The organism is Paenibacillus sp. FSL L8-0502 (assembly GCF_038593055.1).
GTDB lineage: Bacteria > Bacillota > Bacilli > Paenibacillales > Paenibacillaceae > Paenibacillus > Paenibacillus polymyxa_D.
In genome coordinates, this window is record NZ_CP151958.1 from 595,514 (window position 1) to 653,184 (window position 57,671).

Here is a 57,671-nt window from a genome sequence, read left to right on the forward strand (position 1 = left end):
TACCAGCATGAAACGACATATACAACAGACGCGCACATCTCAGCGATGGACCAAAGCGCTCATTCCAGGGCTGATCCTGCCAGGGCTATTACTGGCAGCCTGCCAGCAGGGAGGATCAGGTGGACAGGAAAGCGAGCCGTTAAAGTCATCTACAGCGGTACAGGAGAATGTGCAGCCTTCCACCCAGCCGGATGCGGGCAATGGCAGCACTAGTGCTGGACAAGCCTCTGCGGGTACAGAAAGTGGACAAGCCGACCCTGTGATGGCGTTGCGGAGCCAGAGTGCGCTGCAAGCCACGGTTAAGGAAGAGGATGGAACCGCGATTGTCACCAATGCGACTTCGGATACAGTCGTTGTGAACAAAAAGCGCAGCTTGCCTGTGGGCTATGTCCCAGACGACCTGGTGGAGCCGCAGGTGCAATTTTCCTTCGAGGGACCGCACGAAAAGCGGCATTTGCGTAAAGAAGCGGCAGAGGCACTGGAGAAGCTGTTCGACGGTGCGAAAAAGGACGGCATTGAGCTGCGTGCGGTATCGGGATACCGTTCCTATAAGCGTCAGGTGTCTATTTTCGACAACAATGTAAAGACAAAGGGACAGGAATATGCCTCTAAAGTCAGCGCTGTACCGGGTACGAGTGAGCATCAGACGGGATTGTCCATTGATGTATCCAGCCCAAGCGTAGGTAATGCGCTGGAGCAATCCTTCGGAGCTTCCAAGGAAGGCGAATGGTTGGAACAACATGCACCGGAATACGGATTTATTATTCGTTATATGAAGGGTAAGGAAGATGTGACCGGCTACGTGTACGAGCCTTGGCATATCCGTTATGTGGGAATAGACATTGCGGAGGATGTAGCCAAGCAGGGGATGACGCTGGAGGAATATTTCGACGAGAACAATATCAAGCTGTAGCAGCTAAAATCAAGCCGTAATCCTAGGGATTGCGGCTTTTTGTCGTGTTTTTCTTCCAAATTGAACCTTTTCAAGGTAGAATCTCGTATAGTGATCAACGACAGAAGCGCCTTGATTTGTTGCAAACCTCATGACAGAAGCGTACAGGAAGGGAAGGGAATCATCATTTATTATTCATTAACGTATCGCGAATGGTCGGAAGACACTCAAAAGGAACTGCGCAGCCTGACACGGGAATCCGTATCGGGAGATGAGCTGTTTCTACGCAAGCTTGTAGACGCTACGCGTCTCCATGACAAACTATGGTCGCATATCTCGAATGAAAGTGAGGAACATACGGATCATTCCGTCTATGTGACTGAATTTACAGGGGAACGTGCAAAGCCTTACGGTGCGTCTATCACAGACCTCGTGCTTGCCAGTGAGGGAGGTTACACTTCCACATACAGTGCAATGTACTGGATATGGCATGAACCTGCATTCCATAGTATGGATCAGCGGGAAAGTTCGGTATTTACTTTGGAGTTGGCCCAACGGCTATTAGATCACTATACAGTACTGGGTGGCAAAACATATGAATTTATATATTCGGTACTGGACCCTCAGCTGAAAAAGGTACATCTGTTTGTGAAGGAGGTCGATCTGTGATGGAGCATTCTTGGGAAAAAATGAAATCCAAGCCCGGCTCTCGTACACGGATGGCGGCCTTCGCCCTGATGTTGGCTGTCCCGGCCGCTCTGACGGGTTGCGGTGACGACGAGTATTATGACTGCGATGAGCTTCCTATATCGGAACAAACGGCGTGTCGGGATTCAGGCAGCAGTGGGTATTACTATGGCGGATCGACTTATTATAGTGGAGGCTCCTCATACCATAGCAGTCGTTCTTCTTCCAGCTCATACCGCAAAAGCTCATCCTCATCTTCCAGCTCACACAGCGGTTTTGGCAGCAGCGGCTCACGCAGCGGCTTTTTCTCTGGGGGTTAAGATGAGCATGCGCACGATTCGGCAATTGCCTTATGAACATGATGAGCTTTTTAAGGGTGAAATCAGCCGTATCATCCCGTATCACCGCATGTATGGCAAGTCCTATTGCGTGCCGGCCTTAACGGTATATCGGGAAAGCGAGCTGGCAGAGCTTCAGGTTGCTTCTGAGGCGGTACATCGTATTTATCGCAAGGTTCAGCAATTCGTTCAGCGCTATATGCCGGATGAATACCTGGTGGAACGGTTGGGGATTCATCCGGGCTTGCTGCGTGCTGCACGTATGGAGGCCGAGCCGGATGGGATAACCCGCCAGGACTGGATTGTGGGGGAAGCGGGTATCAAGTGCATTGAGAATAACACCGATACCCCAACCGGAATTCCCGAGGTGGCTTATCTCGAAGGAAAGCTGCTAGAGGTGCTGAGTAAGGGAGGAATGTCGGAGGATGACAATGCACTACATGGACCCTCAACTGGAATGGACGAGGCGATTCAGTCTGCCTTGACGGAGCTCATTCATTTTTATAGCCGCAAGGGATTAGGGACAAAGGTGTATTTCACTTGCTATGACTGGCACATCGAGGATCAGACGAACACCAAATATATTATGCGTTTATGTGAACAAGCCGGATTCGAAGTCGTTTATGCTCCTTTGGAAGAACTGGAGATTATCCCGAATGAAGGATTGTATCACCGGGGAGAGCAGATCCGTATTCTCTATCGCCTGTATCCGCTGGAGTATCTAATTGATGACCGGGAGGAGAATACGGGGCTTGAGGTGGGGCAGGCGCTAATGGATATGGTGGCAGACGGGAAAATAGGATTAATCAACCCACCGCAGCATATCATTACCCAGAGCAAAGGGTTCACCGCAACCGTTTGGTCACTGTATGAGCGCAATGAGCAGACACCAGAGTTCTGTGGTTTTCGTTTGTTTGACGATCGCGAGCTGGAGGTGATACGAACCTACCTGCTGCCTACGTATTTTGAACCCTCGGTGTTTATGCAAAATAAAGAGCCCTATGTGGCCAAAGGTATATGGGGTCGGGAGGGTAAAGGGACGCACTTGATTGAACATACCGAAGACGAGGAGAGACTAGAAGGTGTCTTGGGAAAGGTTCAAAATGCGAAGACCGACCATCCTGATCTGCTTCACCAAGCTGATGCCCCACGAACGCCTGAGCAGGAGGAAGCCGCACATGTTGCCGCTTATTATGAAGGACAGCCTAAGATTTATCAGCGGCTGTGGCCGATGCAGACCGCAGAGGTACAGACCGAGGAAGGGCTATTTCACGGCTATGTGTTAACAGGCATATTTGTAATTGGGGGGCGTTTTGCGGGTGTCCTGCCGCGAATCGGTGAAAAGGTAACAGGTGATATGGCCTACTATTGCGCCGCCGCCGTTGCCACCGTACATCCTAATCCGCCGGTTGTATAAGCTAAATTGAAAAATATACAATATTCGAACATATCTGTTTCATTTTCACAAGTGAGGATTTTGCAAAATCCTGAAGTATCATAAGGAGGAAAAAAATTGGACTCTCATATCAGTTTGGGCAACGCACTGGGCAATGTAGGTATCGGCCTGCTTATCCTGTTTGCCATCTTAATCGTAGGTTATTTTGTGTTCAGCTTACTGACACGTTATAACGATAATCAAGAAATCGCACACGGCAATGAGGCGGCAGGCATCTATATGGGGGCAAAGCTGCTAGGTCTGTGTATCATCGTGGGGATGGTGTCGTACAGCAGTCATTCATGGCTCGATATGCTGGCCTGGTCGGCTGTGGGCATTGTAGTGCTGTGTCTCGTCTATGTGATTTTTGATCTGGTGACGCCGCGTACCAAGGTGTGCGAGGAAATTGCCAAGGGCAATGTGGCTCTGGCACAGCTGCTGCGTTCAATCATCGTCGGGGTTTCTTTTGTGGTAGGTACATTTTTGATGTAGTCGATATAGAGAAGGAATACCAAGGATCTGCAACACCGGACAACGGAGCTGCAGATCCTTTTTTTATGAGACATTGTATTCACTACCGGCATCGGACTGTTGAATTAAGGGTTGCAACGATCACTTCCTGTGGGGACTATTCTACAAAGCAACGGGTGATACTGCATAGCAAAAGGAATTTGCTACAGAGTTCAAACCAAATTGAAGAGAAGGGAGTTCTGAACATATGAGTACCACCACCTTCCCAACCAAACAAATTCGGATGGGTATCATTGGCCTGGGTCTTATCGCTGAATATCACATGAGATCACTCCACACCATCTCGGGGGTATCTATTGTGGCCGTTAGTGATGTGAATCCCCATCGCCTTCAAGCCATCGGAGAACAATTGCAACTGCCTGCTTCCAAGCGGTACGCCCATTATGAAGCATTAATCCGTGACCCAGAAGTAGATGCGATTCTGTCGCTGACACCCAATGATGTGCATTTTGACATTATTCGTATTGCGCTGGAAAAACACAAAGCTGTACTGGCAGAAAAACCATTGACTCTCACATGGGAGGAAGCGGATCGGTTGAAAAAGCTATATACAGCGAATCCGGTGCCTTTGCTGGTTCACTATAAGCATCGCTACGGCGCGGCCTTCCAATATACCAAGCAACTGCTGGATGAGCAAAAGCTGGGTAAAATCTATAACATTCAATTTCGTTATCTAATGGATGCATTTGCGCCGTATCGTCAGCATCCGTATACTTGGCGTCACAATTTAGCCAAGGCTGGTTCTGGAGTAGTGGGGGATACAGCCTCACATATCATTGATCTGGCCCGTTTTTTGGTGGGTGAATTTAAAAGTGTCGCAGCGCTGCTACATACCATTACACCCGAGCGGCTCGATCCGATCACGGGCCTGCCTGTAAAAGTGGATGTGGAAGATCTCGCTGCCTTTCATGGCATCGTAGGCGACAATACCGTGGGAACCTTTATCACACATAAAAATGCCATCGGCATACGGCACGATATCGAAGTCGATATCTATGGAGAACTGGGTACGCTGCACGCCAGCCTCAGTAATCCGGAAAGTATCCGCATTGTGCTGCGTGACCTAGAACACCCGGATGCCGAATACGAGACTTGGACTGTCCCTGCAATCTATAATCATACGGCCTATGAAGATTTTGTTGAGCTGGCAAGGGGAGAGTCTGTGGATCGTGCCCCCTTATTCGAGGACGGCTACAAAAACCAGTGGGTACTTGAGAAAATATTGCAATCATGGAAAGAGAATGGACGTTTAGTAGAAGTGTAGAGACCCGCAAGAGGGTTCCTTGGAAAGAGCAGCCATCTTGCGGTTTAGCAATTCAATTACCTGTAAAGACATCTTTTTCATCATTTTCGCATCGCAACGCTTATAGGGCCTTCGCCTTCACACTCCTTTACCATCAATTTTGTTCCGCATGCATAGTAATGTTTCATGTGAGCTCCACCCTTGTATCCCATTTTTAAAATTGTAAATGTTACTTTTTATCCCTTTTCTTGCTGCGTTCTTACCCGTCTAGCCCCGATCAGCCGCCAGCCTGTTAACAATGCCGCCACAAGACAGATGGACGCAGACGTCATAAAGACTACATGCATGCCTGCCAGAAAAATTTCTGGATGACCCGGGACCAAGCCGGTGACCCGATAACCAGCCTCTTTACTCATAATATAAAAGAGGATTGATGTGGCCAAGGTGATCCCCACAACCATACCGACGTTGCGAACCAGCGAATTGACGCTACCGGCTGAGCCGAGCTGTGTGCGGGGTACCGTGGACATAATCAGCGAGTTGTTCGGCGATTGGAATAAACCACTGCCAATGCCCAGCATGGCAATCCACAGACCCACGAGCGGGATGGAGCTGCCTGCATGCAGTTGGGCCAATCCAATCTGGGCAATGACCATAACGACCAGCCCGGCGAATGTGAGCAGTTCAGACCCGATTTTATCGGAAAGCGCACCGCTGAGTGGGGCCACAATAACCATAGAGATGGGGAACAACATCAGCAGGAACCCGGCATGAAAAGGCGACAAGTTCAGCATATTCTGCGCATAAAAAGGTGAAATGATGTTAAAGCAAAAGTTAGCGACGAACACCAGAAAAGCACACAAAATACTGAGCGAAAATAACGGATTTTTGAATAGCGCGAGCTGTAGCAGTGGCTGTGGACGACGAAGTTCCAATCGAATAAACATGGCAAAAGCAACTACAGCCATCACCAGCGAAGCAACGATACGTTTGTCGCCATACCCGACCTGTTGTCCCAGCAACAATCCGACGAACAAAGTGAGAATAAAAATAGCAAATACCAAGCTACCGGGAACGTCAATTTTATCTTTCACCTTGATCAAATCCTTCGGCAGAAGCTTCCAGCCAAGAAAGACAGCGACCAATCCTATCGGTACATTGACCCAGAAAATGTACTGCCAGCCGAGCGAGGAGACAATAATACCGCCCAAGCTTGGCCCGGCGATACTACCTAGAGAAACGAAGGTTCCAATGAGGCCAAGTGCTTTGCCCCGTTCATTGGAGGGGAAGACATCTGTCACAATCCCCTGGCTGTTTGCCATGGTCATGGACGCCCCAATCGCCTGAATAATGCGGGAAATCAGCAGCATAGAGAGCGAAGAGCTAAGACCGCACAATAGGGAGCCAAGAATGAATACGATTGTGCCGATTTTAAATATTTTGATTTTACCGACGATATCTCCAAGCTTGCCAAAAAATAAAATAGCGGTACATATCGCCATTAAATAGGCGGTTGTCACCCATTCAATCTGTGCTACGGGTAAATGTAATGTGCGAGACAACACAGGAAGAGCGATATTGACGATGCTTCCATCCAATGTGGACATAAATGTAAACAGATTCAAAACAATTAAAATCAGCCAACGTTTCTTCTGGACTTCGATATTCTCTTGATAGGTTGTAGCCGTTGTAGCAGTTGAACTCATCATTACACCTCGTTATCGTTGACAATTTTCATTTAGTTGCACGCGCAACTAAATGAACGGTTCTAGTGTACAGCAAATTAGTTGCGTGTGCAACAATATTATTGTAAACTTTGCTTTGGTCCCAACTGGGGATGTGTCATTTTTAAGCCAATGAGGTGTATTTGATGAGAAAAAAACAACCGATTGGAAAGCTAATTTCCCACCTGTACCGTCGTAATCAAAAAATATTGTCCAAAAAACTGACTCCTTACGGAATCGGCAGTGGAGGACAACACAGCTTTTTAAAGCTCATTTTGCAGCGGCCGGGCATTACACAAGAGCAGTTGACGAATGAACTTAAATTTGACAAGGCAACCACGGCGCGCTCTGTGAAACAATTGGAGGAATCAGGCTATATTGAACGGAAAACAGACCCAAATGACCGCCGTTCCCATCTTTTGTCTCCTACAGCCAAGGCGCTAGAATTTTCCCCTGTCCTACAAGGAATATTGGACGAGTCCAATGTCAGCCTTGTCCACAATCTATCCGAAGAGGAAGAGGACCTTCTGATCGACCTGCTGCAAAAAATTAGTATAGACCCTGACGAATAAACAAATCAGGAACTAGCCAGAGGATCGTGGCAGGTAAAAGAAAAAGCAGCCCTCACAGAGGATACTCTGTGAGGGCTGCTTGATGCCACGTCATTCAGTCCAAGCCAATTCCTTTGAACGCATTCATGACTAATTGTCGTACATAGGAGTCGTCTAATGGATAACCGGTTACCAACAATCGATAAAAAACGGGCCCATAAATGAGATCGATACATAATTCAATATCGAGATCTTCCTTCAATTCTCCGCGCTCCATTCCGCGCTCAATAAGAAGCCTGGCCTCAAGTCGCCGAGGGTGGAAATATCGGGTCCGGTATGCCTCTGACAATCCTGAATCAAGTTGCCCTTCGCCTATTAACTCCGTAATGATTTTACCCTCTCGACTTATTAAGAACCGCACTAAATTTGTGGCATGAATGAGAATATCATCTAATACAGAGCCCGTGTCGGGCACGGGCAATCTTGCTATGGTGGCTGACAGGAAACCATCCATCACTACGGCAGCTTTGTTAGGCCACCATTTATAAATGGTGGCTTTGCTAACTTTCGCTCGTTCAGCAATTTTTTCTACCGTAACCGCCCCAAAGCCTTGCTCCAACAGTAAATCATAGGAAGCGTTAAGGATAGATTTATGCGTCTCGACATTACGTGGACGTCCTCTTTTGCTCTGCACTGGAATGCTCACCTTCTTAATAGATATAAGTAACCACAAAAAATAAACTATACGTTCAGTATATCAAATACCATATAAAAATAAAAAGTTGATTTTGCCTATTTACAAAACGAAACGTTCAGTATATTATTTAACTATCGAATTAATGAACTATACGTTTAGTATTTAAATTAATGAGGAGGATTATCATGCAAAGAGAACAACAAGCCTTAGAAAGTAACCGTATCTCAAATTGGATGATGTTTTTGTTAGCAGCCGCATGCGGCCTTATTGTTGCCAACCTGTACTATGCTCAAACCCTTGTAGGACCTATTCATATTGCTATGGGTCTTTCTTCTACAGCCGCGGGCTTCATTGTCACCTTGACTCAAATCGGCTATGTGGTGGGATTGCTATTTATCGTACCGCTCAGCGACATTATCGAAAATCGACGGCTCATGGTCGTATCGCTAATCATTACAGTCTGTGCATTGGTTGTTGCCGCTTTTGCTACCAATGCCCCGTTGTTCCTGACCGCATCCTTGTTCATTGGAATTGGATCTGTGGTAGCCCAAATACTGGTGCCGTACGCCACCTATTTAGCATCCGAAGAGCAACGCGGCCGCGTTGTTGGGAATGTCATGAGCGGACTCTTGCTAGGCATTATGTTCGCACGGCCAGTAGCAAGCTTTATCACCAGCATCTGGGGGTGGCAAGCCGTATTTATTTTGTCAGCCATTGTCTTGACGCTGTTGACGATTCTGCTCTCGCGAGCTCTTCCAGAACGCAAGCCTGTGCCTACGGTATCTTACAGTAAATTGATTTTCTCGTTAGGTACTCTTCTAAAACAAACGCCTGCATTGCGTCGCCGTGCCCTCTATCAAGCCTGCCTATTTGGTGCATTCAGCCTATTTTGGACTGTTGTTCCTCTACGTTTGGCGGATGATTTCGGAATGTCCCAACAAGGGATTGCATTGTTTGCTTTAGTAGGCGTAGGTGGTGCGGTAGCTGCTCCGATTGCCGGGAGATTGGCGGATAAAGGCTGGAGTAAAGTATTAACCGGGTTAGCTATGATCATTGCAGCCTTGTCTTTTTTACTCATCTATCTTTTTCAAAGTCATTCGACGGTTGCACTCGTACTTCTCTTTATTTCAGCGATTACACTGGATATGGCTGTATCGGGAAATCTTGTACTTGGACAGCGTGTGATTTACTCCTTGGGAAGTGAAGCGAGAGGGCGTTTGAATGGATTATTCATGTCTATTTTTTTCATAGGCGGAGCGATTGGATCATCATTAGGTGGTTGGTCGTATGCGTTAGGAGGTTGGAATTTCAGTGCTCTGATTGGAGTCGTCCTGCCTGTGCTGGCTTTGCTGTACTTTTTCACTGAGAAAGAAACGAGTGGAGATGTGCGAAAGAAACAAACCACCTGATAGAGGTCAGCTTTAAGTTATGCCGTACGCAAAAACATAATGATTAAAATGGCTGTTCCCAAGAGAAAGCAAAGGGGCGAATAGAGCACACTGTCCCATTTTGCAAAAACGGTTCCTTTCTTTCTCTTGCAGAACCCTACCCATTTGAAATCTCCTATAGAACGTAAAATAAATACGCACGACAACAAGCCTGCACCGTAGGAATGAAAGGACCTGAAAAACAGGAATTGTGTAACTCCACCTAGTTCTAGGACGAACCAAGCGGCTAAAGCTAGTAAAATGGCAACGGTCGATGTCCCTATTTTGGAGGGTTTAAAGAGTAAATCCGTTCCCGTGCTTGGGATCGCTGCCTTAGCGCCTTTTTGTCCGCCGAATACCCAATATAAATGCATGCCGCTCAGTACCCATAGAATTCCGCCAACTGCCCATGTAAGTAATTCCAACATCCCACATCCTCCTTAATTGGGTTCATTCGAAATCCACTCTGTCCAAATCATGTGAATATGCTGTTGAATGGCTTCGTCACTTAATGTCTCTTGCTTGTGACGCTCATACCAGCCTAAGTAGTAATGGTACAACATCCATGATCTCTGAAAGGCTTTCTCTGCCTGCATTCCCTTCTGTATTAAAAGTTCTTTCATAAACTCCATTCTCATCTGTTCAACTTCATCGAGCAAGGAACGGTAACTATCATCCTTCAATGACAGTTTTCGCAGATAAAACAGAAAATCTCCTCGTTTCGTCTTCCCGAACATCTGGGTTAACAACTCTTTGATCCGCTCATCTGCAGCAGCATGGATGATGGACGCTGCAATCACCTGTTGTGTCGTCTGTTCCTTCCATGTCTCCACAATCTGTCTAATGTAGCTGCTGCGATTGTTAAAATACCAATAAAAACTGCTCTTACTGCACCCCAAAGAAACGGCCATTTTTTCAACTACGAGTTGATCAATTCCACCCTGTTCAAAACGTTCGATTCCTTTCCGAATCCATTGTTCTTCTGTGACAATAATTCTAGGCATCTCTCCTTCTCCCTTTCTGTACGGTGTCGTCTAGATAAGTGTATATTATAGTGTTTTCAGAGCTGTGTAAATATGGATACATAAACGCCCACTTGAAATACCTGCGAATTTGATCTATAATGCTGTAGCATATAGTGATATTCAAGGCATTGACCAAAGACATGATTTCCTTGAAGGGCCGTTCAGAGAGAAAAGACGAGGCTGAGAGCTTTTCCGGCAACCGCATGTGAAGTTACCCCTTTGTAGCCGTGACGTTGAACATGTAGCTGTGCAATCTGACAGTAACATCAGTAAGCGCCCACCGCTTTATCCCCGTTAACGGATACCAATGGAGGGTCACGTATGTCGTGTATAAGCATGTTCCGATGAACATAAATGTACGCATAGGAGCGGGCCGAACTAGGGTGGAACCACGAGCTGAACGCACTCGTCCCTTGAGGGAGAGAGGCGTTTTTTTGCGTTCAATTTTTGATATAGCACACAATTTGAATGGAGGCTTTAATCGTGAGTATTCAAGTGAAATTGCCGGATGGAGCCGTACGCGAGTACGAGCAGGGCGTAACGATCGCCGATGTGGCGGGTTCGATCAGCTCCGGGCTGAAAAAGAACGCCGTAGCAGGTAAAGTGAATGGGAAGGCTGTAGACCTGAACACCGTTTTGGACCAGAACGTTGACCTTGAAATCATTACGCTGGACGGTGCAGACGGTCTGGAAATTTATCGCCACAGTACAGCGCATTTGCTGGCACAGGCGCTCAAACGCATTTACGGTGAGAAAAATGTGAAGCTGGGTATCGGTCCGGTCATCGACAGCGGCTTCTACTATGACATTGATATCGAAAACCCCTTGTCCGTTGACGACTTGGCCAAGATTGAGAAGGAAATGACGAAGATCGCACAGGAAAATCTGCCGATTACACGTCGTGTGGTCAGCCGTGAGGAAGCCACTCGTATTTTTGGAGAGTTGGAAGACCCACTGAAGCTGGAACTGATTCGTGATTTGCCGGAAGAAGCGGAAATTACGATCTATGACCAAGGCGAATTTTTTGACCTGTGTCGTGGCCCGCATTTGCCATCTACTGGCCGCATCAAAGCTTTTAAACTGTTGAGTGTAGCGGGTGCATACTGGAGAGGCGATTCCAACAACAAGATGCTGCAACGTATCTACGGAACAGCATTCCCGAAAAAAGCACAACTGGATGAGCACCTGCATTTGCTGGAGGAAGCAAAAAAACGTGACCATCGCAAGTTGGGTAAAGAGTTGGAACTGTTCATGTTCTCCGAAGAAGCACCGGGTATGCCGTTCTACCTGCCTAAAGGTATGGTTGTCCGCACTGCATTGGAAGATTACTCCCGTGACATTCAACGTCTGCATGGCTATGAGGAAGTACGTACACCGCTGATGATGAACAACCGGCTGTGGGAACAATCGGGACACTATGAGCATTACAAGGAAAACATGTACTTCTCCGAAGTGGATGAAACTACATTTGCTCTGAAACCGATGAACTGCCCAGGGCATATGCTTGTGTTTAAAAATGAGCTTCATTCTTATCGCGATCTGCCAATTCGTATAGCCGAATTTGGACAAGTGCATCGCCATGAGCTGTCCGGTGCGTTGAACGGTATGATGCGTGTTCGTACATTCTGTCAGGATGATGCGCATATTTTTGTCACACCAGGTCAGATTGAACAAGAGATTTCAGACGTAATTAAGCTGATTAACGAAATGTATAGTGTGTTTGGCTTTGACTTCACAGTGGAATTGTCCACACGTCCAGATGACTTTATGGGCGAGCCAGCACTGTGGGATCAAGCGGAACAAGCTCTGCAAAACGTGCTGGATCACCTGGGCATCAACTACCGTATTAATGCGGGAGATGGAGCATTTTACGGTCCAAAAATTGACTTCCACATTCTCGATGCGCTCAAACGCAGCTGGCAGTGCGGAACGATCCAATTGGACTTCCAAATGCCTGAAAAATTCGACCTCACTTATGTGGGCGAGGACAACCAAAAGCACCGCCCAGTCGTTATTCACCGTGCCATCTACGGTTCAATTGACCGCTTCATGGGCATCCTGACTGAGCATTTTACAGGTGCATTCCCATTATGGTTGGCTCCTGTTCATGCGAAGCTGTTGCCAGTATCCGAGAACTATATCGAGACTGCTAATGAGATACAGGATGCGTTGCTGAAAGCGGGTCTGCGCGTCGAAGTGGATACTCGCAATGAGAAGCTTGGTTATAAAATCCGCGAGGCGCAACTAGAGAAGGTTCCATATATGTTCGTTATCGGGGAAAATGAAAAAACAACCGGTACTGTAGCGGTTCGTAAACGCGGCGAAGGCGATCTGGGATCACTCAGCATTGCGGACATCGTTGAGAAAATCAGCACAGAAATCCGTGAGAAACAGTAATATTTGATCGAAAAAATGTGTAAAAGAGCCATCAAAACCATGATGAACGTGGTTTTGATGGCTCTTTTTTTGTACATTACAGAATTCAGCGTAAGACTGAACCAACGTTTTTGCAGCCTCGACGGAATTCTTAAGTTATCTTACACACAAAAACTTAGCAGGTTTGTGGCCGTGAAGTGGCGTGATCTGCGGGGAGGGAGAGTGTCTTCATGGACGACTCTTCGGATGGTTTCTCCGGGGTTTCTTCCGCATCCTGTTCCTCGCTAAGCGATAAAATTTCGCCGCGCAACTTCAGCATTTTCTGATCCAGCTCGTAGGTTGCACGTGCGGCTTCGGTCAATCCATTAACGACATGTTCAGGCACTTTCTTATCGAACTTATAATACAAAATATGCTCCATACTGGCCCAGAAATCCATAGCCAATGTACGCAATTGAATTTCAACCTTGATCCAACGTGTGCCCTCAAACAGGATCAGTGGAATTTCCACAATGACATGCAGGCTCTGATAGCCGTTGGGCTTAGGATGGGCTATATAGTCCTTGACCTCCAGAATACGAATGTCTTCCCGAGTGTGTAGATGATCCATCAGACGATAAATATCTTTCACAAAGGCGCATACCACACGCATCCCCGCGATATCATGAATTTCACGCAATATATTGTCCAAGGTCACTTCATGCCCTTTGCGCCGAACCTTTTCCACGATGCTGTGGGGCTCTTTGATTCGGGTTTTAATATGTTCAATCGGGCTAAAACCGTCTAACAGCTTCCATTCCGTCTGGATCAGCTTAATTTTATTCTTTAATTCTTCCAGAGCCAGCTGATAAAGGACGGGAATCTTTCTCCACTCCTCTAGTTGCTTGGCGTCAACACTGTTTTGATCCAGCTGTAGCTGAAATTCCTGCAAGGGTAATGGGACAGCATTCAGGTGCTTCCAATCCGGTTCATTCACAGAGCATTCTCCTAAATGAGGCTTATGATGTCCTCGATCTTTTTCGTAAAAATGCATTATCGTATACATTGTACACTATGTCAAAACCTACAGGCAAAGGAGAGACGGACAAAGAAAAAAAGAAATACGACAAGAATTATAGTGGTAAAACCGAGTAATCCGATGTATAATTACAAAAATGCTGATTTGGAGCATTTAATTCTTTGAAAAAAATCACAAATGTAGAGTATCCATCATTAGATTAAAAATATAAATTACAGAAAAGAGGAAAAGAAAAATGGCAAAAGTAGAAAGTTTTCAATTAGATCACACGATTGTAAAGGCTCCTTATGTAAGACCAGCGGGAGTAGAGCATGACGAAAAAGGAAGCACAGTACAAAAGTATGACTTGAGATTTTTGCAACCCAATGAAGATGCACTTCCGACAGCAGCTGTACATACGCTGGAGCACTTATTAGCCACGTATCTGAGAGATGAAATCAAAGGAATTATTGATATCTCTCCTATGGGATGCAGAACGGGGTTCTACTTGATTTTATGGAATGAACATGAGCCTGAGGAAATTGCACTCGCTTTGGAAAAAACCTTGAAAAGAATTCTGGAAACGACAGAGGTCCCGGCTGTTACTGCTTTGGAATGTGGGAACTACAAGGACCACTCCCTTTTCTCTGCGCAGGAATATGTGAAAATTGTATTGGAAGCAGGCATTAGCCGCGATCCTTTCGAAAGAGTATTGTAAAATCTATGATTTCGATTGACCTATCTCATCAGACAGCGGTAGTGACAGGCGGTAAGTCAGGCATAGGCAAGGGAATTGTAGAGCTTTTCATTCAAAGCGGAGCTAAAGTGATTTCTGCTGATATCTCTTATGAAGAGCCGTATAGAGTGGTCAATCCACAGTTGGTTGAAACTCAATTGGACATATCCAAACCGGATGATATCGAAAGATGGTGCGATTTACTAATCAGCGAAGCGGGAGTTCCTGATATATTGGTGAACTGCGCGGGTACTTCTACGATGGATTATGTCATTGATAGTGAGTTGGCTGATTGGGAGAAAGTATTTTCGATCAATTCAACCGGATTATATGTAACGTCCAAACGTTTTGCCAAAGAAATGGTGGCTGCTCGTAAAGCAGGACGAATTATTCAAATGGCTTCGCAGGCTGGAAAAAATGGATATCGGGCGATGGGCGGATATTGTGCTTCCAAACATGCGGTTCTCGGCTTGACCAAGGTGATGGCCATTGAGCTTGCCCGGCAAAATATTTTGGTAAATGCGGTCTGCCCTGGCATTGTAGAAACGCCGATGAAGCATCGTGAACGGATTGAAGGAGGCGTCATTCGCGGAATGACCGCTCAAGAAATATACGAAGAAGATTGTTCACAGGTCCCTTTGGGGAGAACGGCCGAGGTGGAGGATGTTGCCAATGTAGTGCTGTTTCTGGCAAGTCCGCTCTCTGCATACATGACAGGACAAGCGATTAATGTTACAGGTGGAATGACGATGCACTAGCATACTAGCATGATCTGGGGGAAAACAACATGAGAAAATCGTTCGTTTTACTATTAGGGATTAGTTTATTATTAATTGCCGCAGGATGTGGTACTAAAAGTTCGGACAGCAATGGCTCCGGCGCCGCTTCCGGTTCGGAAACGCAAAAAGTAGTCATCGGATCCATGGGCTCTGACGCCCAGATATGGAAGCATATTGCCCAGTCCCAGGCCGCCAAGGATGCCAAGCTGGACATTGAAGTGAAAGAAATTAACGGTGGAATCGAAACGAACAATGCAACCAAAGAAGGCGAAGTAGACGTGAATGCATTCCAATCATGGGCGTACCTGGTTAGCTATAACAAAGAGAGCAAAGCCGATTTGAAGGCGATAGCCACAACCTATCTGGAGCCGATGGGGATTTATTCGCAAAAATTCAAAAGCATCGATGAAGTGACTGACGGGGCTCTGGTAGCTTTGGCAGATAACCCGGCCAATACGGCAAGAGGTTTGAAGTTATTGGAAGCCTCCGGTTTGATCAAGCTTAAGGCTGACTTTAATGATGCCTTGGGTACAGTCAATGATATTACTAGCAATCCTAAAAACCTGAAATTTGAACTCATTGATGACAAAACAGGCCCACGAGTGATTCAAGATGTAGGCTTGGTGCTGATTGGGAATACGATTGCTTTAGAAGGGGGCCTGAATGTACTGAAAGATTCCTTGTTCCATGAGGAAATCAGTCAGGCAACCAAAAATAATATTAACGTTCTGGTGACTTCATCTGATAAGGCGAATGACAAAGGGCTGCAAAAGTTAGCGGATCTCTATCATAACGAGGATACCCAAAAATACATTAAAGATGAATTTGGTGGCACCAAAGTAGAGGTTAAAGAGCCGGTTTCTTATTTGGAAGGACAAACTACAAAATAAACTTATGAGGTCAGCCAGTTTTTCGGGTTGACCTCTTTTGTTAGTAGTCGGCTTGAGTTTGAGCATGGGTTTCGATTCGATAGTGTTTGGGGGAGAATCCCTTTACCTTTTTAAAAATTTTCGAGAAGAGTAAAGGGTCATTATAGCCGACTGAACGGGAAATATCACCGATCGAAAGTTCAGCGTTTCCCATCATTTCACATGCTTTGTTGATCCTATAGCGAATCAAATAATCCTGAATGCTTGTGTTCACTTGTTGTTTGAATAACGAACATAAATAGCTTCGATTGAGTCCTATAAAATTTGCAATGTGCTCAATGGTAATTTTCTGAGCATAATTCATTTCGATAAAATCCTTCACTTTTTCAACATAAATTTCTGCCCGGCTTTCCTTTTGTTCAGGAGGTGTTACCGGACCGAACTCTATAAGCTCAGATAACATTAGACATAGCAGACCGGTCAGTCTGGTTTCCCGAGCCTTATGGCATCCACTTGATTCGTTCATGAGTTGCAAATATTGATAAATCAAATGGTCTCCTTCAAAGTTGAGGATTGGACGCGTCATCGTTAGGCCTGCTTGCTTGAGGAGTGTTTCTGCCAGTGCCCCGTTAAAACCAAACCAGCAATAAGACCAAGGATTCACCACATCGGCTTGATAATAAGTGATGACCTGGGGGCAGATTAGAAACCACTGTCCTTTCCGCAAGCGATAACTGAACCCACCGACCTCGAAAGTACCTTCTCCGTCCAAAATATAATGGAGCAGATAGTGATCTCTTATAGCAGGTCCAAAAAAGTGACCGGGTATGCATTCCTCCATGCCAAACTGAGTTAGATACAATTCAGAGTGCTGTTTACTACGTGGCAAATATTCTATCACGCTAAATCTCCTTATGTAAATTATCAAGCATTATAACATAAATAGTGAGTACCATGCCATGTACTTCATATCTAAAATTAATATATCATTTCTGTAGAACCTACTGCTATATTGTTGGATCTTATCAAGCTTTACACCATATGAGCTTAGTTGATGCCTGCTACATAAAGATTCTTCTAAGTGCCTTTTTGGTGTGGATCTCCGATGATTATTATCTAAGAGAGGGGTTATTTTCCCAATGGGTATCATTGTTCAAGAGCAAACGGGGCTGTTTCATCTACAGTCATCGGGCATGAGTTATATTATTCAGGTTGTGGATGGATTTCCTGTGCACGTATACTGGGGAGATAGGCTGAAGCATCGCGAATCTACTGCCGATCTATTGCCTCACACTTCTGCGACGGCTGGATTGGATCGGCTACCGCAAGAGTATCCGCAGTATGGGAGTGGAGACTTCCGTACCCCGGCGTATCAGGTAGAACTTGAGGATGGAACTCGTATTACGGAGTTGAAGTACGATGGTTACCGTATCATGAAGGGAAAGCCATCATTAAGCGGGCTTCCGGCCGTATATACCGAGAATGAAGACGAAGCGGATACGCTGGAACTGGAATTAAAAGATGCCTTTTCAGGTCTTAAAGTGGTTCTTCTTTACACCGTTTTCGCGGATCGAAACGTAATCGCTCGTTCGGCTCGCTTGAGTAATGCGGGGGCAAAGAATCTTAGGCTCCTTCGTGCACTAAGCGCCAGTGTCGATTTTTCGGGTAAAAGCGATTTGGAATTTATGTATCTTTCGGGAGCATGGGCTCGAGAAGGGAATATTACCCGCAAACCGATTCTTCAAGGTGAAACCCGAATTGATAGTAAAAGGGGCATGAGCAGCCATCAACTCAACCCTTTTACTACATTGGTCACTCGGGAGACAACGGAAAGCTATGGCGAGGCATTCGGCTTTAGCCTTGTGTACAGCGGGGGGTTTGAGGCGGGAGCGGAAATGGATTCATTTGGCTCTACACGGTTTAACATCGGCGTGAACTCCTTTGACTTTTCGTGGTTACTGAGCCCAGGGGAGAGTTTCCAAACGCCAGAAGCCGTTATGGTTTACTCCGGTCAAGGCCTGGGAGATATGTCGCGGACGTATCATCGCTTGTATCGGACTCGACTTTGCCGAGGGAAATATCGGGACGAAGAAAGACCTATTCTGGTCAACAACTGGGAAGCTACCTATTTTGACTTCAATGCAGATAAGTTGGTATCGATCGCGAAAGAGGGGGCTGACCTAGGCATCGAACTATTTGTCTTAGATGACGGTTGGTTCGGAAAACGAGATTCCGACAATTCGTCTCTTGGCGATTGGTACGAGGATCGTCGGAAGCTGCCAGACGGACTTGCGGATGTCGCGAAACGTATCAATCAGCTGGGTGTTGAGTTCGGGCTCTGGTTTGAGCCAGAGATGATCTCTCCAGACAGTGAGTTGTACCGGGAGCATCCGGACTGGTGCCTTCACGTTCCGGGACGGAGGCGCAGCGAAGCCAGATGGCAACTAGTGCTGGACTATACTCGCAAGGAAGTGCGCGATTTCATCTACGATTCGCTTGCTGCCATTTTCTCCAGCGTGCCGGTTTCTTACGTGAAATGGGATATGAACCGCTGCCTGACGGAAATCGGTTCCGCTGCTCTGCCGCCAGAACGCCAATCCGAGACTGCTCATCGCTATGTTCTTGGATTGTATGAGCTATTGGAGCGCGTCACCACTGAATTTCCGCATATTCTTTTCGAGAGCTGTTCAAGTGGCGGAGGACGCTTTGATCCAGGCATGCTTTACTACATGCCTCAAGTCTGGACTAGTGATAATACCGATGCGGTGGAACGCCTGAAGATTCAATATGGAACTAGCCTTGTCTATCCTGTAAGCGCAACCGGGGCGCATGTCTCGGCAGTTCCGAACCATCAAGTTGGACGCATAACGCCCCTTGATTTTCGAGGTGATGTAGCCATGTCCGGGAATTTTGGATATGAGCTTGATCTCACGAAATTCACCGATGAGGAAAAAGAGACGGTCAAACGCCAAATCGCAGTCTACAAGCAGATTCGTGGTTTAGTACAGAAGGGTGACTTGTATCGCCTAAAGAGTCCGTTTGAAAATAACGAGTCGGCTTGGATGTTTGTTTCTGAAGACCAAGAGGATGCCATCGTCTACTATTTCCAAGTGATGGCTGTCCCGAACGCGCCTTGGCGAGCCCTCCGCCTTGACGGACTTAATCTAGAACTCGAATATGAAGTTCAGTCAGGAAATAGCGGGCAAAAGTCTATCCATGGGGGGGATAGGCTTATGAAGTTGGGGCTCCCTCTTGTCTACAGACAGAAAGACTATGAAAGTGGATGGTTCAGGCTCCGGGCAATAAGGTCCGGCAAGGCCTAAAGGATCAGTACAACTGTAAACTGCCAAAAGAGAAAAAACAATCGATTAGGTTATGCCCCTTTTTATATGAAAAGGGGCATTTTGCGCGTAGCAGCCGCACTGATCGGAGAGGGGGGAAGCCTTGTTTTTTATACGAATGATGAATGACATGAAACTGAGGAAGAAAATGACGCTTACATTCATTTCGGTAGCCGTTCTTCCCTTGCTGTTATGCGGTCTGTTTCTGACCGGGAGGCTTCGAGAGATTGTCATTAAGAACGCCTTTATGCAAGCATCCAACAATGTTGAAAGGGTCCGAAATCGTACAGGAGAACTGATTAAAGTTCCGCTGGACATCTCATACCGGCTAACCAATGACAGCCGGATGAAGATGGTGGCCAGCCAAAAGTATAACAGCTACCTCGAAGTCATTCAGGCATATCGGGGGTATACGGATATTCGTGACTACCTCCAGTTATACAAAGAGATATGCGGCATCCGTGTCTATGTCGCTAATCCAGGAGCGCTTAACAATTGGGAATTTATCCAGCCTGACGATACGATCACAACCGCAGATTGGTACAAGGAGGCTATAGATCAGAAAGGCTTGGCCGGATGGGATTTAATCAAGGATGAGAGGGACGGTTCCGATTATCTCAGTCTAATTCGTTCATTCTCAGTGGATTCACTAGGGCGAAAAGGAGTTCTGGTCATGAATGTAAACAAGCGCCAATTAAATTCAATCCTAGAGCAGGAATCGTTCCCTACCTTGATCGTAGATAACCGAAATCAGATCGTCGCGTCTAATGAAGTAAAGTTGTTCGGGAAGAATCTTTCCGAAATTCATGCTGACGAAAATATACTTTTCAATCAGGAAGGAAGTTACAACACGTTCATCAACGGAAAAGCGTCAAAAGTGGTGATCGCAAATCTAATTCCACAGAACAGCTGGAACGGACTTCGCGTCATTTCCATCTTTTCCGTTTCAGAGATCACCCGCGATGCCAATCAAGTGATATGGCTTGGCGGAATCGTGATCACGGCCAGCCTGATGTTTGCAGTCTTACTTATCTATGCTTCTGCTTCGCTATTATCCAGAAGGCTTCTCCGCTTGAGCAAACATATGACCAAAGTTGGCGCGGGCTCATGGGAAACATTTCTCCATATCGACGGAAAAGATGAAGTCGGTATACTATCAAGGCAATTTAACGCGCTCGTCAGCAGCGTGAACAATTTGGTGCAGGAGGTCCAAGAAACGAATCGTCAGAAAAATCTCGTAGAGCAAAGACAAAACGAGATCAAATTTAAAATGCTGGCCAGCCAGATTAACCCGCACTTTCTCTTCAATTCGTTGGAGTCCATCAGAATGGAGGCCCACATTCGCAAACAGGACGATATTGCTGAGGCAGTATGGCAGCTGAGCACGTTGCTTCGCAGCAGTCTGGAGGCTGGTAATGATAAGATTCCGCTACGCAAAGAACTTGAGCGGGTTAGCTGTTATCTTGATCTTCAAAAGTTTCGATATGAAGACCGTTTGAATTATCGTTTAACGGTTGATCCGAATTTGGAGGAGATGTTGGTCCCGCCGTTGATTATTCAACCTTTGGTGGAGAATTCTATTGTGCATGGCCTGGATAACCGAGCAGAAGGAGCTGTCATTGAAGTGAAAGTAAAGGAAATCCTGGAGGGGGTCCGAGTTATGGTACGTGATAACGGGGCCGGTTTCACGGCCGATCGTCTCGCTCTTGTACGGGAAGAGCTTGCTGCATCCCTACATGAACAGGAGGTCCAGCGGATTGGATTGCGAAACGTAAACGATCGTCTCGTCTTACTGTATGGGGCTTCTAGTGCCTTAAAAATCGAGAGCGAGCCTGGGAAAGGCACTTGTATTCAGTTTTTCATTCCTGGAGGGAATCCAAATGATTAAGGTAGTGATCGTTGATGATGAACCGAAGCTTCGTCAAGGCCTTCAAACGCTGATTCCATGGGAAAGTCTCGGATTTACCGTTATTGCTGCGGCAGCTAATGGAAAAGAAGCATTGAAAGTCATTGAGGAAAAGACTCCCGATGTCGTAATTGTCGATATCCGCATGCCGGTTATGGATGGTTTACAGTTGATTGAGCACTTGACATCTGACGGTCATCATTTGCATTTTATGATTCTCAGTGGATATGCCGACTTCGAGTATGCCAAACAAGCGATCAAATACGGGGTTGTCGGCTATCTCCTTAAACCGGTGGACGTCGCTGAAATGTCGGCCAACTTAAAGCGGATACGCGAGCGGATTGAAGAGGAGCGACTTCAAGGAGAGTGGCGTGAGAGGGAGATTATGAGTCGTGATTTTTGCCTGCATAGCCTGCTCATCCCGCAAGAGAAAACTGAGGATCCTGCCAAATTGAGAAGTAAGGCAAAAGAAGCGGATTTGTTGTGGACCAGCTATGAAGTCGTAGTCGTCTACCCGCGTGTTTCTGAAGTGGATCGTGCCGATGTGGTAAATCGGCTTTCGATTGAGTTAAAACCAAAGATAGAAGGGCAGATGATGGGGCTTGTAACTGTGATTCCCCCGTATACGGTTCTTCTGCTCAACGAGCTGCTGCGCGGGAGAAAACGACGTGAAAGTCTGTATAACGAGATTCGTAACGCCGTGGGTAATGTACGGTTCGTTGCTGCAACCGGAGGGGGAGTGTCTGTTCCCGAAGATATTTGCAAATCTTTTTTTAAGGCCCAGAAAGCAGTAAAACAAGCTTTTTTCAGCGAGAAGAACCGACTGATAGATCCGTATCCTCTCTTTTCGTCCTCGCTGGATTCTCCCCGATTGTCCGTCAATAAAGCCGAAGAAATGATGGAGGATTTCATCTTCCGCCTGTATTACAGTCTGGAGGTAGGAAACCAGGCTATAGTACTATCGTTGTTGAAAGAGGCGGCAGCATTTTTTCTCAAACAGGGGCAAGATGAGAAATCTGTTAAAGAATCCTTCTTCTTTCTGTCCAATGCAGTCATTCACAAGCTGACCGCGGGTTTCTGCATTGAGTTGAAAGAGACGGAGGCAGTTTCCCGTTTCCTAAATGGGATATATCAGCATGATCACCTAGATGATCTTTTGGAAGAGACCCACCGTTTCCTACTAGCATTGGGAAAAGACTCCGAACACCGTGGAAAGGAGCAGGAATTCAAGAAAATGATCGACTTCATTCACAGGCATTATGCGGACAATCTGAGGCTGGAAACGCTAGCCGGACTACTAAACTACAGTACCGCCTATTTAGGCCAGCTTTTCAAGAACAAGACTGGGGAGTACTTCAACACCTATCTGGACCGAGTCCGCATCCAAAAGGCCAAGGAGCTGCTGGATCAGGGAATGAAAGTATACGAAGTCGCTGAAAGCGTGGGCTATACAAGCGTCAACTACTTTTACAGCAAATTCAAAAGGTACGAAGGCCGTTCACCGTCGGAATATAGAAATCCATAATTTGTGTATGATTTTTTCCGAAATCCGTTGTATGGGCGCGGACTCCTCTCTGTTTTATGATGGATTTTAAGAGAGGGGATGAAAAAAATGAAAGCGGTAACAGTGGTTTCGGAAAAGGCATACAAAAAGACGGAGAGGAATGCTTGGAAGGTATTTAAAAGCCAGAGGTATCTTTACTACATGTCCATTCCGTTTGTTATTTGGGTTTTTGTCTTCCAGTATTTGCCGCTATGGGGCTGGACAATGGCCTTTCAAAAATATAAACCCGGTTTGAGTTTTTTTGAGCAAAAGTGGGTGGGCTTGGAGCATTTTCGTACTTTGTTCCGAGATGATCATTTCTACCAAGTGCTGCGGAACACGCTGGCTATGAGTCTTATGGGACTGATCGCCGGTTTTATCGTGCCGGTTGTCTTTGCTTTACTGCTCAACGAGGTTCGTATCCAGGTTATAAAACGATTTGTTCAGACGGTATCTTATCTGCCGCACTTTGTTTCATGGGTGGTTGCTGCAGGCATTGTCACCAAAATGCTTTCAGCGGATGGCGGTGTCGTGAATGATATGTTCATGGGTCTAGGCATCATCGAACAGCCGATCCAGTTTATGGCCCAAGGTAAATTATTTTGGTGGGTTGTAACCTTCGGAGACATCTGGAAGGAAACAGGTTGGAACGCCATTATTTATCTGGCTGCCATCGCCGGTATTGGTCCTGAATTATACGAGGCTGCGCGGGTCGACGGCGCTAGCCGATTCCGGCAAATGTGGCATATCACGCTGCCAGGGATCCGGCCGACCATTATCATCCTCCTGATTATGTCTATTGGTCATTTGCTCGGTACGGGATTCGAGAAACAATTTTTGCTGGGCAATCACCTGGTCATTGATTACTCTGAAGTACTTGATTTGTATGCGCTTAATTATGGTCTGGCGATGGGACGTTACTCTTTCGGAACGGCAATTAATATCTTTAATTCGGTGATAAGCCTGATCCTATTGTTTGCGGCTAACGGAATCTTTAAGCGCTATACCAACGAGAGTATTATGTAGGGAGGATAAAGGACATGGAGGCTGTCAAAAGCAGTACGCCAGTCGGCCGATTAAACAACTGGCTTAAGGCGAAATCACCACAAGATCGAATCTTAGAAGTCGTTGTTTATCTTTTCATGATTGTGGTAACCGTTCTAACAATCTATCCGTTCTTAAATGTACTGGCTATCTCTTTTAATGATTCGGTAGATACCATTAGAGGGGGAATCACCATCTGGCCAAGACAATTTACGTTGAAGAATTACGATTTGATTTTCACCTATGAGGGGTTAATCACTGGATTCAAGATATCCTTTCTGCGGACCGTCATTGGCACCGTAGCGGGCTTGGCCAGCGGTTCGATGCTTGCGTATACGCTTGCACGAAGTGACTTTCAAGCTCGAAGGTTCATCTCAATCTTTCTTGCCGTCACCATGTATGTTTCCGGGGGATTAATCCCAGGTTTTATCTTGATGAAGGAATTGCATTTGATTGATACATTTGCCGTCTATATTTTACCCGGCCTTGTAAGTGCGTTTAATGTCTTCATTATTCGTTCCTTCATTGATGGTCTGCCTTATGCGTTGCAAGAATCAGCCAAGCTGGATGGTGCCAACGATTTCACGATATATTGGCGCGTTATTCTTCCTCTTTGCAAACCAGCATTAGCGACCGTAGCGCTCTTCTTGGCAGTAGGGCAATGGAACTCTTGGTTCGATACTTATCTGTTTAATGGGTCTAACGAATCGTTGACGACCCTGCAATATGAATTGATGAAAATTTTGCAGAGTACTACAACGAGCGCAACCAATTCTCAGGATGCTGCCAATATGGCTGAGCGTATGGCACAAGTGTCTCCGGAATCGGTCAAAATGGCAATCACCATCATTGTTACAGTCCCGATTCTTATCGTCTATCCTTTTCTACAAAAGTATTTTGTTAAAGGTATGACGCTTGGAGCGGTAAAAAGCTAAAACGAAGCAGCAAACATTCATTATACAGGGAGGTTTCGCTCCATGAAGTCAAGAAAAAACAGAATGATCGTATCTTTCGTAATGTCACTGACTTTAGTGGCGACCCTTGCAGGGTGCAGCGGTAATAATCCGTCCGAGGCTACCAAGGCCGTAACAACGGGTGACATCACGCTTACTTATTTCTCGGAAGACTCCAGCACAAACTGGAATAGCATGAAGGATGAAGTCGGTAAGGTCATCGCTGAAAAAACGGGAGTAACCCTTGATGCTGAATTCGCTGTCGGTGACCCGGTCCAAAAGATTTCATTGATTGCTGCCACAGGAAACTATCCTGATTTAATCGCTGCTAAGGCGGATGTTGGCAAACTTGTCGATGCTGGCGCAATCATTGATCTGACGGATTTGATCGACAAGCATGCACCAAACATCAAAAAAATGCTGGGTGACAAGCTTGTTCGAACAAAGTACAGTTTGGACGACCCATCAATCTATGTGATTCCAACTTGGTCTGCTGTCGAAGAGAAAAAAATCAAACCCGACGTAGGATTTAAACTCCAACACCGTGTCGTCAAGGAAGCGGGATACCCAGACATTCGTACGGTACAGGATTTTGAAAAAGTCATTAAGGACTATCTAACCAAGCATCCGACGGATGAAAATGGCAACAAAAATATCGGACTGTCCCTAAATGCGGACGATTGGCATATGTACCAGGTAACGAACTCAGGATTCCAAACAACAGGGGGACCAGACGATGGTGAATACTACATCGATCAAAAAACACACCAAGCGACTTATCATTTCCGTCGACCGGAAGAAAAAGAATATTTTCGCTGGTTGAATCACATGAATGCCATTGGATTACTTGATCCGGAAAGCTTTGTGCAAAAGACTGACCAGTTTAAAGCGAAAGTGGCTTCAGGTCGCGTACTGGGCCTGGCCGATCCGGAATGGGACTATGGCGACGGACAAAATGCGCTGAAGGCGGAGGGCAAATTCGATCAGACTTACGGTCATTATCCAGTTACCATGAGCAAGGAGTACAAGGATACCAACTTCTGGCTGCCTGGTTTTGATGGGGGGTACGGAATCTCAATCTCTAGCAAATGCAAGGATCCGGTACGCGCTATCCAGTTTCTCGACTTTCTAGCATCGGAAGAGGGGCAAGTCCTGAATAACTGGGGAATTGAAGGAAAGCATTACACGATGAAAGACGGCAAACGGACGATTACTCCGGCTGTACTTGAACGGATAAACAATGACAATGCGGCTTTCCAAAAAGAGTCTGGAATCGGCCTATATTGGAACTTGTCGGTCCATTATGGTGATGGCATCGAGGACTCAACCGGCAACTATTTCACTCGTAGTTATCCAGAACTGCTGACAGCGACTTACAATAAGTCGGAGAAGGAAGTTCTTAAGGCTTATAAGATCGAGCACTGGAAAGATCTATTCCCGAAGGAAGAGGAATTTCCGCCTAGAGCATACGGAGCAGCATATACAATGTCTCTTCCCAATGACGATCCGGCTGTTATTCTTGGAGCCAAGATGAAGGATATTACATGGAAACGAATTCCGGAAGCTGTCATGACTAAACCGGAAAACTTCGACAAGGTTTGGGATGCCTATATGGCAGAACTAGAGAAAGCTGGAGTGCAAGAAATGGAACAATCCTTTACCAAGCATATCCAAGACCGAATTAAGCTGTGGTCCACGAACTAACTCGTTTCGCATAAAAGAACGGGGCCGTTTCCACTTTCCTGCCGGAGAGGAGACGGTCCTTTTTCATAATGTTCTCTTGGTTAGAAAAGTAGCTACATTAACGAAACGGGAGAATAGAAATATGGAGCATTTGAGGTACAAATAAACAGCGGCTACCCTGGTTATTTTCAGAGGCGGCCGCTGTTTGTTAGAGGAAGACTACTTCGTTACTTTACGACGCTGGATGGGACGGTATAGTTACGGATACGTTTAAAGTAATTTACTCCGCTTCATTCTTGGACGAAGTAAATAGGTCTTGGGGAAGCTCATCCCTCGTGATCACGTAATCGCTGTTGAACACTTTTATGAGATGATCCAGGGAGTTATATTGTCCGTTGCGGATGAAGTCGCCTGTCCATGTGGTGAAAAAGAGCCAATGCGCTGAATATGTTTGAAATAATTCAGGATCGCCAATCGGACCGTTTTCGGACAGACCAACCAGCTTCTTGCCTTGCACGAGATTCACCAAGCTGTCATACTTGCCGATACTTGGGCTATAATTAGCCGCCTGGTTGTAGATATCCACACTTACAATATCGATGACATCGTCTCCCGGATACCACTCGGGGCTCTCGGAGTTCCATACCCAGATCAGGTTGTTCAGGTGATGGTAGTTTGTTAGGCGGTCGTACATGATATGGTACAGTTGCTTGGCAGAGTCTGGCCCTTGGGCGCCCCACCAGAACCATTTGCCCTCCGCCTCGTGCAGCGGTCTCCACAGCACCGGAACGTGAGCGTCTTGGAGACGTTTCAACTGAGCAGCAATAGCATCGATATCCCTTAGGATAAGCTGATACTCTTCCGACTCGGGATGAGTGAGCGCATATTGAACGTCGAATGTAGTAGCGTCCTTGTAAAACCCGCGCCACCATTCTTTGCCGGGAATATCATGCAGTCCCTTAGGAGCATTCCAGTGCCATGCGAATGTGACAATTCCACCTTCTTTGGCCCATTGAATCGCCTTTTCCACTTCAGTTGAGGTGGCGCCATGTTCGATGCGAGAGGGGGAATAATCCATCATGTCCGTTGATAACATCGCAGGATACTTTCCAGTTTGGTCTTTAATCCACTGGGCATCCTCAAGAGTGTGCTGACCGGAAAGAATATTGCTGCCGTAACTATCGACGAGATAACCCATAAGTGCCTTGGTTTCCGCAGTCGCATTCGGGTTTACTGGCTTTTTCTCAATCTGATGCAATTTCGGGGGGGACACTGCTGACAGCTTGACGTAGTCGATATGATATTGGTCCGAATCGACATTGAACTGTATGGTATTGTTTCCCGCACTCAGCATCAGTTTACCGCCAGATACCTCTGTGTAGCTTGCTGTTGTCGGGAGTGATGTTTCGCTGGTCTGGCCATTGACCACCAATTGAGTCTTTTTGTCTCCATTGGGGTTACTGTAACCGATTGCAAGATTGTAAAGCCCGCTTGAGGCTGCGTTATAGGCAAAGGTTAACGACCCTGTGCCTTTAAAGGCTGCGTAACCGGTACCGGAATAACCCGTATCAGCAGCTTCGATGCTGACCTCACCAGTAATGGCTCCTTCTTCGGCTTCCATTTTGCTTATGGCAGCAGGCAGATTGGCGAATTCAACCTTCACATACTCGATCCCGTAATATCCCCAGCCTCTTGAAAAAGTCAGCTCGTTTGTGCCAGCATTCAGCATGATCTTAGTTACCATTTTCTCGTTCACCGCCGCACCTTTCGGAGGAGCAGCCAGCGTTACGTTTTCAGCCATTGTGCCATTGACCTTGATGCTGGTATCCTTGGAGCCGGTGTCCGCCGGAATGTAGTAGCCGAGGCTCAGCCTATAAAGACCTGCTGTAGGCACGTTCACTTTAAACGTAGCCGTCCCGTCAGACTTTCCTGAGTTTGGGTCATAGTCATAAAAGAAGGATACATAGCCATCGCCTTTATAAAGCGTATCGCCGGTATAGGGTATATCCCGTTTTTCTACCCCGTAACCTTGAAGAATTGCATTTTTGGAGCTGACGACTATAGGAAAGGGGCTACCGTCAGTGACCAAGTGAGCTGATTCTGCTTTTGCTAGGCTTGGAATTAAACTGAGAGATACCAACAAAAAGGATAAGAGAACAAAACTGAGAATACTGAGAAACCTTTTTTTCCATGGGTCTGGCATATGACTCACTCCTTGAATTAGATGTTAACGCCTTAGTTAATCTGCAACGCATCGTACAGAAAACGCTTTCATAAGTGTGTACATATTAAGTACACTTTGAAGTAATCGATGACAGGTGATTAAGGACCAGCTTGCACTTTTAAACATTCCTTCTTCATTTGTATGCGTTTTCAATATTTGTCATTAATTTTTTCAGTGCCTCACCTCTCTTTAATTTCATCATAAATTAGACGCGAGGCAGGAACCATACAATGAATTTCGGGAAAAATCATCCTTAAATTATGGATTTTTATACTCGGGCGGCAAACAATTTATCTTTATAGAAATGTATAACCCAATATTTTTTAAGGCTATATGGAATAAGCGGGAAGAATAGTTTCAATTTGTGGTATCATGCCAGTAGGTATTCCACGCATAGGAAAAGTATGACTAATGAAAGGGACTAATAAATGATTTCTCATCGATTGCTTACCTACGAAACAATTAGTCAATTAACTGACCAGATTAATAGAGACCAACACTTGTTATTCTATAGCTATTTAAGTCAACGTAAGGAGCAGGCTAAATTTGTTGGTCAATATATAGACGACAAGCTGACGGCGGTCTTAGCATACTTTTGGGGGCTATCCTTCCCTGCTTTTTCTTTCCATTGCATAAATCGCGAGAAACTTAACTTTCCAGCTCTTATTACTTTTACTGAGGAAATCATTCAACTTAAGAAAAATACTGTTTGTGGTACAATCCTCTGTAATCGTGACCTTGAACTTTTTCAATCTCATGGTCTTATATTGGGTAACCCACAACGTTTTTTAACAATGAAGCATATGGATCAATCGAAACTGCTCGATTCAAACTGGGCTGAGCTAGTTAAGGAAAATGACCTTTCAGATATAGTGGATTTATTACGAAATGGCGGCATGAAATTTTTTACGAGGAGCGAACTCGAACAATATCCTTTCCTTGGGATAAAGGAATGTGGTCATTTTATTGTCGTGGGCGGCTTCCACTTTTATGATTCTAAACTTGTTGAGCTCGGAAACATATACACAAGCCCTACTCACAGAGGGAAAGGCCTAGCAAAGCACTTGACGAGCCAACTTACAAAACTGGGCAGGTCACTTTCATCAGATATCTACCTGGGAGTACTGAAGGAGAACCAAGCCGCTGTATATCTTTACGAGGGCTTAGGCTATGAGATCACGGCTGAGCAAACTATTGTTGATTTTAAGCTATCTATTGATTGACGAATTAGGCCGCTGTCGCGCGCCGGTTGAGAAGTACAACGGAATATAGGTGACTGTTGGTATTAGAGCGGTATCACGCAACCAGAAAAGAAATAGCCCTTAATCCTTGATTTCATTTCTAAATTTCCGGAAATCTTTAGGTGTTCTTTCATGATGTTTTTTAAAAGATTGAATGAAGTGATTTACATGATTGAACCCCACTCTGTGGGCTATTTCAGTTATTGTAGAATCTGTTGAAATTAATAACTCGCTGCTTTTCTTGATACGGTACTTAATTAAATAGTCGTAAGGTGTCATATGAATGGTTCTCTTAAAACTACGAGTGCATTCCGAAATACTTAAATGTGCTACTTCAGCAATTTCTTGCAGTGTTATATTGTCTGAATAGTTTTGATGGATAAAGCTGAGCATCAATTGAAGTCTTTCCTGTTGCAGTTTCATGTGTTTAGGTGCTTCCTCCGAAGAAAGCGAAATGTTAGAAATTATGATGAACCATAATTGTACTGTTTTAATAGAAACCTCATATTCCCATCCCCAGTTTTTTTTCATATCAAATTTCTCTTTCATATCCCAAAGCATTTGCAGTATTTGAATTTGCCATTCAACATCTCCTTTGATTACTAATGACAATAAGAGAGAGTTTGTATAAGGCAGTACATAGTTTTTTTCCATCGCACTATCTGCATAAAAGGCCAGCAGCTTCTCCGGAAAATTAAAACTGACATATTGGCCGTTATGTGTAAGGTGCGTAGTAACGTGAAGAACACCTTTATTAATTAAAATGGCCTGACCTGTTTCTAATTCATGATCAATCCCGTTAACTTGGATTACTAGCTTCCCTTTGGTAACCAAAGTGATTTGTAGTTCCTCATGCCAATGTAGATCGTTGAATCCTCTACCTTCAGGACTACTTGCATGAATAGTATGGGTGTACATGATGTATGGAAATGAAACATCGGGATATAGAATGGTCTCATGCAATTGTTTTTCCATTTTAGCGAGGTCCTTTCTGATGACGATATTTCTATATAAATTAAAGATATAGTTACACAAAATAAATAAAAGTGGTGATATTATTATACCAGATCTTCGGCTTATCATTACAATCCTGTGCACAGGCGATTGGATAAGACCTCTTGGAGGCGTACATGTGAAAATAAATCAATCGTCGTTACCGTTTCATCCGTATATTTTGCTTTTAATCAGCATACTGTCTGTCTCTATCTCATCCATCATGATCAAATCCTCAGATACTCCAACCTCTGTGGCTGGGATGTACAGATTGTATATGTCAGTACTCATAATGCTTCCTTTTGTACCTTGGAAAATGTTCCGTACCTTAGAAATGAACAAAAAAGATTGGATTACCGTTTTCATAGCCGGTCTTTTTCTCGGGTTACATTTCTTATTCTGGATGGAATCTTTAGTATATACCTCAGTTGCGAGCTCTATGGTCATCTTATCCTTACAGCCTTTATTTGTAATGATGGGTTCATACTTTATGTTCAGAGACCGAACCAACATATTAACCATACTTTGTTTGATCGCCGCTCTTGTCGGTTCAATCATTATTGCTTGGGGAGACATAGGGATTTCGAGAGAGGCATTGATCGGAGATGGATTATCTTTATTGGGAACAATTTTGGTTTCAGCATATATGTTGGCAGGACAGAAAGTAAGTCACAAAATAAATGCAAATTTATATAGTGTTATTGTTTTTTTTATTGGTGGCAGCGTCTTGCTGGTCTACAATTTGTTGAATCATTATTCCTTGATTGAATATGACTCGTCGGAATGGATGTATTTCTTGTTACTTGCAGTAATCCCAACTATTTTTGGACAATATATTTTTAATCTGTTGTTGAAATCAATGGGTGCAACTACGGTCTCCGTTGGTATTATTGGAGAGCCTGTTCTTGCCATAATTCTCGCCTACTTATTCTTGGGAGAAATAATCTCTGCATTTCAATTCATAGGTGGAATCATGACTTTATTCGGTATGGGAATGTATTTTTGGGCAAAATCTTTAAAGTATACTACAGTTGCAAAATATTAAATTTGAAATTGATTTTGGACAAGATATCGGTGTAAAAACTTCGAGTGCGCAAATTACAGAAAGATATGTGGCTGAAGATATTATAGGGGAACAAATTATAGGTGTAGTCAACTTTCCACCTCGACGGATAGCAGGCTTTAACTCAGAGGTATTGGTTCTTGGAGGAATACCCGAAAAGGGGGATGTGATTCTATTGAAACCAGATATCAAACTACCTGATGGAACACCTATTGGGTGATAGAACGCTTGGATAATCTAACAGGACATGATCGTTCAATAGCAAGTTAAAACAGATAGTGGCAGGCTAGGGCTTTATTTTTAAGTCCTAGTCTGCCACTTTTTTATTTGGTCTGTCCAAATTTTATTTGATTTATTATTGGTCTGCACAATTCTCCATACCAGCTATACGCCGTATCCCTATCTGGCTGGGATGCTGCGTGTCCCCTCTGTCATCGGGGAGGCGCAGAGCGGGCACACTGGCGGCGTGCTTGTGCTAGCCGCGCTTGTACGGCGTCCGCTTGTTGTGTCGCGACGCATCCACGCTTTGCAAGCGCCGTCGGTACATTTCCACACAGGCACGTTGATGCGTGGCTCCGCTGGAGACCCTGCCACCGACGAGGTTGTCCGTGCCGTAGCGCTGCCTGGTCCCGGCCTGTTGCTCACGCGGGTCGCTGTGCCAGACGCTGGCGATCCAGCGCCAGCACGGCTGCCATACCCGGAAGCACCCTTCGCTTGGCCGAAGCTACTGCGGCGTGTTTCTGGCTTGGAAGCCTCAGGGGTGACCCCATAGGCTTCCAGCAGGAAGCGTGACACGGCGGCAGGCTTGCCATGATTAGAGGCGGGGGAGGTGATGTATAGCAACTCCTTCGCCCGGGTGACGGCCACGTAAGCGAGGCGGCGCTCTTCTTCAAGCGCTGCATCGTTATCCACAGCTGTAGTTGGGGCGGCGCCTGCCCGCCGATCCTCCGGCAGCTCGCTGTGCAGCGCCGAGCTGTGCGGCAGAATGCCTTCGCTGGCTCCGATCCAATATACGCAAGGGAATTCCAATCCCTTGGCGCGGTGGATCGTCATGAGCCGAACAGCATCGCTGTCTTCCTCTCTGCGCAGCGATTCCATTTGGCGGTGACGCTCGGAAAGCTCGTCCGCAAAGCTGACGAACGCCTCCACAGTGTCAAACCGCTTGGCTGCCGTTTCGAGCTCCTCCAGACTTTCTTGCATCGTTTCCTTATAATGAGTCCACGCGCCCGTATCTCCACTTTCCAAATATTTGTCATAAAAGACGCGCCGCATTTCTTGAATGGCATAGGCAGGTTTCATGGTAGTGAGACTGCGAATCAGACGAATACGCTCTTTCACTTGTTCACGCTGAAAATCACGTAGTCGATCCCAGCGGCTGAGATGAATCAGCGGGTATTTTTTAGCCTGCTGTTTCTCCTCGCGCATAATCCATTCCATCCCAGCCTCACGCGAGACGTACAGCGGCCCAAGGGTGCTCGGAATGGATTCCATACGTCGGGGATTTAGCGACAAGCGCAGGTGATCCATTAAAGGACGAATCAGGGACTGGTCATAAAATACAGCCCCTGCTCCGTACTGAATAAATGGGACATCCCGCATAATTAATTGCTCAAAAATAGATCGGCTTCCGCTGGCTGTCCGGTGCAAAATAGCGATATCCCGGTAGCGAAGACGACCTTCTTCTACCTGCCCGAGCAGATGAGTAACAATATGTCCCGCCTCTTCCTCAGGCCCAGATGGGGTGGCAAACTGTGGCGGCAAGCCCTCACGCCCGGCAGCCGCAAGACGTTTGGAGCGTCGATGAACATTTTTGGCGACAATGTTAGAGCCCAGCCCCAAAATCCGCGCATCGCTGCGATAATTAATATCCAGAGTAATGACCTTTGCATCCTTATAGACCTTGTCAAACTCCAGAATAGATTCCTGGCGTGCCCCATTAAAGGTATAGATCGTCTGGTCATCATCCCCCACAACCATCAGATTGCGATGTCGGGCAGCCAACCGCTGCACCATCTCATATTGGAGGGCATTCGTATCCTGAAATTCATCGACCATGATATGTGAAAAACGTCGCTGAAGCGGCTGAAGCACATCCGGGTCACGCAGTAGTGCGGAGGCACGCAGCAGAATATCGTCAAAATCCATTTTATTGCGCTCCTGTTTCCACGCTTCATAAGCGAGCATGGCACGCTTGGCATCCGATTCCTCGCGCACGGTTTCCGGCAGCTCGTCCGCGCTGCGGCCTTCCGCTTTCCAGGCGGAGAGGGCAGACAGCAGGCTTTCCGGCTGGAAAGCTTCGCTGAGCCCAAGCTGCCGCAGCATCATTTTCATGACGGTATGCTGGGCCTGCGTTTCACCGAACACTTCATCTTGCACGCCGCGATGACGCAGCATCGCTAAAGCGAATGAGTGAAACGTGCGTGCCTGAACTGCACGTGCAGCGGCAGGGCGCACACCGGGTAATCCCGCGATGCGCAGTTTCATCTCGGCAGCTGCCTTGCTGGTGAAGGTCACCAGCAGAATGGACGATGCAGGAACATCCCGCATCGCCATCAGGTAGCCTGCGCGGGCAGCCAGCACTGTGGTTTTGCCGCAGCCAGCCCCTGCAAGGGTCAGTAGGGGACCTTTGCCGTGGCGGACGGCCTGAATCTGCGGGCGGTTCAGGTGAATGCCGGCGTTCTCTAAAGCACGAAAATAGGCCGAGTCTTGGTCGGTATCGGGTACCAGCGTCATACTGGTATCCATGGAAGCACGACGTGCCTGAGGGCTCGACGTTGAATAAGGAACCCCGATGGGTCGGGGGTAAAAAGAAGGATTTGGGTCCATAATCCTGAAACCCCTTTCGTTCTTAAAATCTTCCATTTTCACAAATGGGGGTAGTTTTTGGTATGATAGAGTTCTAGTCAGCTTTAGCTGACGATAAGAACAAGGCGATGGACTAAAATAATGCTGAAATTCATGCGGATCTTGCCGAAGCGTCAGAACATCAATACGTTGACGCCAATGCCTATAGCCTTCAAACAGGCGATATGACCGCATTCCATTATACAGGAGTTCGAGGTTTGCCAACAGAAAAAAAACTTTGGGATATACGGACGGTACAGTGAAATCCGGCTGGATATGGGGAGGAAATAACGATGAAGCTGATTCAACGTATAAAGGAAGGCGCTAATCGCGCAACAGAAAAGGCGCAGCATGCTGTCGAGATTAGTAAGATCAATTCACAAATTACAACGATCCAGCAGGAAATGGATGTTCATTTCTTGCGAATGGGTCAAATCTTTTACGAAGGTTATCGCGCATCCGACATGTCGGTGGCAGAAACCGAGATGACACAGCTATCCACTGCTTGTGATGAGCTTCAGGATGAAATTGACGAGCTGCGCAGTAGAATTGCAGAATTGAAGAACGCTCATTTATGCACCTGTGGAACGGTTGTGCCTCTGGATGCGAACTTTTGCCCTAAATGCGGACGCAAGCTCAATGAAGGACAGGCTGCTTCCAAACAAGTAGCTGCTGTGCGTGAAGAGGTGCCAACGGACGTCTATTCTTTTGATCTGCGCAAGCCAGAGGTAGCGAAGGATGCTGCGCCTGCTTACACGGAGTATGCAGAACATGAAGTAGTCGATCGACATGAACAGGAACAGGATGAGCGGTATGAAACACACGAACCAGCGGGACTAGACCGCGATTATACAGTGTCTGATTTTACACCGGAGGAAAAAGCGGCATTCGACGCTGAGTGGGAGCGCCGTCGTCAGGAAGATCTGGAAAAAGAACACCGTCGTCTTGAAGAATTGGCACGTGAGCGTGAGCGTCAGGAGGAGCTGGACGAGCGGATTCGATATTGGAAGGCCAACAACTCCGGGGCTGAGAAACCGGCAACGCCGTCTGCACAAGTACGTGAAAATGTAAAATGCCAAATCTGCACCGCAGAACTACCCAAAGGGTCCAAGTGGTGCCCGCGTTGCGGAGCTGAACAGATTTAACGCAGCCGAACAGGCTGCTGCAGGACACAGACATAACGCCGGGCAGCATAGGGGGAACAGAATATATGGAGCGTTTGCTGCATCATCTGCGGAATCTGGGTTTTACGGAAATGGAAGCCAAGGTTATGGTCGAGCTTTCGAGGCAAAATGCGGCTTCCGGCTATGAAGTGGCTAAGCGTCTGGGTGCATCACGCTCCAACGTGTACGCGGCTTTACAGCGTTTGGCCGGGCAGGGATACCTCAGAACCAGTGCGGGAGAGCCTGTACGTTACAGCATGCTGCCACCGGCTGAATTAACCCGGATGATCGAAGGACAAATGCAGGAGTCTCTACGTGCAGTGGAGAAAGAAATGCCACGAACAGAACCAACCAAGCCGACCTTTTATAATGCGGAAGGCGATCGGAAGGTACTGGAAAGTCTGACCCGTGAGTTGGAACGGGCAGAGCATGAGATTGTGTTGGACTTGTGGCGCGAGGAAGCCGAACTGCTGCGGACAGAGTTGGAGAAAGCCGAGAGTCGAGGTGTGCGTCTGCTCTGGTCCTGCGATAACGGAGAAAGCATGATGGGACCGTGGTTACCGCTTAGGTCTGGTACAGACGGACAGGAACCAGCAGGGCGTAAGTTTTCTTTTGTTATTGATCGGCGTTGGTGCATGCTGGGGATGCGGGGAGAGAATTGCCCGACACAGGCGCTTATTACCGAGCATCCGGTAATGACAGGCCTGCTGCTTAATCATTTTGCTCAGGATCTTATTCTGTATGAGCTGGAGCATGATATGGGCAGAGAGCTGTCGACCCGGTATGGCTGGCGGTATGAAGGCATTATCGGCAAATATATGTCAGCTGGGGAATAGCTAAAGATTACCGGGTAGGAAGTTCCATCAGTGCCCGGCATATAGATGTAATATAGCCCGCCTTATGAGGCACGAATTGATCCGATGTGATCAGGCGGCGAGTTTTTTCTGGGTTCGGCCCTGACGTAATGCCTTGGGCTTCGATAAAGGGAATATAGCCTTCAAAAAGGGCCAGTGCTTGGTCAAGATCCGCTTCGTACAGTCCGGCTACTTCTTCTTGCTGGAGATGATAAGCTTCCAATGGCTGGTTCGATAGCAGTCCAAACACCGAGCTAACCTCCCGATCCCAAAAAGAGGTGCCCTGGGCGGTACCTTTGCTTTCATACCGAACGGTCATCAGCGGTGTTAATGAGGTAAAGGGAACATGAATGCCCAGTTCTTCCTCCAGCTCGCGAGCCGCCTGAGACATATCTTCGCCTGCCGTCAAATGACCGGCTGCTGTAATATCGTAGCATCCGGGGAAGGTATCCTTCGTATCCTGACGCTGTTGGAATAGCAAGCGACGGCCTGTAGAAGTGTCTCGTGCTAGCCAGCAGTGAAAGGTATGGTGCCAGTATCCCTTGGCATGTGCGTCTCGTCGGGAGGCTGTGCCAAGGGGGTTGTCTTCATCGTCGTAGATATCCAGAAGCTCGCTATTCATCGTGGTTCCTCCTATAGTAAGCAGAAATCAAAGGTCTACTTTACAGTATAACGTGTTTTCTGTCCTGACGATATGAAGGCGGGTGTGGAATGTGGAGTGGCATTTGGGGTATGCTGGGAACATAAGGATTTGAAACATCACATAGATTTATGATTGAAAGGAGCGATTTTACATGGAATGTATAGTACATTTTCGAGTCATGCATCCGGAGGAACCCAAGGAACTTCGCGGGTTGATTATGCTGGAAAGCGGGGGCAAGCCGGGGATTGATCAAATCACGGATATGTTCAAAAATATGGGCTATGATGTCCGCCCAGACAATCCGGAGGAATTGATTTTTAAACCAGTCGATGTCAGAGCCAATTATACATATATCCGGGTTATTGAGCTGGATACGGGTGAGGAAGTCTACCAGGAAGATAGGGATTTGCGCGCGATTTTGGAAACTTTGCTGAATAAACGTTAAACGTTAAAGACCAGGAGAACTAATCGATGAAATGAGATAAAGCGATCCTGTCGCCATTCATAGGAACGGAGAACAATGATGAGATTGTATATTATCCGACACGCAGACCCCGATTACCCCAACAACACCATCACGCCGGAGGGGCATTTGGAAGCCCAGGCACTAGCCAAGCGGCTTTCCAGTCACGGACTGGATCGAATTTATGCCTCTCCTTTGGGGAGGGCTTTGGATACGATGCGCTACACCGCCGACTCTCTGGGTATGACTCATGAAGTAGAACACTGGACGCAGGAGCTGGCTCTAAAGCTGGAGGAAACCCCATACGGCCGTCTTTCCCATTGGGATTTGCCTGGTGAAGTGATCCGTTCCGAGTTGCCCCTGCCGACTCATGACTCTTGGCAGGAGATTTCCTATTATCAGGGAACGCAAAGCCCTGAAACCTTCGAGCGGCTGAAGCTTCATTCCGATGAGTTCCTGAAACGGCAAGGCTTTGAGCGGGTGGAGGGCAGGTACCGGATTCTGAAGCACACTGAAGATCAGGTGGCGGTATTTTGTCATGGCGGCTTCGGGCTGACTTGGCTTGCTCATCTGTTGGAGTTGCCATTGGCCTTGGTCTGGTCCGGTTTTTGGATGCCGCCTAGCTCCGTAACCACGATCTTGTTTGATGAGCGCTCCCAAGAATGGGCAGTTCCCCGTTGCATCGGCTTCGGTGATGTTTCCCATCTGTACGCTGAGGGCTTGCCCGTCAGACCCCGTGGCATTATCACCAATTTCAACTAATTGAATTTTCTATACATGCCAAAACGGCTTAAGACGATAGAGCGTCTTAAGCCGTTTATTGTAGTCATATAAGTGGGTTGAGTCAGCGTGCTTCCACGTACCCTTCCAGCTTGGAAGTGCAATGTGCGCAACGGGTAGCGGCTACAGGAATTTCGGATAGGCAATGTGGACATTCCTTGATCGTTTTTTCCTGAGGAGGTTTTTCTTCCTCTTTGCGTTTCAGCATGTTAATCCCTTTGACCAGCATGAACACACAGAAGGCCACGATCAGAAAGTCCAGCAGGACGTTAATGAACTGACCATAGGCGAGGACCGCGATCCCTGCTTCTTTGGCCTGTGCCAAAGTCTTGCGTGTACCGTCACCATTTAAAGGATCAGCAGCTTGTAAAGCTACATACAAATCTGGAAAATTCATACCTCCCAGAAGCTTACCAATCGGAGGCATAATAATATCGTTTACCACAGAAGTGACAATTTTGCCAAACGCTCCACCGATGATAACACCGACCGCGAGGTCAATCACGTTACCCCGTACAGCGAATTCCTTAAATTCTTTTATAATACCTTTTCCGCTCATGTGAGTGCTCACCTTCTTTGCATAAAATCATTTATCTATAATACATGCTATGTCAATTGAGGGCAATTCCCAATTGATGTATTGCACTTTGTCACAAAATCACATGTTCATTTGTCTTCTATATGTAAACCAATAATGGAGGCGATGTATCGTGAGTTTAAGATTCAATCACAGAACAGTGAGTCCTAGTACGTTCAAGGCGATGATGGAGATGGAGAAATATATTTCCGGTCGTTTTACAGACAAAGTATTGTACGAACTACTGAAAATTAGAGTATCCCAAATCAATGGATGTTCCTATTGTCTGGATATGCATGCGAAGGATCTGCTCAAGCTGGGGGATTATGCTGACCACATTTTGCAGCTAGCCTTATGGCGGGAGGTTCCTTTGTTCACGGAAAAAGAACGTGTTATGCTTGAATTAGCCGAAGCGGTTACTCGTATCTCAGAACAAGGGGTACCTACAGATTTGTATAATCGGGTCAGAGAGCATTTTACCGAGGAAGAATACGTAGATTTGATAACCGCAGTTAACGTGATTAACAGTTGGAACCGGATTGCAATTGCAACGGGCATGTATCCGGGCATTCTTTAATGAACAGGGGGCTATGCTTTGTCTGGCAAAGAACATAGAATTGAACAAGAATCGGTGGATGTAAGTCTGGAAGAGCTGTATCAGAAATATCGCAAATATTCTTTTGCCATTGCTTATCGCATGCTTGGAACGGTTACAGATGCCGAGGATGTCGTTCAAGACTGCTTTGTCGAGCTGAAGGATAAGCCCCTGGATAATATACACAATCCCAAAGCCTATGTGGCCAAAATGACGATGAATCGGTGCCTGAATCTACTGAACTCTGCACGTAAGCAAAGAGAGACATATGTAGGACAGTGGCTGCCGGAGCCGTTGGGTGAAAGCGCAGATCTCCCTGCGGATTGGTTAGAGCGTAAAGATATGATATCTTACGCTTTTCTGGTTTTGCTGGAGCAGCTAAAGCCGATAGAGCGGGCTGTTTTTGTGCTGAGGGAAGCTTTTCAATATGATTACAAAGATATTGCGGAATTGCTGGGGAAGACGGAGAGCAACTGTCGTCAGTTGTTCAGTCGCTCCCGTCGTATTCTATCTTCCGGAGAATCTGCTTTTGAGGCTCAGTCCAGTCGCAATGTGAATAACTCATCCCGAATAAAACTACTAGAACGTTTTACAACAGCTTTTCTTGCCTACGATGTGACTGCTATGCTGGAACTACTGGCTGAACAACCTGTATTTGTGTCAGATGGCGGAGGTAATGTGCATACGGTGATGAGGCCGATGGTTGTACGCAAAGGTGTTCTTGCCCTGTTGACTTCTCGTCGGGTATTAACCGTTTTACGAGAAAGAGATGTGTGCCATACCGTCATCAATGGCGAGGTCCAGCTGGCATTTCTGGAAGACGGAAAAGTGAGAGAAACCTTATGTCTCATACTGACACCGGACGGGGAGCATATTCAGAATTTTTATTTAATGGTTAATCCAGATAAGCTGGGACACATCCATATAGACGAGGATTTTGCAAAAATCCCATAAGCGACTTCCAATGACTAAGATATAGATCGAAATGGTTTAGTTCGTCTATATCTTGCACTCCGGAGCGACTGGAATCGAATTTTTCAAAGTCCTGATAGGACAGAAGAAGCTAGTGTAAAAAAATGAACTGCCCAAACATAAAAAACCTTGATTCCTTGCTTAGGATCAAGGTTTTTTGCTGTTTTCATAACTGCCGGGCTTGATGAAGAGCCAGATCGCCTATCCAGGGAAGCTTGAGCCACTTTCCTTGTCCCGCACGAATTAACAAGATAATCCACAAGGCAAGGCCTGCCAGCGTTAGCAGGGAAGCGAAGAAAGGACCGAGTAGGGGGATGAATCCTACCAGCACATGTCCGATCATGAGGGCTACAAAAAGAAGTATGGATTGCAGTGCGTGAAATAATACGAATCGGCTTTTCTTTTCCAGCATGACAAAGGCCAGCGCGCCAATAAAGGCGAACAAATAGCACAGGACAGCTGCTATATTTTCATCCAATCCTGTGGAAGACTTATAGACTGACATGTCAGGCATATCCTCCTTTATAAAAGATTCAAGCTAAGTCTCCGTACTATACAAGCTATGAGGACAGGATTGAAGGATATGCCCGATCACGGTAAAAAAATTGGCTCTACACAAAGGATAAGCGGTCAAGCGAATGGATATACTCGAATTTGGCGATAACCTTTGGACTGCGCTTCTGTCGCATCGCCCACAAGCTTCGCAGATTCGATGTTCGACTGCAGCCAGACGAGCTTGCAGACTCATTGAACCACTTCCATCTTACGAATTGCCTGATAGTCTTTCCCGAGAATCCGTTTCGGTTCCCGCCAAACGTTTTAGAAACGTATTTCTCCAGTTTAAGGACAATTCTTCCACTTCGAGAATTTGCTTAATACCCTCGATATGATTCTTCTCTTGATGCATAATTCGATTGGCAAATGAAACCGTAATTGCTTTCGGATGGCGATGAAGGAGGGATAGTCCGTCGGCTTTAGAGGCAACTCCCTCTTCCAAAACGCGGAAGTAGAATCCCGTGTGGCCTGTTTGCTGTACCTTCAAGGGCATGTCCGGTACGCCGTACTTGATGGACAACTTGTAGCAAGGCTGTCTCGGTTGGCTAACTTGAACGATAGCTTTGCCAAGCTTAAAGACGTCTCCAATGCAAACGTCGGATTCTAGCAAACCCTTTATCGTTAAATTTTCCCCGAACGCGCCGTAATCGAGCGGTCTCCGCAATTCATTTTCCCAGAACGGATAGTGCTCGTAGGGATAGACGCATACAGCTTTCTCTTTACCCCCGTGATGAACTAGATCGCCCTGCCCATCCCCTTCGAAGTTTAGATAAGATAAATACAAATATTCATCTGTGGCCGACTTGAATATCCCCGTAGAAACGTCCTTCTGATTAAACTGGATCTGCTTGGGCATGCCGACATTAAGTGAAAGGATTTTAATAGATGCCATTCGGATCACCCCTACTCCAAATTTTGGTCAACGAGTTTTGCTAGATGCTTCTATATACCGCGTTCCTGCATATGTTCGCCCGCCTGAAGCGAGAATTTCTATGATGACTACGCCTTATTACATTTCGGTAATTCCTCTTTTGACTCTGTTCGTCCCCGTTTCCATTTTACACTCCTCTATGCGCTATTTGCGAATTTTCGATGAGTCTCCGTTAATGGGATAGAGTCCTTTTTGGGCAACTCATCGTTCCGGGAGCGATTTCTCGTTCGAACATACCCGATCTCGGTAAAAAAATGAATTAGAGAATGTGTATAAAAATACGAAAAAGGCTGAACGAAAAGAATTCGTTCAGCCTTTTAAACGGTTATGCACATGTTTTGCACATGTTGTATACACTTTATCCACCACATATTAATATTTATCCACAGAAATAACATTATTTATACACAAGTTGTGCACAATCTGTAGATAATATTACGATAATTCATACTTTGCACACAGTTTGTCCACAAACTATCAACATATTGGGTGTAATTGTGGATATACTTTCGTAATTATCGGTCACCAGTTTTTAAATGGCGGCGTGGATGTGTGATTTTACCCATTTTATTCTTGTCATCCTCTTTGGGGATAAGTCGTTCATCGGTACGTCCCTCGTGATGGTTATCAAAGGCATATTCGGTCATTTTCCACTCGGAAGTACCCAAAACTACATCAGCGGGAAAATGCTGGCCTCTGTGCAAATGCTGCTCATGTCCATCCTCATCAATATAAACACCGTCCACTTCTACCTTATCACCCGTTAGTGGGAGTAAATCCTTTCCTTTGCGTTCCATTGGTATCCCCTCCGTCTGGCTTATTCTCCGTTAATTTGTCCGGACGGAGGTTCTTTTATCCACAAGCTGATGCAAAATATCCTCGGCAATTTGGTCTGCGGGATGAGGTTTGCGAAGTAGCTTAATCGCCTGCGTCATCTCTCCAGCAAGAGAGGGGATGGAAATCAGGTCGAGACAATGCTGAATCAGCTCCTCCGTAGTGCGAGCAATCCGGGCAGCTCCTTTTTGCTGCAAATATAGAGCATTATTTAGCTCCTGACCGGGTACGGGCTTGAACACAAGAATAGGCAAACCGGATGCAATGCTTTCTGAGAGTGTAATGCCGCCCGGCTTCGTAATCACCAGATTGCTCGCACGCATAAGTGCTGGAACAAAGTCCACGAATCCATAGGTGTAAATGTCCGGGTAGTCTGCATACAGCGCATCCAATTCTGCCTTCAGTTGCTGGTTACGACCGCAGACGATGAGTAGCCGCAACTGAGGAAGCTGGCTTAATTGCTGACAGATATCCATTATGCCGGATAGCACACCATAGGCGCCAGCCATAATGAGTAGCGTAGTAGTCTCAGCCTGTAGGGGTGGGATTAGCTGTTCTTGAACAGGCGCTTCGTCGGCAGACATGTTATAAAAAGAAGCGTGGATCGGAATGCCCGTCGCGGCAATGCGTTCGATCGGTATTCCCCGCTGGGCAGCTTCCTGCTGCATATCCTCAGTGGCTACATAGTAGCGGTCAATATCGGGATGCAGCCAGCGCCCATGCAGATCGAAATCCGTAACCACGTTGACAATCGGCAAATGCATTCCCATTTTGCGACGTAACGCCGGAAGCGCGAGCTGCGGGAATGTATGTACTACGAGGTCGGGCAACTCCTTTTTCAGTGTGAGCGTAAGTTGACGCATTCCGAATGAATGCAACACATGGCCGAAGGCCGATGTAGCCTGCATACCGCGCGTGATGTTATAGACCCATCCGTAAAGCTGTGGAATGGTTTTGAAGCTTTGCATATATACAAATTTGGTCAGACTGTTCAACCAGGGATGAGATTCAGCCATTAGGTCAAGTAGTCGTACCTCGCAGTGTCCGAGTCTTCGCAAACTGTCCTTAATTGCCCGGGCGGCCTGTACATGGCCTTCCCCGTAACTGGCGTACAATATTAGAATTTTTGGTGGTGAGACTTCCATGATTGTTTAGCCCCCTATATTCAATAAGCACATTGAAGCTCATTTCAGGAACGTTCCAAGTTGAGGGAGGATACGGCTGGCAAAACGTAACGCTCCAGTAGTGTTCGCGGATTTTTCCAACGGCTCACCTTGCTGTCTGCTGTAAATACCGCGACTGCGTTCGCTTCTGGCACAAGATAAATTTGCTGTCCTCCATGTCCGTGTGCACACGCGTAGTTGATGCCGTGGAGTCGTCCTGTCCACCATTGGAATCCGTAATCCCCGAATTCTGGATAGCCTTCGACCTGTCGCTGTGTCGCCTGATGCAGCCAATCGGCCGGTATCAATTCTTTTTCGTTCCAGCTGCCTTGATGAAGGCAGCAGTCGCCGAATTTAGCCATGTCACGCGACGTCAGATATAGCCCGATATGTCCCATGGTGTAGCCCTCTGGATCTTGTGCCCAACCACTTCTCCCAAAACCTAAGGGTTCGAACAGATGCTGGAGAGCGTACGTATAGGCGTCAATCCCACAACAATGGGTCAGTAGCACGGACAGCAAGTGCGAATCAACACTGCGATATTGGAATACACCGAGTTGATCCTCCTGTACAGGTAAGCGCAGGGCAAAGGACGGCCAGCTTTTGCTGCGATGAAAACGGTGGATAAAAGCTTCTCCGAGCTTTTTGCCTGTCTGCCAATACAAGCCGGATGTCATGGTCAACAGATGGCGAATCGTAATCTGCTCTAGCAGTGTTTCCTTCCGCCTAGGTAAATACTCAGGCAACAGCTTATGTACAGCCGTCTCTGGCCCGGGCATATCACCGCGAGCCATAGCTATGCCGATGAGCGTGGAAGTGAAGCTTTTGGTCGCGGATCGCAAATCGTTCAGAGAGCTTGCTTCATGACCGTTGTAATAGCGTTCCCAGATCAGTTTACCGTGGCGCAGCAGCAGGAAGCTGTGCATTTTAGGAAACTTGGCTTGAACTTCACGGTCTGCCTGATCAAGTAAGGAGGCATTGATGCCCTCCTCTTCACAAGTTCCTATGTTCAGGGCAGACATACGGGCAACAGGTGCAGTGAACAGCGGAGCATAGCGGCTCATCCTTTTCCCTCCTTGTTATGTTTATTTATTTTACCCCAAACACATACACTCCAAAAACCGATAAATAAGGTATACCCTCTGTGCAACAGCTGATGTAGTACCCCAAATGACATGATGCGTAAAAGATAGGTAAAATCAATGTAAATTTACTGGAAAGCTGAAAGCTGTATCTGAATATGTTATAATGGGGTAGTGATTCAGCCAAAAGAAAATCGGTTAATACAAGTGTCAGGTACATGCCTGCCTAAGGCGTTCCCGACCTAAGCTGCAATTAGACATACTACTTCACTGCATAAGGACATCAATACTTTTCGGCATTCTCTTCAACGGAGCACTTATTTTCAACGTTTTGGGAGGGAGTTACATGGCAACGAAAGGTCACAATGAAGTAAAGGAAAGTCTGCGGGAAATGACTCGAATTTTCCGGCCTAAGGATCCCAAAAAATTTGTAAAGGAATATGTGCGAAAATACCGGATTACAGGAGGGTATGAGGAAGAGTTGACCATGGTGGTGGAAAACGAACTCGGTCGCATAAATTCTTCAGTATCTTAAAGGGTTCGATTACCCGAAAAACTAGAAATACGACTTTTATAAACCGTCTATCCACAGAGGAGACGGTTTTTTTGTGTCTGCCCTGCATACAATGGGATAGGTTTAGTGTATTTGTATGCTCAAAGGAGGCGGATTCCAATAGAGATAGCGATACGAACACCGGAGGAAATCGGCTACATGAGGGAGGCCGGGCGTATTTTAGCAGATTGTCATCGTACGCTGGAAAGTCGTATTCTTCCGGGAATCACAACGCTTGAAATCGACGCTTGGGTGGAGCAGTTTTTAAACAAGCGCGGAGCCACGCCTGAACAAAAGGGCTATAAAGGTTTCCCTTATGCCACCTGCGCTTCGGTCAATGAGGTGGTGTGCCATGGTTTTCCCTCGGAGCGGGTGCTTCATGATGGGGATATTGTGACCATCGACATTGTGGTTAACAAGAACGGTTGGCTGGCTGACCGAGGATGGACCTATGCGGTAGGTAACATTAGCCGCCCGGTAGCGAGACTGTTGCGGCAGACCCATAAGGCACTGATGGGCGGTATAGAGGTTGCCCGTCCGGGGAGGACATTGGGGGATATCGGGCATGCTGTGGAAAAAGCGGCAGGCTGGCGGCGGTTCGGCAACGTCAAGCCTCTGATCGGGCATGGCATTGGCCGCCAAATGCATGAGCCGCCAGAGGTTCTGCACTACGGTCGTCCCAAAACGGGATTACCCCTGCGCGAAGGGATGGTGATTACCATCGAGCCGGTATTTACCCTAGGAACCGAGGGGGCCGTGCTCTGGGGGGACGATGGCTGGACCATCAGCACAGCAGACGGCAGTTGGGGAGCCCAATACGAGCACACGATTGCGATTACAAAGAACGGCCCTTATATTTTGACCTCGTAAAAGCGAGTTGTGCCATAGGGAGTCAATGTGCGGGTCCTTTGCATAAGGCTCTCTAGGTAAGTTTTTTTCAGGATGATGCATTCATCGGAAACAGCCATCACAATTCCCGCCACTTTGCCGTCCAGTCCTGGAAAAAAGCAGATACAGAGAATAAGCGCGAGAATTGCAAAGCTACAGAAAACAGCCTACCGATAAAGATAGGTTTGGTAGCATCACGATAATACGTATGGACGAGCTGAATGTCATCCATGCCGTTCGGTGCTTGTTAATAATAAGTCCCTGATATATGTTACGGACAGCTACCCATATGTATAGTAAAGTAAGAACCTGAAATACGTTCTTGGTAGGTTCGATCAATTCGGGGACACACCAAATACATATTGAAAGACCAGATTGCCTACGGGCGTCAACCCGATACTCCAGCCTATGATCAATACAGCTACAGCCACGAACGTACATAAAATGAAACAATTTTATTCAAGTCGAATCCTTCAGGAATGAATGAATAGCAGTGAACATTTTTATTATAGATCAAGATTCGGATCGTCGGTATATGGAAAGTATAATATTGGAAACTAGGAGTGGAACTCACATGATCATCAGGGAAGCAACGATATCAGATGCCGAGGGCATCGCCAAGGTGCACGTAGATTGCTGGAGGACGACGTACAAAGAAATAATGCCTGCCCAGGTTCTGGAACAGCTTTCCTATGAGCAAAGAACAAAACTGTGGAATGGGAATCTATCCAGTGAAGACGGTCATCGGGTATATGTTGCTGAAAATGAGAAGGGGGAAATCATCGGATTTGTGAGTGGGGGTCCGGAAAAGTCAGGTGAATATCCCCCGTATGGGGGAGAAATAACGGCAATTTACGTTTTGAGTGAATACCATAGTTTAGGCTTGGGGAAGAGACTATTTTTACGTCTGCTTCAACATTTCAATAGTATGGATATTCACTCTGTGATCGTATGGGTGCTAGCAGATAATCCAGCATGTACCTTTTATGAAAGGTTGGGAGCCAAACTTATAGTAGAACAACATATTATAAGTTTGGGTGGCAAAAATCTGAACATGGTGGCTTACGGTTGGATACTATTCGGATAGAATACGCTTTTGTCCTTCCAAGGCACGAATGGGTGCGATATTTTGCGTAAATTCCAACGTTCCCAGATAGCGGCCCTCTGCATCACGGATGGCAAAATAACGAATGTAGACAAATTTATCCTTGATTGGAATCCAAAAATCTTCAACATCCTTGCGGCCTGCCTTAAAATCTTCCAGCAGCTTCTCAACGACATGCACGCTTTGGGGTGGGTGGCAATTCTGTACGGTACGACCAATGACGGCTTTCGTGCGCGCGAAGATTCGTTCCTTACCATGGGAAAAATAGCGAACAACATCATTTTCATCGATAAAGGTCAGGTCAACAGGTAGATGGTTCAACAGCAGTTCCAATTGTTGTACGGATACAATCCCTGTCTCGAATCGCACGAAGCCTTGCGGTGTTCCTGATGTGCCTTCCGTTTGCTCAAGGGCTTCTGCAGGCTCCTCTGCCCGTTCGGGTATCCATTCGCGTTCGGGGGCGGTCAGGCAGAATCCAATTTCCTCGCTTTCCCGGGCTATTTTCAGCCATTCATCCTCTGTCAGCTTACTGAGTGCCATCGGCAGCAAAATATTCTCTTCCTTGAATATCATTTCATTTACTTCACTCATGATATGGGCAAGCGCCTTCCCAATCTGTTCACGATCCCCGTTATATTCGGCGAGCAGACTCTTCGCTTCCTTAATCGCGGCACGAATGCCGTCGTCCACACCCCACATGACTTTGGTCGGGCCAAAAATTCCATAGCGTTCTAGATAAGGAAAGACCAAGTTTTCTTTACGACTGTAGTGCTTGTCGAGATCCATTAGCAGACTTAAATCCTCAAGCAGCTTGTAAATAACCTTGGGACTGTCCTCCTTTTGAAATTGCTCTGCATGCAATGCCAACTTAAAGTTGACCAGTCGTTCGATCTCCCGATTTTCCAGCTTGAATGTGTGGACAGGATGTCCCGGTTGTTCCTCCGGTCCTGAAGGACGGTGAATATCCTCGATGGAGCCCTTGAAGATCGAAGTATGCACGGAACAGAGCCGCTGAACTTCCGATACGGGAATTCCCTCCTCGGTCATCAGTGCGTGCTCCATAGCTGAAATTTCCGCCACACTTACTCCGCCAACAGCCTCTGCAAAACGCGCTTTCACCTCTTCGACGCTTTTCCCGGCATGTAATTCTTTTATAATTTCCTTCAGTGTTCGTTGACGTTCTGTTAATTCCTGTGCTGTATGTTCACGGTTGTTAATTAGCTCGCTCATGATCGTTAGCTCCTTTATTTTTGAATGGTAAAACCATGTTGCAAAAACGTGCGTTCCACGGTTTCCATAGCTACTTTTTTCAATGCAATACCTTTGGACAATGTCATAAAACGACCTGCGGTTTGTAACATGCCAGGCTTGGCGATATCATGAAAACCCAGCTCTACCATAATGTCCTTCACTTCGGGATAACGGTTAACAAGGTTAAAAATCGGTTCATCCCAGTGCAGTATCTTATCCATTTGTTCATCCCCTTGATTGAGAACGTTTATCATTTACAGAGTATCATAGGTCCTGACGAGCTATTGTGATTGTACGCACAATTTACATTCAGGTATTGACAGTTGTAATTCATGGTTTATATACTGTGTATAAAGATATATACAGTGATAACACTGATTACTTTAATAATAACTTCGTATGAAGAGAGAACGAGGTCGTCATTACAGGCAGTGCAGAAGGGATCAGGATAAGAAAATGACAATCATCAAGCAGGCATGGAAGATTACCCGGCAGGATTTTCGCAACAATCCATATGTTATGCTGTGGACATTGCTGTTTATTGCGTATTTGGGATTTACCATGAGTTTTGCTGTAAGTGTGCATTGGGATGAACGTGGAAACTTGAGTCCGGTAGCCGATTTTATCATGCTGGTGTTGATTCCGTTTCTCGGATACATTTATAACCGCCGTGCATTTAAATATCTTCAGGAAGATTCCTATACGCATATGCTAGCCTTTTTCCGCACCTTGCCTATACCGATGAATGCGGTGATTATGAGTCGAATTCAACAGGCGCTTTTGGCGTTTGTTGTGAATAGTGTGATATTTTTCACTCTATTGTTTACGTTGTCAGCTACGTTTCGGGTATATGCCAGTACAGGTTTCTTTGTATCGTTTGCACTTACCTGGATAGGCTACGGAATGCTGATTCAAGCCATTTATATTCATTTGGAATTTCTTAAAAAAGGTAAATCCTACTTTTGGCTATCCATTGTCATCATGCTAATTTGTGGGATAGTTACGATTATAGTTCGAGTATGTGGGGCCAATCTGGTATCGATAACGGCATTTTACAGCAAGGAATGGCAGCTGTTGTCTCCGGTGATGTGGGGAGCGCTGCTGGCAGGAGCTCTGGGTATGTGGATGTCCTACAGGGTGACACAGCGTAAGCTTATGAAACGGGATTTAACTTAGCGGTATGTGTACAAAGATAGATAAAAAGGGGGGAGAAGCAGGTGAATATACCAGTGCAAATTGATGAGAATAGCGCGGAACCGCTGTATGCGCAGATTGAAAAGCAACTTCGCTCACTCATCGTAACCGGACAGATTGCAGCGGGAACGCTGCTTCCCTCCATTCGGGAGTTCGCAGGGACGCTCCGCTGCAGCGTCATCACCGTCCGGCGGGTCTATCAGGATTTGGAGAACGAAGGCTTGCTTCGTACCCGGCAGGGAACAGGCACCTTCGTAGCTCTGGTCGAAGACGATAAGCGCTCAGGTTACCGCCTTAAAGCAGTGACCGAGGCGTTGGAAACGGCGATTGACACAGGCATCGCTGTACAGATGACAGAACAGGAATTGTTGGAGCTTTTCGCAGAAATGGTGAAGAGAAGGTATGAAGTCCAAGTGAAGGAGTGACGCCCGTGAAAAACGATGTAAACCATCATGTGGAAGTTCCTATGGGGATACAGATAAAAACACCCATTATTGAGATGAGCCAAGTCTATAAAACTCGAGGTAACCGGGAAATTGGACCGATTAATCTAACCATTGAACCGGGATATGTAGTCGCTTTGGCTGGACATAACGGATCGGGCAAAAGTACATTGATTCATCTGCTGACTCAGCTTATCCACCCGGATTCCGGTGAAATACGTTGGTTCGGTCAAGCGTATCCGGACGGCATGCCGGCAGATACACGACAATGGGTTGGGTATATGTCAGAGCAGCCGACCCGTGAGGAAGATCGACTCACAGCAGAAGCAGCAGCGGCGTTTCGAGCCTTGTGGTATCCCGGCTGGGATGAAACACGTTTTCAGCGTCTGATGGAACGATTTCAGGTTCCTCAGCATACGAAATTATCGCGCATGTCCAAGGGAGAGCGCCGTAAGTTTGAACTGGCTGCAGCCTTGGCGCCTCACCCTCGTTTGTTGCTGCTGGATGAGCCTTCGTCGGGTTTAGACCCTTTTGCCTGGAAAATCATGCTGGAGGAACTGCGGGATTGTATGGAGAACGGCAAAACGACGGTCATTATTGCCACTCATATCATAGACGAGATTAAGCGTTTGGCGGATTATATTGTCCTGATGCATGATGGCAGGCTGCTCGGCAAGCTGGAAAAAGACCATTTGCTCGAAAATAGCAAAGAAATGTGGTTTGAAGGCACACCGGAGGAGGCATCGGAACTTCCGGGTGTTGTAGAGATGGAGAGCGAAGGCGGATTGCAGCGAATTGTAACGTTGGCAGCCGGAGAGACCAGCGCCATCTTGGAACAAGCGGGCATCCGCCCCATCCGTGTGCGGCGTTTGGAACTGGATGATATTTTAGTACATTGGTCTGCGGGACAACTATCAGAAGATGCGGAGACATACACGCAGAAAAAAGGAGCGGAGTAATCATGAACATGCTGGAATTGAAAGAGGTCGTGAAGCAATATGGGAACCACACGGCGGTGAACGGAATTTCGCTGAATGTGAACGGTGGGGAGATTTACGGACTACTGGGAGGCAATGGAGCAGGCAAAACGACAACGATGCGCATGGTGCTCGGTCTGATTTACCCTGATGGAGGTAACATTCAATATGAGGGCAAGCCCTACAGCAAGGAGCTTCAGCGGACGATGGGCTATTTGCCCGAGGAGCGAGGGTTGTACCCCAAGGTGAAGGTGAGCGAGCAAATTAACTATTTGGGCAGGTTGCGCGGAATGTCGGCTAAGGAGGCGGACAAAAGTCTACGCTACTGGCTGGAGCGCTTTGGAGTGCCCGAATATTACGACAAGCGGATTGAGGAGCTATCCAAGGGAAATCAGCAGAAAATGGGCTTTATTGCCGCCGTTGTGCATCGCCCGACGCTGCTCATTTTGGATGAGGCCTTTAGTGGGCTTGATCCGGTAAACGTTGAATTGCTTAAGGATACGGTGAAAGAGCTGCGGGACGATGGGGCTGCGATTTTATTCTCGACCCACCGCATGGAGCATGTGGAGGAACTGTGCCGCCATATTACGATTTTGCATCGCTCAAATACAGTTGTGCAGGGAAGTGTGCAGGAGATTAAGGGCCGTTACCCGCGTGAAAAAGTTCGTCTCATCACTACAGGTGAAGTGAACGGACTGGAACAGCTGCCCGGCGTGCGCCGTGTAGAGCCTATGGATCGCGGCTGGATGCTGCATATTGAGCAGCCGAATGCGGCGAAGTTGGTATTACAAACGGCGTTGGAGCAAACGGATGTAGAGCATTTTGAGATCAAGGAACCGACGCTGAACGAGATTTTCATAAGAGAGGTGGGTGATTCCCATGAATAGACTGGGTACGGTAATCGGTTTTACGTTTCGTCAGAAGGCGAGAACCAAATCTTTTATCATTACAACGCTGGTACTGGCCTTGCTCATTACGCTTGGTATGAATCTGCCATATTTGATTTCTTTGTTTAAAGCAGATGGGACAGGAGGTTCGGGCACGACGGCAGCCGAGCATCATCGCTTGGGACTGATTGCCGGGAGCCGGATAGAAGTGGCGAATCAACTGGAGAAATTCACCAAGGAGCAATCCAACCCGGCAGCCATCTGGAAGCGTTATGACAACGTACAAACACCAGCCATGCAGCAAGCCTTGAAAAATGGGGAGCTGCAAGGTTACGTACAGTTCACGGAGCCTACCGACAAGGGAGACACGTTTCCTAAAGTGGAATATGTCTCTGTAGAAAAAGAGCCATCTCCTGCTGTAATTACATTGTTGCAGACGGGACTTCAGGAAGCTAAGGTCAAAGCCATTATGGGCGGCAATGCATTGACCAGTGATCAAATTCGTGAGATTAGCACACCTGTAATAGTGGACAGCAGGGAAGTAGACGGTTCGTCTGAGGCAGGGGGAGCTGTGGGGACAGAGGAAAAAGAGACCTCTATGATTAACTATGGTTTGGTCTATGTACTGATGATTTTATTCTTCACCTCCTCCATGATGACGGGGAATATGATTGCTGCAGAGGTGACATCGGAAAAAAGCTCACGTATCATGGAGATTCTCATCACAAGTGTCTCACCGTTGACCCAGATGTTCGGAAAAATTATCGGCATTTTCCTGGTCGGCCTGCTGCAAATTGCTGTCTTTGCAGCCGCTGTATGTGCCAACCTTATGCTGCCGCATAATAATGTCATTCTTAGCTCAGCCGGGCTGGATCTGTCGCAACTGAATATCGCGGTGTTGGGTTATGGTCTGGTATTCTACATCCTCGGCTACTTTCTCTACGCAGTACTGTTCGCCGCGGTGGGCTCCATTGTTAGCCGTACCGAGGAGTTGGGACAGGCGATCATGCCGATTACCGTGCTGTCACTAGCAGCCTTTTATATCGGTATCTTCAATATCGCCGCATCTGATACGATTTTCGTAAAGGTTGCCGGGTACATCCCATTTTTCTCGCCAACCGTCATGCTGTTGCGGATTGGTCTGGAACGGGCGAGCCTGCTGGAAATCTGGCTGTCACTTGGTATTCTGGTCGCCTCCATTTTGCTGTTCGGTTGGCTGGCCGCCAAGATCTACCGTACGGGTGTCTTAATGTATGGTAAACGTCCTTCGTTCAAAGAGCTAAGAAAAGCTATGAAGGCTTACAAGATTTAAATTTTTAGCAATACATGTGGTTTATAACATCAATTGAGACTAATTTTATTATTAAATGAGACTGTTTATACCATCTAAATGAGACAGTCAATATCCCCGAAAACCCAATGAAATCAGGAATAAAGGATAAGTGAATACAAAATTATCAGTGAATAAATAATCTAAGTATTCTTATTTTATGGTGAAAAAGGATAGCCTTTTTTTTATAACAAGAAGTGAGACAAACATTAACTGAAGGGAGAATTACCTTTGCTCGCTATAATAAAATTATGTTATATACATTTTTAGCAACAGGACAATCTAATATCTAACCTAAAAAGCCCCGTTGAAAAGGGGCTTTTTTACTTTATGTATAGCTGATTGAAATGGCTACCCGTTTCAGAAAAATGTTGCACTCATTCTAATTTCATCCTGTTATTTGGAGAATGCATCTTTGGTACCTAGGCTTTAACTTACTGAGATATTTAGAAAATTAACAGGCCTGTTTATAGATTGAAATTTTTAAGTTGGGGCGAAACCATCTCATCAGTTTTTTCATTTTGTTGATTAATTTCTAATAAATATTAGATTGAATTCATATGTCTATTTCCTTGTCTAAATGGGTATACTGATTCTAAAATAGAGGGAGGAGATTAAGATTAATTATAAAGATATATATAATTTACATATTCAGCTTCTTGATGTATATGAGAGGAATCAAACGTATCGCCATCCTTATCAAAAGGAAATTAATTTTTATGAACGACAGCTTAACTTTTTTTGTGAAAATATCGTACAAAAGGTTTTCGTTTTAAACCAACTAATAAAGATTTATGAGAAGAATAGAGAGCCTCAAATTAAGTGGTGCTCAGAGACTTATTATTCAAAACAGCATGAAGATATTAAAAAAACAAATTGAGAGATTATAAGATCAGTGAGTGGTTCCATTTCATCGTAATTGAAAATGGCTCAGCATGAACAAATAATCCAAAGTGGAAATATTCAAGGAAAGCAAAATCACAGATGAGTTCCCACGTTGGGATTCGATTCTGTGATTTTGCTCTTGTTTCACGAGCGAACCCTAACTAGATAATGAATTCACAGGTTCATTATCTAGAATGATATTGAATTATGGGGACTATTATAAAATTACAACAAAAGTTACGGCTAGTAGCAGCCTAGCAGAAGACGAAATTCCTGGCCTAGAACCTGCTTCTACAAGCTGACACCATAGTTTAAATTTTCGGGATGAGTTGACCGCCTATGCAAGAAGTTGGATCGGTGCTACAACAATCTAGAAGAGGTGATAAGTCAAAGTGCGTTGCAACTAGATAATTTATCCATGGTTAGCTTAAAGGACAACAAGCCAAGTTCAATCTGATTCATGATGGTAGCACCTAGACCATGATAGTTTTGGACGCCTTTCTTGTGGTTTGCAGTTTAGGTCGGTTTTCGGGACTGTTTACAATGCCTGATAAGTCGGTCGAATTATCATTTTACTCACTTCTTCTCTGTTTTGAAACTAAATGTTTGGGTTTGGAAGATCGGTTCTACTTTCTCTGAAAGTAAATCGACAATATTATTTCAATCACGGACTTGGTACCATCCGAGATGAAGAGGCTTTAGTTTGTTAGCACCGAAAACGCATTAGGAATGGTGTTCAAGTGTAAAACAAGACCTCTCTATGGTGCTGGTCACGCAAAGTCTATCTTTCGATTAAAGAGGGGAATAAGGAAATGAAAATTGGTGAACTATAAGATAGGCCGTTTCTGATTTCTCTTTGAATACTTTGTTATAGAGGTACATCCTTAGTCAGTATTTTGAGCCAGATACTTATGAAAATTAATGAAAACGAGGAGATGCGTAAGATGAAATTTGAGAATAAAACGGTTATTGTCACTGGCGGAGGAACTGGAATCGGAAAAACGACAGCGCAAAGATTTTTTGAGGAAGGTGCCAATGTCGTCATTAATGGCCGCCGTGAAGAGGTTCTGAAACAAACCGCTTTAGAGATTGATCCATCAGGAAAAAAGGTATTGCCCGCTGTGGGTGACATCAGTCTGCCTGAAACTTCGAAAAAAATAGTCCAACTGGCCGTCGAATCTTTTGGCGGCATTGATGTACTGGTTAACAACACAGGGAAATTTAACCCGACTCCTTTTCTGGAGCATACACCAGAGGATTTACAATCTTATCTGGATACCATTGTGAAAGGGACGTTTTATCCCTCTCAAGCTGTCATTCCCGAATTGAAAAAAAGAGGGGGAGGAGCGATTGTTAATACGGGCTCGATGTGGGCGATCCAAGCAGTAGAAGCAACGCCGTCATCTGCTTACTCGGCCGCCATGGCAGGACGGCACGCCCTGACTCGAAATTTGGCGATTGAATTCGCTGGGGATCACATCCGAGTGAACGCTGTAGCACCTGCCGTTGTTGAAACACCGATTTATAACACCTTTATGAGTGAAGAAGAAGTGGCTAAAGTGCTTCCTGGGTTTAACGCCTTTCATCCGATCGGACGGAATGGCACCCCTCTGGATGTAGCAGAAGCCATACTATTTCTTGCCAGTGACTCGGCTTCATGGATTACAGGAATTGTCATGCCATTAGATGGCGGAGTTACAGCTCGTTTGAGATGAGTATACTCAGGGCTCAATCAAATGTTTGTAACTACACATTAAAAAAGAAGTCGCAGAAGTGCCTCCGAGCTTTAATGTGCCCCCAAACCGTATTTCATCAAAAAACTTTAAAGTAATGAAAGTTAGTGAATGATGGGAAAATACAACTTGACGGGACATTTTTATTATACTATAATTCAATCAATCAATTGAATATTTGATTGATTTTAAAGTATTTTAAAAATTTAAGGGAGGTCTTTCTTTATGGGAGCAATAACATTAACGAAAGAAACATTTCATAATCAAATTCAGTCGGGAGTAACTTTGGTCGATTTCTGGGCTCCTTGGTGTGGTCCATGTAAAATCCAGCTTCCGATTGTAGAGGAATTAGCTGATGAGCTAAAGGGACAAGCAACACTGGCAAAAGTCAATGTCGACGAAGAGGCAGAACTGGCCTCGCAATTTGGTATCAGAAGTATCCCTACTCTTCTTTTGTTTAAAGAGGGTAAACTAGCTGATACGATGGTGGGAATTAACCAAAAGCACATACTAAAAGAAAAAATTGAAAATCTGGCAAGCAAGTAACACCAATAAAATAGATTAAAATCGGCAATGCTTTAACTGAGTAGTTGCCGATTTTTAATAGGACTTGAAAGGAGGTTTGTATGATGCACTCGCAATCAGAAACGTCCATTAAAGAAAGATTATAT

At 46.1% G+C, this 57,671-nt stretch carries 55 protein-coding genes and 1 pseudogene (1 of these 56 cut by a window edge); 38 read left to right on the plus strand and 18 right to left on the minus strand.

The window, feature by feature from the left end:
* The first annotated feature begins 7 nt into the window (after positions 1–7).
* The 6 genes from NSQ57_RS02660 to NSQ57_RS02685 all read left to right on the plus strand — a co-directional run bounded on the left by NSQ57_RS02660 (position 8) and on the right by NSQ57_RS02685 (position 5,147).
* Positions 8–913, plus strand: a complete 906-nt coding sequence (locus tag NSQ57_RS02660; protein ID WP_029515983.1) for a M15 family metallopeptidase — start codon at positions 8–10, stop codon at positions 911–913.
* Positions 914–1,003: 90 nt separating this feature from the next.
* Complete coding sequence (locus tag NSQ57_RS02665; protein ID WP_342425594.1) at positions 1,004–1,561, plus strand: hypothetical protein; 558 nt, start codon at positions 1,004–1,006, stop codon at positions 1,559–1,561.
* Positions 1,561–1,899, plus strand: a complete 339-nt coding sequence (locus NSQ57_RS02670) for a hypothetical protein (RefSeq protein WP_069010810.1) — start codon at positions 1,561–1,563, stop codon at positions 1,897–1,899. The genes NSQ57_RS02665 and NSQ57_RS02670 overlap by 1 nt, the downstream gene beginning before the upstream one ends.
* Before the next feature lies 1 nt (position 1,900).
* Positions 1,901–3,334 carry a glutathionylspermidine synthase family protein gene (locus tag NSQ57_RS02675; protein WP_049816912.1) on the plus strand — a complete coding sequence of 478 codons (1,434 nt, stop codon included), beginning with the start codon at positions 1,901–1,903 and terminating at the stop codon, positions 3,332–3,334.
* A 96-nt stretch (positions 3,335–3,430) separates the two neighbouring features.
* Entirely contained in the window at positions 3,431–3,844 is a 414-nt protein-coding gene (locus NSQ57_RS02680; RefSeq protein WP_029515979.1) for a DUF350 domain-containing protein, read from the plus strand.
* 226 nt (positions 3,845–4,070) lie between these two features.
* Positions 4,071–5,147, plus strand: a complete 1,077-nt coding sequence (locus tag NSQ57_RS02685) for a Gfo/Idh/MocA family oxidoreductase (RefSeq protein ID WP_340954026.1) — start codon at positions 4,071–4,073, stop codon at positions 5,145–5,147.
* A 215-nt stretch (positions 5,148–5,362) separates the two neighbouring features.
* Here NSQ57_RS02685 and NSQ57_RS02690 read toward each other — a convergent pair whose 3' ends face one another.
* Positions 5,363–6,832 carry an MFS transporter gene (locus tag NSQ57_RS02690; protein ID WP_029515976.1) on the minus strand — a complete coding sequence of 490 codons (1,470 nt, stop codon included), beginning with the start codon at positions 6,830–6,832 and terminating at the stop codon, positions 5,363–5,365.
* Positions 6,833–6,996: 164 nt separating this feature from the next.
* Here NSQ57_RS02690 and NSQ57_RS02695 point away from each other — a divergent pair, with 164 nt between their 5' ends.
* Entirely contained in the window at positions 6,997–7,422 is a 426-nt protein-coding gene (locus NSQ57_RS02695; protein ID WP_029515975.1) for a MarR family transcriptional regulator, read from the plus strand.
* A 94-nt stretch (positions 7,423–7,516) separates the two neighbouring features.
* Here the strand turns inward: NSQ57_RS02695 and NSQ57_RS02700 are convergent, their stop codons facing one another.
* Positions 7,517–8,095: a TetR/AcrR family transcriptional regulator gene (locus NSQ57_RS02700; RefSeq protein ID WP_029515974.1), complete on the minus strand. Its 579-nt coding sequence runs from the start codon at positions 8,093–8,095 to the stop codon at positions 7,517–7,519.
* A 188-nt stretch (positions 8,096–8,283) separates the two neighbouring features.
* On the opposite strand from NSQ57_RS02700, the gene NSQ57_RS02705 reads away from it, so the two are divergent.
* Positions 8,284–9,507 (plus strand): MFS transporter, encoded by a 1,224-nt coding sequence (locus NSQ57_RS02705; RefSeq protein ID WP_029515973.1) that lies wholly within the window; start codon positions 8,284–8,286, stop codon positions 9,505–9,507.
* A 17-nt stretch (positions 9,508–9,524) separates the two neighbouring features.
* Here the strand turns inward: NSQ57_RS02705 and NSQ57_RS02710 are convergent, their stop codons facing one another.
* The gene (locus NSQ57_RS02710; RefSeq protein ID WP_029515972.1) at positions 9,525–9,953 is read right to left on the minus strand and encodes a DUF3995 domain-containing protein; all 429 of its coding nucleotides are present in this window, start codon (positions 9,951–9,953) and stop codon (positions 9,525–9,527) included.
* 12 nt (positions 9,954–9,965) lie between these two features.
* Entirely contained in the window at positions 9,966–10,529 is a 564-nt protein-coding gene (locus tag NSQ57_RS02715) for a TetR/AcrR family transcriptional regulator (RefSeq protein ID WP_165148092.1), read from the minus strand.
* Positions 10,530–11,033: 504 nt separating this feature from the next.
* On the opposite strand from NSQ57_RS02715, the gene thrS reads away from it, so the two are divergent.
* Entirely contained in the window at positions 11,034–12,947 is a 1,914-nt protein-coding gene (gene thrS / locus NSQ57_RS02720) for a threonine--tRNA ligase (protein WP_029515969.1), read from the plus strand.
* A 154-nt stretch (positions 12,948–13,101) separates the two neighbouring features.
* Here thrS and NSQ57_RS02725 read toward each other — a convergent pair whose 3' ends face one another.
* The gene (locus tag NSQ57_RS02725) at positions 13,102–13,902 is read right to left on the minus strand and encodes a GTP pyrophosphokinase family protein (RefSeq protein WP_029515968.1); all 801 of its coding nucleotides are present in this window, start codon (positions 13,900–13,902) and stop codon (positions 13,102–13,104) included.
* A 277-nt stretch (positions 13,903–14,179) separates the two neighbouring features.
* Here NSQ57_RS02725 and NSQ57_RS02730 point away from each other — a divergent pair, with 277 nt between their 5' ends.
* The 3 genes from NSQ57_RS02730 to NSQ57_RS02740 are packed head-to-tail and all read left to right on the plus strand — an operon-like array spanning position 14,180 to position 16,328.
* Complete coding sequence (locus NSQ57_RS02730; protein WP_342425595.1) at positions 14,180–14,641, plus strand: S-ribosylhomocysteine lyase; 462 nt, start codon at positions 14,180–14,182, stop codon at positions 14,639–14,641.
* 5 nt (positions 14,642–14,646) lie between these two features.
* A complete protein-coding gene (locus NSQ57_RS02735) occupies positions 14,647–15,417 on the plus strand; it encodes an SDR family NAD(P)-dependent oxidoreductase (protein ID WP_029515966.1) in 771 nt (256 codons plus the stop codon).
* A gap of 29 nt (positions 15,418–15,446) precedes the next feature.
* Complete coding sequence (locus NSQ57_RS02740) at positions 15,447–16,328, plus strand: MetQ/NlpA family ABC transporter substrate-binding protein (RefSeq protein WP_342425596.1); 882 nt, start codon at positions 15,447–15,449, stop codon at positions 16,326–16,328.
* Between the two features lie 40 nt (positions 16,329–16,368).
* On the opposite strand, the gene NSQ57_RS02745 is transcribed toward NSQ57_RS02740, so the two are convergent.
* Positions 16,369–17,208: an AraC family transcriptional regulator gene (locus NSQ57_RS02745; RefSeq protein WP_342425597.1), complete on the minus strand. Its 840-nt coding sequence runs from the start codon at positions 17,206–17,208 to the stop codon at positions 16,369–16,371.
* A 238-nt stretch (positions 17,209–17,446) separates the two neighbouring features.
* On the opposite strand from NSQ57_RS02745, the gene NSQ57_RS02750 reads away from it, so the two are divergent.
* From NSQ57_RS02750 to NSQ57_RS02775, 6 genes are all read left to right on the plus strand, one after another.
* A complete protein-coding gene (locus tag NSQ57_RS02750) occupies positions 17,447–19,630 on the plus strand; it encodes an alpha-galactosidase (RefSeq protein ID WP_342425598.1) in 2,184 nt (727 codons plus the stop codon).
* A gap of 121 nt (positions 19,631–19,751) precedes the next feature.
* Entirely contained in the window at positions 19,752–21,536 is a 1,785-nt protein-coding gene (locus tag NSQ57_RS02755; protein WP_340931265.1) for a sensor histidine kinase, read from the plus strand.
* Positions 21,529–23,079 (plus strand): response regulator transcription factor, encoded by a 1,551-nt coding sequence (locus tag NSQ57_RS02760; protein WP_340931266.1) that lies wholly within the window; start codon positions 21,529–21,531, stop codon positions 23,077–23,079. Before NSQ57_RS02755 ends, NSQ57_RS02760 begins: the two co-directional genes overlap by 8 nt.
* An 87-nt stretch (positions 23,080–23,166) precedes the next feature.
* Positions 23,167–24,123 (plus strand): sugar ABC transporter permease, encoded by a 957-nt coding sequence (locus NSQ57_RS02765; RefSeq protein ID WP_029515960.1) that lies wholly within the window; start codon positions 23,167–23,169, stop codon positions 24,121–24,123.
* A 14-nt stretch (positions 24,124–24,137) separates the two neighbouring features.
* The gene (locus tag NSQ57_RS02770; RefSeq protein ID WP_029515959.1) at positions 24,138–25,076 is read left to right on the plus strand and encodes a carbohydrate ABC transporter permease; all 939 of its coding nucleotides are present in this window, start codon (positions 24,138–24,140) and stop codon (positions 25,074–25,076) included.
* A gap of 42 nt (positions 25,077–25,118) precedes the next feature.
* On the plus strand, positions 25,119–26,798 hold the full coding sequence (locus NSQ57_RS02775; protein WP_342425599.1) for an ABC transporter substrate-binding protein: 1,680 nt from the start codon (positions 25,119–25,121) through the stop codon (positions 26,796–26,798).
* A 259-nt stretch (positions 26,799–27,057) separates the two neighbouring features.
* Here the strand turns inward: NSQ57_RS02775 and NSQ57_RS02780 are convergent, their stop codons facing one another.
* Positions 27,058–28,980 (minus strand): glycosyl hydrolase, encoded by a 1,923-nt coding sequence (locus tag NSQ57_RS02780; RefSeq protein ID WP_342425600.1) that lies wholly within the window; start codon positions 28,978–28,980, stop codon positions 27,058–27,060.
* Between the two features lie 449 nt (positions 28,981–29,429).
* On the opposite strand from NSQ57_RS02780, the gene NSQ57_RS02785 reads away from it, so the two are divergent.
* Complete coding sequence (locus NSQ57_RS02785) at positions 29,430–30,224, plus strand: GNAT family N-acetyltransferase (protein ID WP_340931269.1); 795 nt, start codon at positions 29,430–29,432, stop codon at positions 30,222–30,224.
* 99 nt (positions 30,225–30,323) lie between these two features.
* Here NSQ57_RS02785 and NSQ57_RS02790 read toward each other — a convergent pair whose 3' ends face one another.
* Positions 30,324–31,217 (minus strand): AraC family transcriptional regulator, encoded by an 894-nt coding sequence (locus tag NSQ57_RS02790; RefSeq protein WP_318627621.1) that lies wholly within the window; start codon positions 31,215–31,217, stop codon positions 30,324–30,326.
* A gap of 157 nt (positions 31,218–31,374) precedes the next feature.
* On the opposite strand from NSQ57_RS02790, the gene NSQ57_RS02795 reads away from it, so the two are divergent.
* The gene (locus NSQ57_RS02795) at positions 31,375–32,280 is read left to right on the plus strand and encodes a DMT family transporter (protein ID WP_342425601.1); all 906 of its coding nucleotides are present in this window, start codon (positions 31,375–31,377) and stop codon (positions 32,278–32,280) included.
* Positions 32,276–32,518 (plus strand): annotated as a pseudogene (locus NSQ57_RS02800) (tRNA-binding protein); the annotation flags it as partial. The gene NSQ57_RS02795 and the pseudogene NSQ57_RS02800, both read left to right, overlap by 5 nt.
* Before the next feature lie 179 nt (positions 32,519–32,697).
* Here NSQ57_RS02800 and NSQ57_RS02805 read toward each other — a convergent pair.
* A complete protein-coding gene (locus NSQ57_RS02805) occupies positions 32,698–35,124 on the minus strand; it encodes a UvrD-helicase domain-containing protein (RefSeq protein WP_318627619.1) in 2,427 nt (808 codons plus the stop codon).
* Positions 35,125–35,435: 311 nt separating this feature from the next.
* Here NSQ57_RS02805 and NSQ57_RS02810 point away from each other — a divergent pair, with 311 nt between their 5' ends.
* On the plus strand, positions 35,436–36,287 hold the full coding sequence (locus NSQ57_RS02810; protein ID WP_342425603.1) for a zinc ribbon domain-containing protein: 852 nt from the start codon (positions 35,436–35,438) through the stop codon (positions 36,285–36,287).
* Positions 36,288–36,352: 65 nt separating this feature from the next.
* Entirely contained in the window at positions 36,353–37,141 is a 789-nt protein-coding gene (locus NSQ57_RS02815) for a TrmB family transcriptional regulator (protein ID WP_029515951.1), read from the plus strand.
* Between the two features lie 7 nt (positions 37,142–37,148).
* Here the strand turns inward: NSQ57_RS02815 and NSQ57_RS02820 are convergent, their stop codons facing one another.
* Positions 37,149–37,781: an NUDIX domain-containing protein gene (locus NSQ57_RS02820; RefSeq protein WP_029515950.1), complete on the minus strand. Its 633-nt coding sequence runs from the start codon at positions 37,779–37,781 to the stop codon at positions 37,149–37,151.
* Positions 37,782–37,953: 172 nt separating this feature from the next.
* Between NSQ57_RS02820 and NSQ57_RS02825 the strand changes: the two genes are divergently transcribed.
* The gene (locus tag NSQ57_RS02825; protein ID WP_029515949.1) at positions 37,954–38,247 is read left to right on the plus strand and encodes a hypothetical protein; all 294 of its coding nucleotides are present in this window, start codon (positions 37,954–37,956) and stop codon (positions 38,245–38,247) included.
* A gap of 78 nt (positions 38,248–38,325) precedes the next feature.
* A complete protein-coding gene (locus tag NSQ57_RS02830; RefSeq protein ID WP_029515948.1) occupies positions 38,326–39,027 on the plus strand; it encodes a histidine phosphatase family protein in 702 nt (233 codons plus the stop codon).
* A gap of 82 nt (positions 39,028–39,109) precedes the next feature.
* Here the strand turns inward: NSQ57_RS02830 and mscL are convergent, their stop codons facing one another.
* Entirely contained in the window at positions 39,110–39,604 is a 495-nt protein-coding gene (mscL, locus tag NSQ57_RS02835; RefSeq protein WP_029515947.1) for a large conductance mechanosensitive channel protein MscL, read from the minus strand.
* Between the two features lie 151 nt (positions 39,605–39,755).
* Here mscL and NSQ57_RS02840 point away from each other — a divergent pair, with 151 nt between their 5' ends.
* Complete coding sequence (locus NSQ57_RS02840; RefSeq protein WP_039270408.1) at positions 39,756–40,199, plus strand: carboxymuconolactone decarboxylase family protein; 444 nt, start codon at positions 39,756–39,758, stop codon at positions 40,197–40,199.
* 18 nt (positions 40,200–40,217) lie between these two features.
* Entirely contained in the window at positions 40,218–41,171 is a 954-nt protein-coding gene (locus tag NSQ57_RS02845; RefSeq protein WP_318627617.1) for a sigma-70 family RNA polymerase sigma factor, read from the plus strand.
* 184 nt (positions 41,172–41,355) lie between these two features.
* Here NSQ57_RS02845 and NSQ57_RS02850 read toward each other — a convergent pair whose 3' ends face one another.
* The 5 genes from NSQ57_RS02850 to NSQ57_RS02870 all read right to left on the minus strand — a co-directional run bounded on the left by NSQ57_RS02850 (position 41,356) and on the right by NSQ57_RS02870 (position 45,736).
* On the minus strand, positions 41,356–41,694 hold the full coding sequence (locus NSQ57_RS02850; RefSeq protein WP_029515944.1) for a hypothetical protein: 339 nt from the start codon (positions 41,692–41,694) through the stop codon (positions 41,356–41,358).
* 258 nt (positions 41,695–41,952) lie between these two features.
* Positions 41,953–42,636 (minus strand): MOSC domain-containing protein, encoded by a 684-nt coding sequence (locus NSQ57_RS02855; protein ID WP_039270413.1) that lies wholly within the window; start codon positions 42,634–42,636, stop codon positions 41,953–41,955.
* A gap of 554 nt (positions 42,637–43,190) precedes the next feature.
* Complete coding sequence (locus NSQ57_RS02860; RefSeq protein WP_029515942.1) at positions 43,191–43,472, minus strand: hypothetical protein; 282 nt, start codon at positions 43,470–43,472, stop codon at positions 43,191–43,193.
* Positions 43,473–43,502: 30 nt separating this feature from the next.
* Positions 43,503–44,654 (minus strand): glycosyltransferase, encoded by a 1,152-nt coding sequence (locus NSQ57_RS02865; RefSeq protein ID WP_342425604.1) that lies wholly within the window; start codon positions 44,652–44,654, stop codon positions 43,503–43,505.
* A gap of 44 nt (positions 44,655–44,698) precedes the next feature.
* On the minus strand, positions 44,699–45,736 hold the full coding sequence (locus tag NSQ57_RS02870) for a serine hydrolase (protein ID WP_342425605.1): 1,038 nt from the start codon (positions 45,734–45,736) through the stop codon (positions 44,699–44,701).
* Positions 45,737–46,100: 364 nt separating this feature from the next.
* On the opposite strand from NSQ57_RS02870, the gene NSQ57_RS02875 reads away from it, so the two are divergent.
* The 3 genes from NSQ57_RS02875 (at position 46,101) to NSQ57_RS02885 (ending at position 48,282) form a co-directional block, all read left to right on the plus strand.
* A complete protein-coding gene (locus NSQ57_RS02875; protein ID WP_007428354.1) occupies positions 46,101–46,289 on the plus strand; it encodes a hypothetical protein in 189 nt (62 codons plus the stop codon).
* A 105-nt stretch (positions 46,290–46,394) separates the two neighbouring features.
* Complete coding sequence (gene map, locus NSQ57_RS02880; RefSeq protein WP_238794841.1) at positions 46,395–47,177, plus strand: type I methionyl aminopeptidase; 783 nt, start codon at positions 46,395–46,397, stop codon at positions 47,175–47,177.
* Between the two features lie 592 nt (positions 47,178–47,769).
* A complete protein-coding gene (locus tag NSQ57_RS02885) occupies positions 47,770–48,282 on the plus strand; it encodes a GNAT family N-acetyltransferase (protein ID WP_342425606.1) in 513 nt (170 codons plus the stop codon).
* Here NSQ57_RS02885 and NSQ57_RS02890 read toward each other — a convergent pair.
* Both NSQ57_RS02890 and NSQ57_RS02895 read right to left on the minus strand, forming a co-directional pair.
* A complete protein-coding gene (locus tag NSQ57_RS02890; RefSeq protein WP_029515937.1) occupies positions 48,271–49,530 on the minus strand; it encodes a DUF438 domain-containing protein in 1,260 nt (419 codons plus the stop codon). The genes NSQ57_RS02885 and NSQ57_RS02890 overlap by 12 nt on opposite strands.
* Positions 49,531–49,544: 14 nt before the next feature.
* Positions 49,545–49,772 carry a DUF1858 domain-containing protein gene (locus NSQ57_RS02895; RefSeq protein WP_029515936.1) on the minus strand — a complete coding sequence of 76 codons (228 nt, stop codon included), beginning with the start codon at positions 49,770–49,772 and terminating at the stop codon, positions 49,545–49,547.
* Between the two features lie 235 nt (positions 49,773–50,007).
* Here NSQ57_RS02895 and NSQ57_RS02900 point away from each other — a divergent pair, with 235 nt between their 5' ends.
* The 8 genes from NSQ57_RS02900 to NSQ57_RS02935 all read left to right on the plus strand — a co-directional run.
* Positions 50,008–50,727: a hypothetical protein gene (locus NSQ57_RS02900; protein WP_029515935.1), complete on the plus strand. Its 720-nt coding sequence runs from the start codon at positions 50,008–50,010 to the stop codon at positions 50,725–50,727.
* A gap of 41 nt (positions 50,728–50,768) precedes the next feature.
* A complete protein-coding gene (locus NSQ57_RS02905) occupies positions 50,769–51,170 on the plus strand; it encodes a GntR family transcriptional regulator (protein ID WP_039270421.1) in 402 nt (133 codons plus the stop codon).
* Positions 51,171–51,211: 41 nt separating this feature from the next.
* Positions 51,212–52,147 carry an ABC transporter ATP-binding protein gene (locus tag NSQ57_RS02910; protein WP_185156356.1) on the plus strand — a complete coding sequence of 312 codons (936 nt, stop codon included), beginning with the start codon at positions 51,212–51,214 and terminating at the stop codon, positions 52,145–52,147.
* A gap of 2 nt (positions 52,148–52,149) precedes the next feature.
* Entirely contained in the window at positions 52,150–53,052 is a 903-nt protein-coding gene (locus NSQ57_RS02915; RefSeq protein WP_029515932.1) for an ATP-binding cassette domain-containing protein, read from the plus strand.
* The gene (locus NSQ57_RS02920; protein ID WP_069010900.1) at positions 53,045–54,364 is read left to right on the plus strand and encodes an ABC transporter permease; all 1,320 of its coding nucleotides are present in this window, start codon (positions 53,045–53,047) and stop codon (positions 54,362–54,364) included. The genes NSQ57_RS02915 and NSQ57_RS02920 overlap by 8 nt, the downstream gene beginning before the upstream one ends.
* A 1,847-nt stretch (positions 54,365–56,211) precedes the next feature.
* Positions 56,212–56,982 (plus strand): SDR family oxidoreductase, encoded by a 771-nt coding sequence (locus NSQ57_RS02925; protein ID WP_340954051.1) that lies wholly within the window; start codon positions 56,212–56,214, stop codon positions 56,980–56,982.
* Between the two features lie 243 nt (positions 56,983–57,225).
* Positions 57,226–57,546 (plus strand): thioredoxin, encoded by a 321-nt coding sequence (trxA, locus tag NSQ57_RS02930; protein WP_340954053.1) that lies wholly within the window; start codon positions 57,226–57,228, stop codon positions 57,544–57,546.
* Positions 57,547–57,626: 80 nt separating this feature from the next.
* A protein-coding gene (locus NSQ57_RS02935; RefSeq protein WP_340954055.1) for a metalloregulator ArsR/SmtB family transcription factor crosses the window boundary here: on the plus strand, positions 57,627–57,671 show its 5' portion. 609 nt of this gene lie beyond the right edge of the window; the window shows 45 of its 654 coding nt (coding positions 1–45); its start codon is at positions 57,627–57,629; its stop codon lies beyond the right edge, outside the window.

Coding starts and splice junctions, on each gene's coding strand:
- NSQ57_RS02870 (WP_342425605.1), bottom strand. CDS start 45,736: ATGAGCCGCTATGCTCCGCTGTTCACTGCACCTGTTGCCCGTATGTCT.
- NSQ57_RS02730 (WP_342425595.1), top strand. CDS start 14,180: ATGGCAAAAGTAGAAAGTTTTCAATTAGATCACACGATTGTAAAGGCT.
- NSQ57_RS02850 (WP_029515944.1), bottom strand. CDS start 41,694: ATGTCAGTCTATAAGTCTTCCACAGGATTGGATGAAAATATAGCAGCT.
- NSQ57_RS02830 (WP_029515948.1), top strand. CDS start 38,326: ATGAGATTGTATATTATCCGACACGCAGACCCCGATTACCCCAACAAC.
- NSQ57_RS02865 (WP_342425604.1), bottom strand. CDS start 44,654: ATGGAAGTCTCACCACCAAAAATTCTAATATTGTACGCCAGTTACGGG.
- NSQ57_RS02715 (WP_165148092.1), bottom strand. CDS start 10,529: ATGCCTAGAATTATTGTCACAGAAGAACAATGGATTCGGAAAGGAATC.
- NSQ57_RS02820 (WP_029515950.1), bottom strand. CDS start 37,781: ATGAATAGCGAGCTTCTGGATATCTACGACGATGAAGACAACCCCCTT.
- NSQ57_RS02895 (WP_029515936.1), bottom strand. CDS start 49,772: ATGGATAAGATACTGCACTGGGATGAACCGATTTTTAACCTTGTTAAC.
- NSQ57_RS02660 (WP_029515983.1), top strand. CDS start 8: ATGAAACGACATATACAACAGACGCGCACATCTCAGCGATGGACCAAA.
- NSQ57_RS02705 (WP_029515973.1), top strand. CDS start 8,284: ATGCAAAGAGAACAACAAGCCTTAGAAAGTAACCGTATCTCAAATTGG.
- NSQ57_RS02770 (WP_029515959.1), top strand. CDS start 24,138: ATGGAGGCTGTCAAAAGCAGTACGCCAGTCGGCCGATTAAACAACTGG.
- NSQ57_RS02815 (WP_029515951.1), top strand. CDS start 36,353: ATGGAGCGTTTGCTGCATCATCTGCGGAATCTGGGTTTTACGGAAATG.
- NSQ57_RS02860 (WP_029515942.1), bottom strand. CDS start 43,472: ATGGAACGCAAAGGAAAGGATTTACTCCCACTAACGGGTGATAAGGTA.
- NSQ57_RS02910 (WP_185156356.1), top strand. CDS start 51,212: ATGGGGATACAGATAAAAACACCCATTATTGAGATGAGCCAAGTCTAT.
- NSQ57_RS02790 (WP_318627621.1), bottom strand. CDS start 31,217: ATGGAAAAACAATTGCATGAGACCATTCTATATCCCGATGTTTCATTT.
- NSQ57_RS02765 (WP_029515960.1), top strand. CDS start 23,167: ATGAAAGCGGTAACAGTGGTTTCGGAAAAGGCATACAAAAAGACGGAG.
- NSQ57_RS02780 (WP_342425600.1), bottom strand. CDS start 28,980: ATGCCAGACCCATGGAAAAAAAGGTTTCTCAGTATTCTCAGTTTTGTT.
- NSQ57_RS02675 (WP_049816912.1), top strand. CDS start 1,901: ATGAGCATGCGCACGATTCGGCAATTGCCTTATGAACATGATGAGCTT.
- NSQ57_RS02710 (WP_029515972.1), bottom strand. CDS start 9,953: ATGTTGGAATTACTTACATGGGCAGTTGGCGGAATTCTATGGGTACTG.
- NSQ57_RS02735 (WP_029515966.1), top strand. CDS start 14,647: ATGATTTCGATTGACCTATCTCATCAGACAGCGGTAGTGACAGGCGGT.
- NSQ57_RS02855 (WP_039270413.1), bottom strand. CDS start 42,636: ATGGCATCTATTAAAATCCTTTCACTTAATGTCGGCATGCCCAAGCAG.
- NSQ57_RS02925 (WP_340954051.1), top strand. CDS start 56,212: ATGAAATTTGAGAATAAAACGGTTATTGTCACTGGCGGAGGAACTGGA.
- NSQ57_RS02760 (WP_340931266.1), top strand. CDS start 21,529: ATGATTAAGGTAGTGATCGTTGATGATGAACCGAAGCTTCGTCAAGGC.
- NSQ57_RS02695 (WP_029515975.1), top strand. CDS start 6,997: ATGAGAAAAAAACAACCGATTGGAAAGCTAATTTCCCACCTGTACCGT.
- NSQ57_RS02875 (WP_007428354.1), top strand. CDS start 46,101: ATGGCAACGAAAGGTCACAATGAAGTAAAGGAAAGTCTGCGGGAAATG.
- NSQ57_RS02805 (WP_318627619.1), bottom strand. CDS start 35,124: ATGGACCCAAATCCTTCTTTTTACCCCCGACCCATCGGGGTTCCTTAT.
- NSQ57_RS02785 (WP_340931269.1), top strand. CDS start 29,430: ATGATTTCTCATCGATTGCTTACCTACGAAACAATTAGTCAATTAACT.
- mscL (WP_029515947.1), bottom strand. CDS start 39,604: ATGAGCGGAAAAGGTATTATAAAAGAATTTAAGGAATTCGCTGTACGG.
- trxA (WP_340954053.1), top strand. CDS start 57,226: ATGGGAGCAATAACATTAACGAAAGAAACATTTCATAATCAAATTCAG.
- NSQ57_RS02885 (WP_342425606.1), top strand. CDS start 47,770: ATGATCATCAGGGAAGCAACGATATCAGATGCCGAGGGCATCGCCAAG.
- NSQ57_RS02750 (WP_342425598.1), top strand. CDS start 17,447: ATGGGTATCATTGTTCAAGAGCAAACGGGGCTGTTTCATCTACAGTCA.
- NSQ57_RS02915 (WP_029515932.1), top strand. CDS start 52,150: ATGAACATGCTGGAATTGAAAGAGGTCGTGAAGCAATATGGGAACCAC.
- NSQ57_RS02900 (WP_029515935.1), top strand. CDS start 50,008: ATGACAATCATCAAGCAGGCATGGAAGATTACCCGGCAGGATTTTCGC.
- NSQ57_RS02810 (WP_342425603.1), top strand. CDS start 35,436: ATGAAGCTGATTCAACGTATAAAGGAAGGCGCTAATCGCGCAACAGAA.
- NSQ57_RS02690 (WP_029515976.1), bottom strand. CDS start 6,832: ATGAGTTCAACTGCTACAACGGCTACAACCTATCAAGAGAATATCGAA.
- NSQ57_RS02920 (WP_069010900.1), top strand. CDS start 53,045: ATGAATAGACTGGGTACGGTAATCGGTTTTACGTTTCGTCAGAAGGCG.
- NSQ57_RS02890 (WP_029515937.1), bottom strand. CDS start 49,530: ATGAGCGAGCTAATTAACAACCGTGAACATACAGCACAGGAATTAACA.
- NSQ57_RS02825 (WP_029515949.1), top strand. CDS start 37,954: ATGGAATGTATAGTACATTTTCGAGTCATGCATCCGGAGGAACCCAAG.
- NSQ57_RS02740 (WP_342425596.1), top strand. CDS start 15,447: ATGAGAAAATCGTTCGTTTTACTATTAGGGATTAGTTTATTATTAATT.
- NSQ57_RS02685 (WP_340954026.1), top strand. CDS start 4,071: ATGAGTACCACCACCTTCCCAACCAAACAAATTCGGATGGGTATCATT.
- NSQ57_RS02670 (WP_069010810.1), top strand. CDS start 1,561: ATGGAGCATTCTTGGGAAAAAATGAAATCCAAGCCCGGCTCTCGTACA.
- NSQ57_RS02775 (WP_342425599.1), top strand. CDS start 25,119: ATGAAGTCAAGAAAAAACAGAATGATCGTATCTTTCGTAATGTCACTG.